Annotated in this window: 57 protein-coding genes (1 of these 57 cut by a window edge); 22 read left to right on the forward strand and 35 right to left on the reverse strand. The window is 66.1% G+C overall.

Features of this window, described 5'->3' with window-relative positions:
- The coding region (locus tag GAK28_RS14650; protein WP_291780548.1) for a transposase at window positions 1–250 on the reverse strand (250 nt) is incomplete at its 3' end.
- A gap of 44 nt (window positions 251–294) precedes the next feature.
- On the opposite strand from GAK28_RS14650, the gene GAK28_RS14655 reads away from it, so the two are divergent.
- The 4 genes from GAK28_RS14655 to GAK28_RS14670 all read left to right on the forward strand — a co-directional run bounded on the left by GAK28_RS14655 (window position 295) and on the right by GAK28_RS14670 (window position 3249).
- On the forward strand, window positions 295–1014 hold the full coding sequence (locus GAK28_RS14655) for a hypothetical protein (protein ID WP_291780551.1): 720 nt from the start codon (window positions 295–297) through the stop codon (window positions 1012–1014).
- 997 nt (window positions 1015–2011) lie between these two features.
- On the forward strand, window positions 2012–2299 hold the full coding sequence (locus GAK28_RS14660) for a hypothetical protein (protein ID WP_291780554.1): 288 nt from the start codon (window positions 2012–2014) through the stop codon (window positions 2297–2299).
- A 2-nt stretch (window positions 2300–2301) separates the two neighbouring features.
- Entirely contained in the window at window positions 2302–2598 is a 297-nt protein-coding gene (locus GAK28_RS14665) for a hypothetical protein (RefSeq protein WP_291780557.1), read from the forward strand.
- A gap of 156 nt (window positions 2599–2754) precedes the next feature.
- Window positions 2755–3249 carry a low molecular weight protein-tyrosine-phosphatase gene (locus GAK28_RS14670; protein WP_291780559.1) on the forward strand — a complete coding sequence of 165 codons (495 nt, stop codon included), beginning with the start codon at window positions 2755–2757 and terminating at the stop codon, window positions 3247–3249.
- Here the strand turns inward: GAK28_RS14670 and GAK28_RS14675 are convergent.
- Window positions 3242–3430, reverse strand: a complete 189-nt coding sequence (locus GAK28_RS14675; RefSeq protein WP_291780562.1) for a hypothetical protein — start codon at window positions 3428–3430, stop codon at window positions 3242–3244. The genes GAK28_RS14670 and GAK28_RS14675 overlap by 8 nt on opposite strands.
- Window positions 3430–3750: a hypothetical protein gene (locus GAK28_RS14680; RefSeq protein ID WP_291780563.1), complete on the reverse strand. Its 321-nt coding sequence runs from the start codon at window positions 3748–3750 to the stop codon at window positions 3430–3432. The genes GAK28_RS14675 and GAK28_RS14680 overlap by 1 nt, the downstream gene beginning before the upstream one ends.
- A 92-nt stretch (window positions 3751–3842) precedes the next feature.
- Here GAK28_RS14680 and GAK28_RS14685 point away from each other — a divergent pair, with 92 nt between their 5' ends.
- The 8 genes from GAK28_RS14685 (at window position 3843) to pgaD (GAK28_RS14720) (ending at window position 13586) form a co-directional block, all read left to right on the forward strand.
- Window positions 3843–4553 (forward strand): response regulator, encoded by a 711-nt coding sequence (locus tag GAK28_RS14685; protein WP_291780567.1) that lies wholly within the window; start codon window positions 3843–3845, stop codon window positions 4551–4553.
- The gene (locus GAK28_RS14690) at window positions 4550–5890 is read left to right on the forward strand and encodes an ATP-binding protein (RefSeq protein ID WP_291780570.1); all 1341 of its coding nucleotides are present in this window, start codon (window positions 4550–4552) and stop codon (window positions 5888–5890) included. Before GAK28_RS14685 ends, GAK28_RS14690 begins: the two co-directional genes overlap by 4 nt.
- 172 nt (window positions 5891–6062) lie before the next feature.
- Window positions 6063–7313, forward strand: a complete 1251-nt coding sequence (pgaC, locus tag GAK28_RS14695; protein WP_291780573.1) for a poly-beta-1,6-N-acetyl-D-glucosamine synthase — start codon at window positions 6063–6065, stop codon at window positions 7311–7313.
- Window positions 7310–7774, forward strand: a complete 465-nt coding sequence (pgaD, locus tag GAK28_RS14700; protein WP_291780575.1) for a poly-beta-1,6-N-acetyl-D-glucosamine biosynthesis protein PgaD — start codon at window positions 7310–7312, stop codon at window positions 7772–7774. The genes pgaC (GAK28_RS14695) and pgaD (GAK28_RS14700) overlap by 4 nt, the downstream gene beginning before the upstream one ends.
- 264 nt (window positions 7775–8038) lie before the next feature.
- The gene (gene pgaA / locus GAK28_RS14705; RefSeq protein WP_291780577.1) at window positions 8039–10015 is read left to right on the forward strand and encodes a poly-beta-1,6 N-acetyl-D-glucosamine export porin PgaA; all 1977 of its coding nucleotides are present in this window, start codon (window positions 8039–8041) and stop codon (window positions 10013–10015) included.
- Between the two features lie 6 nt (window positions 10016–10021).
- Window positions 10022–11896 carry a poly-beta-1,6-N-acetyl-D-glucosamine N-deacetylase PgaB gene (gene pgaB / locus GAK28_RS14710; protein WP_291780580.1) on the forward strand — a complete coding sequence of 625 codons (1875 nt, stop codon included), beginning with the start codon at window positions 10022–10024 and terminating at the stop codon, window positions 11894–11896.
- Window positions 11893–13146, forward strand: coding sequence for a poly-beta-1,6-N-acetyl-D-glucosamine synthase (pgaC, locus tag GAK28_RS14715; protein WP_291780582.1), 1254 nt, complete (start codon window positions 11893–11895; stop codon window positions 13144–13146). Before pgaB ends, pgaC (GAK28_RS14715) begins: the two co-directional genes overlap by 4 nt.
- Window positions 13143–13586, forward strand: a complete 444-nt coding sequence (pgaD, locus tag GAK28_RS14720) for a poly-beta-1,6-N-acetyl-D-glucosamine biosynthesis protein PgaD (RefSeq protein ID WP_291780585.1) — start codon at window positions 13143–13145, stop codon at window positions 13584–13586. The genes pgaC (GAK28_RS14715) and pgaD (GAK28_RS14720) overlap by 4 nt, the downstream gene beginning before the upstream one ends.
- Before the next feature lie 6 nt (window positions 13587–13592).
- Here pgaD (GAK28_RS14720) and egtB read toward each other — a convergent pair whose 3' ends face one another.
- Window positions 13593–15773 carry an ergothioneine biosynthesis protein EgtB gene (gene egtB, locus GAK28_RS24890; RefSeq protein WP_343161877.1) on the reverse strand — a complete coding sequence of 727 codons (2181 nt, stop codon included), beginning with the start codon at window positions 15771–15773 and terminating at the stop codon, window positions 13593–13595.
- 21 nt (window positions 15774–15794) lie between these two features.
- Window positions 15795–16172: a DUF427 domain-containing protein gene (locus GAK28_RS14735; protein WP_291780588.1), complete on the reverse strand. Its 378-nt coding sequence runs from the start codon at window positions 16170–16172 to the stop codon at window positions 15795–15797.
- 213 nt (window positions 16173–16385) lie between these two features.
- Here GAK28_RS14735 and GAK28_RS14740 point away from each other — a divergent pair, with 213 nt between their 5' ends.
- The 8 genes from GAK28_RS14740 (at window position 16386) to GAK28_RS14775 (ending at window position 25287) form a co-directional block, all read left to right on the forward strand.
- Window positions 16386–17252, forward strand: coding sequence for an SDR family NAD(P)-dependent oxidoreductase (locus GAK28_RS14740; protein WP_291780591.1), 867 nt, complete (start codon window positions 16386–16388; stop codon window positions 17250–17252).
- 9 nt (window positions 17253–17261) lie between these two features.
- Window positions 17262–17927 (forward strand): NAD-dependent epimerase/dehydratase family protein, encoded by a 666-nt coding sequence (locus GAK28_RS14745; RefSeq protein WP_291780593.1) that lies wholly within the window; start codon window positions 17262–17264, stop codon window positions 17925–17927.
- Window positions 17928–18034: 107 nt separating this feature from the next.
- Window positions 18035–19543, forward strand: coding sequence for a GGDEF domain-containing protein (locus GAK28_RS14750; RefSeq protein ID WP_291780595.1), 1509 nt, complete (start codon window positions 18035–18037; stop codon window positions 19541–19543).
- 66 nt (window positions 19544–19609) lie between these two features.
- Window positions 19610–21367 carry a VWA domain-containing protein gene (locus GAK28_RS14755; protein WP_343161878.1) on the forward strand — a complete coding sequence of 586 codons (1758 nt, stop codon included), beginning with the start codon at window positions 19610–19612 and terminating at the stop codon, window positions 21365–21367.
- 109 nt (window positions 21368–21476) lie between these two features.
- Window positions 21477–22031: an RNA polymerase sigma factor gene (locus GAK28_RS14760; RefSeq protein WP_291780931.1), complete on the forward strand. Its 555-nt coding sequence runs from the start codon at window positions 21477–21479 to the stop codon at window positions 22029–22031.
- Window position 22032: 1 nt separating this feature from the next.
- The gene (locus GAK28_RS14765; RefSeq protein ID WP_291780598.1) at window positions 22033–22860 is read left to right on the forward strand and encodes a hypothetical protein; all 828 of its coding nucleotides are present in this window, start codon (window positions 22033–22035) and stop codon (window positions 22858–22860) included.
- Window positions 22857–23450 (forward strand): YigZ family protein, encoded by a 594-nt coding sequence (locus tag GAK28_RS14770; protein ID WP_291780601.1) that lies wholly within the window; start codon window positions 22857–22859, stop codon window positions 23448–23450. Before GAK28_RS14765 ends, GAK28_RS14770 begins: the two co-directional genes overlap by 4 nt.
- Before the next feature lie 73 nt (window positions 23451–23523).
- Window positions 23524–25287, forward strand: coding sequence for an ABC transporter transmembrane domain-containing protein (locus GAK28_RS14775; protein WP_291780604.1), 1764 nt, complete (start codon window positions 23524–23526; stop codon window positions 25285–25287).
- Between the two features lie 81 nt (window positions 25288–25368).
- Here the strand turns inward: GAK28_RS14775 and GAK28_RS14780 are convergent, their stop codons facing one another.
- From GAK28_RS14780 to GAK28_RS14845, 14 genes are all read right to left on the reverse strand, one after another.
- A complete protein-coding gene (locus tag GAK28_RS14780; protein WP_291780608.1) occupies window positions 25369–25875 on the reverse strand; it encodes a molybdopterin-dependent oxidoreductase in 507 nt (168 codons plus the stop codon).
- A 19-nt stretch (window positions 25876–25894) separates the two neighbouring features.
- On the reverse strand, window positions 25895–26614 hold the full coding sequence (locus GAK28_RS14785) for a copper homeostasis protein CutC (protein WP_291780611.1): 720 nt from the start codon (window positions 26612–26614) through the stop codon (window positions 25895–25897).
- Between the two features lies 1 nt (window position 26615).
- On the reverse strand, window positions 26616–27662 hold the full coding sequence (locus GAK28_RS14790) for a N(4)-(beta-N-acetylglucosaminyl)-L-asparaginase (RefSeq protein ID WP_291780933.1): 1047 nt from the start codon (window positions 27660–27662) through the stop codon (window positions 26616–26618).
- On the reverse strand, window positions 27598–27894 hold the full coding sequence (locus GAK28_RS14795; protein WP_291780941.1) for a hypothetical protein: 297 nt from the start codon (window positions 27892–27894) through the stop codon (window positions 27598–27600). The genes GAK28_RS14790 and GAK28_RS14795 overlap by 65 nt, the downstream gene beginning before the upstream one ends.
- On the reverse strand, window positions 27891–28256 hold the full coding sequence (locus tag GAK28_RS14800) for a hypothetical protein (protein WP_291780614.1): 366 nt from the start codon (window positions 28254–28256) through the stop codon (window positions 27891–27893). Before GAK28_RS14800 ends, GAK28_RS14795 begins: the two co-directional genes overlap by 4 nt.
- Entirely contained in the window at window positions 28253–28633 is a 381-nt protein-coding gene (locus GAK28_RS14805) for a hypothetical protein (RefSeq protein ID WP_291780617.1), read from the reverse strand. The genes GAK28_RS14800 and GAK28_RS14805 overlap by 4 nt, the downstream gene beginning before the upstream one ends.
- Window positions 28634–28786: 153 nt before the next feature.
- On the reverse strand, window positions 28787–28993 hold the full coding sequence (locus tag GAK28_RS14810; RefSeq protein WP_036117760.1) for a cold-shock protein: 207 nt from the start codon (window positions 28991–28993) through the stop codon (window positions 28787–28789).
- 135 nt (window positions 28994–29128) lie between these two features.
- Entirely contained in the window at window positions 29129–29875 is a 747-nt protein-coding gene (locus tag GAK28_RS14815; protein ID WP_291780632.1) for an S-methyl-5'-thioinosine phosphorylase, read from the reverse strand.
- Between the two features lie 4 nt (window positions 29876–29879).
- Window positions 29880–30428 carry a hypoxanthine-guanine phosphoribosyltransferase gene (locus GAK28_RS14820; RefSeq protein ID WP_291780635.1) on the reverse strand — a complete coding sequence of 183 codons (549 nt, stop codon included), beginning with the start codon at window positions 30426–30428 and terminating at the stop codon, window positions 29880–29882.
- A 5-nt stretch (window positions 30429–30433) separates the two neighbouring features.
- Complete coding sequence (nagZ, locus tag GAK28_RS14825; protein ID WP_291780638.1) at window positions 30434–31435, reverse strand: beta-N-acetylhexosaminidase; 1002 nt, start codon at window positions 31433–31435, stop codon at window positions 30434–30436.
- Window positions 31429–31950 carry a CYTH domain-containing protein gene (locus GAK28_RS14830; protein ID WP_291780641.1) on the reverse strand — a complete coding sequence of 174 codons (522 nt, stop codon included), beginning with the start codon at window positions 31948–31950 and terminating at the stop codon, window positions 31429–31431. Before GAK28_RS14830 ends, nagZ begins: the two co-directional genes overlap by 7 nt.
- Before the next feature lie 8 nt (window positions 31951–31958).
- On the reverse strand, window positions 31959–33260 hold the full coding sequence (gene rlmD, locus GAK28_RS14835) for a 23S rRNA (uracil(1939)-C(5))-methyltransferase RlmD (RefSeq protein ID WP_291780644.1): 1302 nt from the start codon (window positions 33258–33260) through the stop codon (window positions 31959–31961).
- 91 nt (window positions 33261–33351) lie between these two features.
- Window positions 33352–33948 carry a YdbL family protein gene (locus tag GAK28_RS14840; protein WP_291780647.1) on the reverse strand — a complete coding sequence of 199 codons (597 nt, stop codon included), beginning with the start codon at window positions 33946–33948 and terminating at the stop codon, window positions 33352–33354.
- A 97-nt stretch (window positions 33949–34045) separates the two neighbouring features.
- On the reverse strand, window positions 34046–36073 hold the full coding sequence (locus tag GAK28_RS14845) for a hypothetical protein (RefSeq protein WP_291780650.1): 2028 nt from the start codon (window positions 36071–36073) through the stop codon (window positions 34046–34048).
- A gap of 45 nt (window positions 36074–36118) precedes the next feature.
- Between GAK28_RS14845 and GAK28_RS14850 the strand changes: the two genes are divergently transcribed.
- Window positions 36119–36868 (forward strand): response regulator, encoded by a 750-nt coding sequence (locus GAK28_RS14850; protein WP_291780653.1) that lies wholly within the window; start codon window positions 36119–36121, stop codon window positions 36866–36868.
- Between the two features lie 3 nt (window positions 36869–36871).
- Here the strand turns inward: GAK28_RS14850 and recO are convergent, their stop codons facing one another.
- The 11 genes from recO to GAK28_RS14905 all read right to left on the reverse strand — a co-directional run bounded on the left by recO (window position 36872) and on the right by GAK28_RS14905 (window position 48566).
- Window positions 36872–37564: a DNA repair protein RecO gene (gene recO, locus GAK28_RS14855; RefSeq protein ID WP_291780655.1), complete on the reverse strand. Its 693-nt coding sequence runs from the start codon at window positions 37562–37564 to the stop codon at window positions 36872–36874.
- Between the two features lie 16 nt (window positions 37565–37580).
- Window positions 37581–38507: a GTPase Era gene (gene era / locus GAK28_RS14860; protein ID WP_291780657.1), complete on the reverse strand. Its 927-nt coding sequence runs from the start codon at window positions 38505–38507 to the stop codon at window positions 37581–37583.
- On the reverse strand, window positions 38504–39160 hold the full coding sequence (rnc, locus tag GAK28_RS14865) for a ribonuclease III (RefSeq protein WP_291780659.1): 657 nt from the start codon (window positions 39158–39160) through the stop codon (window positions 38504–38506). Before rnc ends, era begins: the two co-directional genes overlap by 4 nt.
- A gap of 9 nt (window positions 39161–39169) precedes the next feature.
- Window positions 39170–39544 (reverse strand): DUF4845 domain-containing protein, encoded by a 375-nt coding sequence (locus GAK28_RS14870; RefSeq protein WP_291780662.1) that lies wholly within the window; start codon window positions 39542–39544, stop codon window positions 39170–39172.
- 139 nt (window positions 39545–39683) lie between these two features.
- Window positions 39684–40586 (reverse strand): signal peptidase I, encoded by a 903-nt coding sequence (lepB, locus tag GAK28_RS14875; RefSeq protein WP_291780665.1) that lies wholly within the window; start codon window positions 40584–40586, stop codon window positions 39684–39686.
- 98 nt (window positions 40587–40684) lie between these two features.
- Window positions 40685–42475 (reverse strand): translation elongation factor 4, encoded by a 1791-nt coding sequence (gene lepA, locus GAK28_RS14880; protein WP_291780668.1) that lies wholly within the window; start codon window positions 42473–42475, stop codon window positions 40685–40687.
- Between the two features lie 131 nt (window positions 42476–42606).
- Window positions 42607–44046: a Do family serine endopeptidase gene (locus GAK28_RS14885; protein ID WP_291780671.1), complete on the reverse strand. Its 1440-nt coding sequence runs from the start codon at window positions 44044–44046 to the stop codon at window positions 42607–42609.
- Window positions 44047–44167: 121 nt separating this feature from the next.
- A complete protein-coding gene (locus GAK28_RS14890; protein ID WP_291780674.1) occupies window positions 44168–44833 on the reverse strand; it encodes a sigma-E factor negative regulatory protein in 666 nt (221 codons plus the stop codon).
- Entirely contained in the window at window positions 44830–45426 is a 597-nt protein-coding gene (rpoE, locus tag GAK28_RS14895) for an RNA polymerase sigma factor RpoE (RefSeq protein ID WP_291780677.1), read from the reverse strand. Before rpoE ends, GAK28_RS14890 begins: the two co-directional genes overlap by 4 nt.
- A 120-nt stretch (window positions 45427–45546) precedes the next feature.
- Complete coding sequence (locus GAK28_RS14900) at window positions 45547–48075, reverse strand: bifunctional diguanylate cyclase/phosphodiesterase (protein WP_291780680.1); 2529 nt, start codon at window positions 48073–48075, stop codon at window positions 45547–45549.
- Window positions 48076–48083: 8 nt separating this feature from the next.
- Window positions 48084–48566 (reverse strand): hypothetical protein, encoded by a 483-nt coding sequence (locus tag GAK28_RS14905; protein WP_291780683.1) that lies wholly within the window; start codon window positions 48564–48566, stop codon window positions 48084–48086.
- A 160-nt stretch (window positions 48567–48726) separates the two neighbouring features.
- On the opposite strand from GAK28_RS14905, the gene GAK28_RS14910 reads away from it, so the two are divergent.
- Complete coding sequence (locus tag GAK28_RS14910) at window positions 48727–50784, forward strand: 3-hydroxyacyl-CoA dehydrogenase NAD-binding domain-containing protein (RefSeq protein ID WP_291780684.1); 2058 nt, start codon at window positions 48727–48729, stop codon at window positions 50782–50784.
- Between the two features lie 286 nt (window positions 50785–51070).
- Here GAK28_RS14910 and GAK28_RS14915 read toward each other — a convergent pair whose 3' ends face one another.
- The 5 genes from GAK28_RS14915 to GAK28_RS14935 form a co-directional block, all read right to left on the reverse strand.
- A complete protein-coding gene (locus GAK28_RS14915) occupies window positions 51071–51697 on the reverse strand; it encodes a DUF2058 family protein (protein WP_291780687.1) in 627 nt (208 codons plus the stop codon).
- A 23-nt stretch (window positions 51698–51720) separates the two neighbouring features.
- Window positions 51721–51933 carry a SlyX family protein gene (locus GAK28_RS14920; protein ID WP_291780691.1) on the reverse strand — a complete coding sequence of 71 codons (213 nt, stop codon included), beginning with the start codon at window positions 51931–51933 and terminating at the stop codon, window positions 51721–51723.
- Entirely contained in the window at window positions 51926–53275 is a 1350-nt protein-coding gene (locus GAK28_RS14925; protein WP_291780694.1) for a UDP-glucose/GDP-mannose dehydrogenase family protein, read from the reverse strand. The genes GAK28_RS14920 and GAK28_RS14925 overlap by 8 nt, the downstream gene beginning before the upstream one ends.
- 124 nt (window positions 53276–53399) lie before the next feature.
- Window positions 53400–54173 carry an FKBP-type peptidyl-prolyl cis-trans isomerase gene (locus GAK28_RS14930; protein WP_291780696.1) on the reverse strand — a complete coding sequence of 258 codons (774 nt, stop codon included), beginning with the start codon at window positions 54171–54173 and terminating at the stop codon, window positions 53400–53402.
- A gap of 164 nt (window positions 54174–54337) precedes the next feature.
- Window positions 54338–55507, reverse strand: the 3' portion of a protein-coding gene (locus tag GAK28_RS14935; protein WP_291780699.1) for a cation:proton antiporter. 591 nt of this gene lie beyond the right edge of the window; 1170 of the gene's 1761 nt are visible here — the last part of the coding sequence; its start codon lies off the right edge, out of view; its stop codon occupies window positions 54338–54340.

Genomic DNA, 55507 nt, shown 5'->3' on the forward strand with positions numbered 1-55507 from the left:
AAGCGTTCTCCTCCTCCAGCCGCGCCACTTCACGTTTGAGCCGTGCATGTTCGGCCAACTCCAAGCGTTGTGCCTGATCGTCCTGGTCGTGCCGCCGCGCCTGGGCGCGCCAACTGTACAGCTGGGCAGGCTGCAACCCCAGATCACGAGCCACCGTGGTTACCCCTTCTGTGGCCGCTCGCAACAGTGCCTGCTGCCTGAACTCCAGGCTGAACTCCTGCCCCTTTCTGCCTGCCTTGCTCTTGGTCATCGTCCACCTCCTATTGCGATAGTTAATCGCTTATAGGGGTGTCCGTGAAACGGGGGCAAGATCACATCACATCTCCCACCGAGCAGGACGGCTATATCAAAGACATGGCATCGGCCTACTTCACCGCCACGCAAGAACGCTCTTATGACTCACCGAACATTATCGGTAAGCACGATCATTACTTCATGCGCGACCGAGATGGCAACCGGGCCGAAATAACGACCCTGCATACAACTATCGGCATCGATCACGATATGAAGGACGTCATCGATCCGACGGAGATCCAGCGACTGGAAGACACCCGCAACCTCCGCCTGGAGCGTGAGGCCGCCCGCAAAGACTTCCACCCGGACGATCCTGCGCAGTTGCAGGATTCACCGCACCCCCTCTCCGATCGTCGTCCTTCGTCGAGCTTCCCGACACCCGGCGATGACCCGGTCTATGCCGCGATGCGCCTTCGGCTTCCCCATGATGTCTCCGACGACAAGGTGGCCCAGATGGCGGTGGAGGCACGCCACATCGGCATCCACCATGAGCGCCAGCTGGCGGATGTGGATATCGAGGGGAGGCAGATCGTCTGTACCGGTGTCCGGCCGGGCACCGAAATCACGCTGTCCATGGATACGGCGGCACCACCCAAGGATGAAAGCATGGCACTGGCGCAGGGTCTCGACCAGCAGGCGTTTCAGCAGGCGCAAGCGAGGGAGATGCAACAGGCACAGCAGATGGCGATGCAACAGAGTGGTCCCGTCATGTCGCTTTAATGCTGTCGCGATATGCCTGCCACGGGCATTGTCATTAGCGACACCGTCGTTCCTTCGCACGCAGAAGCCGTGTTGTTCTTGCTCAGGCAAGAGCCATGTCGTCCGGCTGGTGCGACACACCACTCGCGATAGCCAAACGCTTCGCCGTAGGCACCGGCCTGCGCCGGTGCGACGCGTCCCGTCGTACCGGCGCAAGCCGGTACCCACCGCATCGGTTCACCCGCAACGCGATAACGCTTCATCGGATCGTGTGCGGGCAACGCATTCACCGATTCGTCGTTCCTGTGAAAACAGGAACCCAGCGCCCCGGTTCACCAGTACGGCGACCACGCACCATCAGCTTTGTGTAGGAGACGCACCCGCAAAAACCGAACGCACCGCACTGGGTTCCAGCGTGCGCTGGAACGACGTGAGGGGGATTGAGAGGGTTCGCTATAAGCGCGTGCGCGATGGCGATGCGGGAAGAAACATCGCAACTTTTGGTCGCGTAGATGGCTCGGGACTACAGACAATCCGGAGATGTTCTGATACGTTCTCCGGCAGTTGTCGATGGATCGGATGCGAAGAAGAAGCATCGACAACCATTGCTCACCATCATGGTGAAAAGCGCAGAGAGGGTTCGGGTTGGCGCCCTTGCCCTCTCCACTGACCTCATCCTCTACAACAGGTATGAAGCTATGTCGAATTCTACGGCATTCCCCCGTCCACCGCTTGGACGCGGCACTCCCCCCGACGGTACGCGCGCGGTCCGGCACATGTCCGGCCACGACTGAAGCGTCTCGGCGCCCGTCATCCTTATGCCTTTTGCCTAGCCGTCACCACGCGGCGCGTTGCCGCGTGGCCCGGATAAGACCGACTGACGTCAATCAATCGAGTACCAACCGCCCGTAATCCCTTCGCGGGGAGGCGTGGGGCAATAGCGCCTCACCGGTCGAGTGATGAGGAGTACGTCGAGAGGCGTGCTCCGCTCGGCAAGCGCGGCAACAAGGAGAACACCATGAGCGCACCGGACGACCTCTGTCGGCTCGGCGAGGGCAGTTATGTCCTCGATCCCGAAGCCAGCCTCGATACCTTGCTTGACGATGCCGGCGAATGGCTGGCGTATGCCGAAGGGCTCAACGAGGTGTTGGCGGAAACCTTCGCCGATATGGAGCTGCCGAATCGAAAGCACCTCATACGCTTGCTTGGCGCTACCTCGCTACTCACACGCATGAGCACGCAATGCGTCCAACAGGCGAAAGTACGCCGTATATGGGATGCGCAAGCCACGCTGGGAGGCGACTGATCGTGCTTCCCATCATTCCCATCCTCACCGGCGGCATCGTGTTGCTTGCCGTGAACCTCATCGTCTATATCGACCGCATGCATGGCCGAACGCGCTCATGCCGCAGCGCGCGCGATTTCTGCGCGGTGTCATTCGTCTTCTTCCTTGCCGCCCTGTTCGCGCTGCTCGACCTGACAACGCAGGTGTGGATCGACCCAAGCGAGAACCTGGCTCTGGCGATCCTGAAAAGCACGGGAGGCGGCCTCGCGATATCGACCGCCTCGGCCCTCGGCTTCTGCATGGCCGCCCGCCTTGACTGATACCCCACCTGTAGGAGCGCGCTTGCGCGCGATGGGGGGCTTGCGGCAGCCTGGCATCGCGCGCAAGCGCGCTCCTACAAGGGTGGGGGTGCGCGGGTTTTTGCCAAATGGACGTATCCTGTCTTCGCTACCCATAGACATAGACAGCCCTCACCCATGAATGCCACCGACGCACCCCACGCTTCCGTTCTTTTCGTCTGTACCGGCAATATCTGTCGCTCGCCCACGGCGCATGCGCTGCTCGTCCACAAGGCCGCGGCCGCTGGGTTGATCGTGGACGTGGATAGCGCCGCGGTGACCGATTCGGAAGTGGGCAACCCGCCTGATGCCCGTTCGCTCGCCGAATTACGCCGACGCGGCATTCCCATGCCCGCGCATCGGGCGCGCCGGGTGACGGCGGAAGATTTCGCTCGCTTCGATCTGGTGGTGGGCATGACGACGGCCCATGTCGCCACGCTGCGGCGGATGGCGCCGGAGGCGGTGCAGAAGATCGGGTTGATGATGGTGCATTCCGCCGATCACGGCGCGATCGACGTGCCGGACCCGTGGTACGGGAAACAAGCGGACTTCATCGAGGTGTTCGATATGCTCGACGTGGCGGTCGACGGCCTGCTGGCCTCGCTGCGCCGACGCGATACCGCGATCAGTTAAGCGCGCTGTCGCGCCCTTCGCCATGAGGGGTGGGCAGCAGGCCGGCCAGGAGCCAGCGGGCGCTGTCGCCGGGGCGGTCGCCATGCACCAGCTCTACGCCATATTGGCGCGAGAACAGCAGCAAACCGAAATCCACCGTGTGGCCACAGAGGGCGAGCACGGCACAGGCCATGGCTTTCATCAGCCTCGCCTCCCCGCGTCGATGGCCCGCAGCACGCGGACCAGGGCAGCCCCCTGGCCGGTCGCAAGGGCGCCTTCGGCGGTCAGACCGCCCAGCTCACGGATGGGGTCGTGGTGGAACCAGTCGGCGCGCAGCTCGGCGTCCGGCTCGATCCGGGCGGCGAGCGACAGGGCCTGGACGACCGGGTTTCGCGGTGCCCGGCGGACCGAGGTGCGAACAAGGGCAACGGCAAGGGCGGCGGTGGGCATGGCGGGCGGACCAGGGGGAAGGTGCCGGAAAGTCTGCGCGCCGACCTTGTCCCGGGTTTGTCCGCATTGCATCCGGAAGGTCACTTTGTGTCTGGCTTGAAATAAATGACTTACCGGTCTCCAAAGGCTATAACGGCGCTGTTTTTTCCTGTGGGTGAAAGATCGTGCGACGTATCCTGGTGGTGGACGATGACGAGGAAATCGGCGACTTGCTGAGCCGCTTTCTCGAACGCAATGGCTTCACGGTGGACGTAGCGATGTCCGGCGTGGCCATGGACGATTACCTCGGCCGCCATGACTACGACCTGATGACCCTCGATCTCATGCTGCCGGGCGAGGACGGTTTGTCGCTTTGCCGTCGCGTGCGGGCGAAATCGTCGTTGCCGATCATCATGCTCACGGCGACCGGCGCCACCTCCGAGCGCATCGTTGGCCTGGAAGTCGGCGCCGACGACTATCTCGCGAAGCCCTTCGATCCCCGCGAACTACTGGCCCGCATCCGCGCGATCCTGCGTCGCGCCGAAAACACGCCCAGTGCCCCGCCCAGCGGCACCCGTGCCTGCGTGCGTTTCGCCGGCTGGAGTCTCGACGTGGCGCGGCGTGAATTGCGCGCGGCGGACGATACGCTGGTGCCGCTCTCCGGGGGCGAGTTCGACCTGCTGATCGCCTTCGTAGAGCATCCCCAACGCGTACTCACCCGCGAACAATTGATCGACCTTGCGCGCGGCAGCCGTCACGAGGCCTTCGACCGCAGCATCGACGTGCAGGTGAGTCGCCTGCGTCGCAAGTTCAGCACCGATGCGCATGCGCCCGAAGTGATCCGCACGATACGCAACGTCGGCTACATGTTCGTCGTGCCGGTGGAAAACGCATGAGCCGCCTGCGCTGGCGTCTCAACACCCTGGCCGGGTGGCTCATGGCCAACATCATGGCGGCCATCGGCCTGCTCATGCTGCTCAATGCCCTGGTCATCCTCTTCGTCAGCGTCTGGACGCGTCCGGGTCTCGATGGCGGCGTCATGCTCGAACAGATGAGCATGGTGCAGCGCGCGGTGGATGCCACGCCGGTGGACCGGCGTGCCGACCTGCTCGCCGCCATTTCGTCGCGCACCGAGTTCGGCATCCACTGGTATCCGAACCGGGCGTCCGTACCGATGCCATCGATTCCGTGGCGCGACAACGTCATGAGCGAGCGAATGCGGAAGATCCTGGGACAACGCACGATCGAAGGCTTCGACCCGCATCAGGACGATCCCGGCACGACGGGACAGACGCATTACGTGCTCGCCATGCAACTCGATGACGGCACCTGGCTGGCCTTCGATACGGCGACGCGTATCTGGGGCCTCGCTCCGTTCACGCAGATCATGATCATCATCCTGTTCGCGCTGTTTTCCGGCATCGTGGTGGCGGCCTTCGCCAGCCGTCGCCTGTCGCGTCCGATGAACCTGCTGGCTGGCGCCGCCGAGCGCTTCGGTGCCGACGTACAGGCACCGGCGATCCGGCCGGAAGGCCCCCTGGAAATCCAGGTGGCGATGCGTGCGTTCAACGAAATGCAGGGGCGCATCCAGCGCTTCGTCCGTGATCGCACCGAGATGCTGGCCGCGATCTCCCACGATCTGCGCGCGCCACTCACGCGCATGCGCCTGCGCGGCGAGTACATCGACGACTCCCACCAGCAACGCCGGCTGTTCAACGACGTGGACGAGATGCGCGCCATGGTGGACGCCGCGCTGGCCTTCTTCCGCGGCGATGGCGAAGAAGAGCCGATGACGCGCTTCGACATGACGGCGCTCGTGCAGACGGTGATCGACGATTCCCGCGACGAAGGCGCGGACGTGAGCTACGAGGGGCCGGAACGGATGATCTACGAAGGCCGCCCGAAGGCGCTCAAGCGCGCGCTCGTCAACCTCGTCGGCAATGCGGTCCGCTATGGCGGCGCCACCTGCGTGGTTCTCGATGAACCCGACGGCCAGGTCCGCGTGCGCGTGGTGGATCACGGCCCGGGCATTCCCGAGGCGTTGCACGAGACCGTGTTCCGCCCATTCTTCCGCGCCGAGGGCTCGCGCAACCGGCATACCGGAGGCGTTGGCCTCGGCCTGCCCACCGCCCGGAACATCGTCCGCGGCCATGGCGGCGACATCACGCTGCGCAACCTGAACGAGGGGCTGGAAGCAAGCCTTTGGCTGCCAAAGTCGCCCCGGCCTACCTGAACGGTTTCGGCAACTCCTACACATCTTGTCAACATCGCGTTGCCAGAATTGCCGGAAAGGCGCATGCGGTCACCACTGATTGGACCGCGTAAGTCGCCCCGGACGAAGGAAGGCAGGCGATGGGCGAAATCCGGATCGTGGCGCGGTGGCGCCACGCACGCAGGGAGGCGACATGGACGCCTCGTTGATGCATTCACTCCTGCAGTACGCGTTCTTCTACCCGTGGGTGATGTCGCTGTTGTGGATGAGCGGCGGCCTGATCTACTTCGTCCGCGTGGAGCGCCATGCCGGTGACCGGGAACGCCCTCCGTTGCTCACCGAATACCCCTTCGTGACCCTGATCGTGCCGTGCTTCAACGAGGGCGACCAGGTGCGTGAAACGATTGCGCAACTCGACGCGCAACGCTGGCCCGAGTTCGAGATCATCGCCGTGAATGACGGTTCGTCCGATGACACCGGGCGCATCCTCGACGCGCTGATGCACGAATACCCGCGACTTCGCGTGATGCACCTGGAATCCAACCACGGAAAGGCGATGGCGTTGCGCGCAGCCGCGCTGGCCGCGCATGGCGAATACCTGGTCTGCGTGGATGGCGATGCCCTTCTGGACGACTACGCCACGCACTGGATGGTCTCGCATCTGGTGCGGTCCCCGCGCGTGGGCGCCGTTACCGGCAATCCGCGCATCCGCAACCGCTCCACGTTGCTGGGCAAGCTCCAGGTCGGGGAGTTTTCGTCGATCATCGGGCTCATCAAGCGCGCGCAGAGCGTGTACGGGCGCATCTTCACCGTATCGGGCGTGATCGCGGCGTTCCGCAAGAGCGCGCTGCATGACATCGGCTACTGGAATACCGACATGGTCACGGAAGACATCGACGTGAGCTGGCGCTTGCAGATGCGCCACTGGGAAATCCGCTACGAGCCGAACGCGCTGTGCTGGATCCTCATGCCCGAGACCCTGCGCGGCCTGTGGAAGCAGCGCCTGCGCTGGGCCCAGGGCGGTTCCGAGGTGTTGCTGCGACATGGTCCGGCCCTGTTCCGCTGGCGCCAGCGGCGCATGTGGCCGCTCGCCATCGAGTACGTGCTGAGCCTGGTGTGGTCGTACGTGATGGGCACGATCATCGTGCTCTGGGCGCTGGGCAAGTTCATCGACGTGCCGCCGCCGTTCCATGTCGGCACGCTCATGCCGCAATGGCACGGCGTGGTGCTGGGCGTGACCTGCCTCGCACAGTTCATGCTGAGCCTGATGGTCGATCGCCGCTACGAAACCCGCATCGGCCGTAACTACTACTGGATGATCTGGTACCCGCTGGCGTACTGGACCATCAACACCGCCACCTCGATCGCCGCCCTGCCCCGCGCCGCCGCGCGCCGGCACGGGGTGAGAGCGACCTGGGTCAGTCCGGACAGGGGTATCCAGTGAAGGCCGACGCCATCCTCATCGACCGCCCGGAGCGCCAGTCCTGGCCGCGCCGTCTCGCCTACGCCCTGCTGACCGTGGTCGCCTGGTTGCTATGGGGTCTGCTGTGGCTGCCCGCACTGCACCGGCTCGCCCGCGACTGGGGCCTGCCCGCCCGCTATTCACGCTGGGTCCCCGACGTGGTGTTCAGCGGACTGGGCGACCTGGCCGGCATCGTATGGATCGCCCCCTTCAGCCTGGTGGTTTTCCTGGCCTGGTCGTTCTACGACGGCCGCCGTCGCCGACGTGGCGAGCGACGACGACGGGCCCAGCCGGTGGAGGTACCCGCCACGGCGGAATCACTGGGCACCAGCATGGCCGACGCGCTATGCATCCGAGATAGCCGTCGGGCCGTATTACGTATCGACGAGGACGGTGGCATCGGGGTCGCTACGACGGATACGCCCCGCTTACACCAAGAGTAGGTGTGTCAAGCCCTTCACGGCTCGATCATCGTAAGTTGTTGCAGCTTTATTAGGCCCCTTGGCCTTACCATGCGCACAGACCGTCAGCAGGGGATGGACGGTCCGACTTTCACCGCCGTTTGCCGGGAATGGATATCCGGCTTCGCCGATAGCAGGTCAACTGGCAGGATGGGACTGACTTCGACGATACCTCCGCGCGATATGCGCGTGCCCCGGGCAAGGCTTTGCCTGGCGCTGATTTTCGCTTTGCAGGGTTCGCTGGCCATGGCCAGTACGGATGTGAACGAACGCGACGCCCTCATGGCGAGGGTGAAGACCGAACGTGAACAAGGCCACCGGGTCGATGCCCTGGCGCATTGCCAGGCGATCCTCGACCGCTGGCCGGACGATCGCGAAGCGCGGGCCATGAACGTCACGCTCCTGGGCGAGCTGGGCGCGACCACGCGTGCGCGCGAACTGGCCGCGCAGCTCGACCCGCCGCAGACTGTGTCCGAGCGCTTCCACCTGGATGCCGACAACATCGGCCATGAGATCCGCTGGGCCAATGGCGAGCCAGCCGACCCGCGCCAGCCCTATGCCGAAGCCGATCGTGCGGTGGCCGACGCCCGCCGCCTGGCCGACGACACGTCGCTGCCGGAAGAACTCCGCGCCCGCGAACGGCTCGACCTGCTGGTCGCGCTGGACCAGGCCGGCCTTTCCGCCGAGGCGACGCAGCGCTACGACGAGCTGAAGAAGAACGGCGTCACTACCTTCCCCGCCTACGTCGAACGACCGGTGGCCGATGCCCTGCTGGTGCAGCGTCGTCCGGCGGAGTCGGCGAAGGTTTATGAAGATTCGATCGTGAAGGACCCCGGTCCCTACGACGCGGCCGAGAGCGAGCCGCGCATCGGCCTGATGTACGCCTACCTGGAGTCGGACCAGACCCGGAAGGCCTTCACCACTATCGACGAGCTGGCCGCCAAGGAGCCGGCGTGGATCCGCGTGCCCGGTATCCGCCTGCCCGTGCAGAACCCGCGCAAGGTGGACGCCGAGCTCAATGCCGCCGTGCTGCGTGAATACGTGAGCATGCCCGCCGAGGCCTATGCCCGCTTGGTGCCGCTCAGCCGCGAAGCACCGTCGAACGCTCAGATCCGCCGCGAACTGGGCATGACGGAACTGGCCCGTGGCTGGCCACGCATGGCGGAAGAAGACCTCAACATCGCCGGCACGCTCGACGAGCGCGACGTGGGCGCGTACATCGGCCAGGCCGACGCCGCACGCACCCTCCACGACTACCAGGATGTCGAGGAAAACCTCGGCATCGCTCGCAGCCTGGCCGACCGCAATGGACGCGTCGAGCGTGCGGAGCAGTCGTGGCAGCGCGAGAAGGGCTGGCAGTTCGACATCACCAGCGAGCGCGGCAAGGGCTCCAGTCCCGACTACGGCGACCGTGACGGCGCGACCCAGGCGACGATCGCCAGCCCGTTGATCGACGACCACTGGCGCGTGCTGGCCCTGGCCCGCTATTCGACGGCCGACCTGCCCGAGGGCGACGTGCGGCGCAGCCGCGTGGGCCTGGGCATCCGCGGTTATGCGCGCGGTGTCGAAGCCTATGTGCAGGCCCTGCCCTCCACGGATCGCTACGTGGGCAAGACCGCGCTCGAAGCCGGCGTGAACTGGGCGATGACCGACCGCTGGTCGCTCAACGCCGATTTCAGCACGGCCGGCGAGGACGCACCGCTACGCGGCCAGTACTACGGCATCTCCGCCAAGACGCTGGATACCGCCATCACCTACCGCGCCAGCGAGTTGTTCCAGGCTCGCCTTGGCCTGTCGCGCGACAACTTCAGCGACGGCAACAAGCGCACCGGCTGGCTGGCGACGGTCGTCCAGCGCCTGCATACCTCGCCCTACCTATCGATCGACGGTGGTATCGAGGTGGGCGGGTCGATGAACACGAAGACCGAGCGCCCCTACTTCAACCCTCGTCGCGACAACAGCTATGCCATCACCGGCCGGCTGGAGAACGTGATCAGCCAGTACTACGAGCGCAGCCTCACCCAGCGACTGGACGTGGCTTTCGGTCAGTACGACGAAAAGGGCTATTCCAGCGACTGGATGGCCACCGTGCGCTATGGCCAGATCTTCCAGCCGCAGCAGGGCTTCCGCCTCGGCTGGGGCGTGGCCTGGCACAACCAACCCTACGACGGCCGCCGCGAGCATCGCGTCGTCCTCGACCTGACCCTTCATTGGGGAGACTGACCCGTCATGCGTTCGCTGTTGTCACTGCTGGCCCTGATCGGCCTCGCGCTGCCCGCCTTCGCGCAGCCGGTCGCTCCCGTGCGGGCGCCGTTGATCGTGCTGGCCTATCACGACGTCCGCGACGACGTCGGCACCCTGGCCGACCGCGATCCGGACGCGACCAGCACCGATCACCTCATCGCCCATTTCGACTGGCTCAAGGGCAACGGCTATAACGTCGTCAGCCTCGAACAGGTCGTGCAGGCCGGACAAGGCGGCGCCGCGCTGCCGCCCAACGCCGTGCTGCTGACCTTCGATGACGGCCTGGAGAGCTTCTACACCCGCGTCTATCCCCTGCTGCGCGCCTACAACTACCCGGCGGTGCAGGCCATCGTGGGTTCCTGGGTCGACCTGCCGGCCGGCAAGCGCATGCCGTACAACGGCAGCGACTGCGACCGCTCCTGCTTCCTCTCGTGGGACCAGGTGGCGGAAATGCAGAAGTCCGGCCTCGTGGAGTTCGCCTCGCACTCCTGGGCATTGCACCAGGGCATGAGCGGCAACCCGCAGGGCAACCTGCTGCCGGCCGCCGCCTATGTGAACTACGACCCGGCGAAGAAGCACTACGAGACCGAGCCGGAATACATCGCCCGTCTCCAGGCCGACCTGGAACACAGCGCGAGCGAGATCGCCGAGCACACGGGCGTGCGTCCGCGCGCGATCGCATGGCCGTACGGCGCCTATACGCAGATCGGCCAGAACGTCGCCGCCAGCGTCGGCATGAAGATCTCCTTCAGCCTCGGCGACCGCCTGCCGAAGGTCGGCGCCGGCGGCACCATCCCGCGCCTGCTGGTCAGCGGCAACATCACCGCCAACCGCCTCGGCTGGCTGATGCGCCACCTGTCGCGTACCGATCCCGTGCGTGCCGTGCAGGTGGATCTCGACTACGTGTACGACCCCGATCCGGCGCAGCAGGACCGCAACCTGTCCAAGCTGCTCGACCGCATCAAGCGCATGCATCCCAGCCATGTCTGGTTGCAGGCCTATGCAGATCCCGACGGCGATGGCGTGGCCGACGCGGTGTACTTCCCGAACCGCCACCTGCCCATGCGCGCGGACCTGTACTCGCGTGTGGCCTGGCAGTTGCGCACCCGTGCCGGCGTGAAGGTGTATGCCTGGTTGCCGGTGCTTGCCTTCCGTTTCCCGGACGGCAAGGACCTGCCCTCGCTCGGCGGCGAACCGAAGCCCGGCGGCGATCACTTCCGCCTCGCGCCGTACGACCCGAAGGTCCGCCAGATGATCGGCGACGTGTACGAGGACCTCGCCATGCACGCGGACGCGGGCGGCCTGCTGTTCTCCGACGACGCCTATATCCGCGACACCGACAACCTAGGCCCCTGGGCGAAGAACACCCCGGGCCAGAACACCCAGGCGCTGATCGACTTCACCCGCGAGCTGACCACCCGCGTGCAGCGCTGGCGGCCGCAGGTGCGCACGGCGCGCAACATGTTCGCCCTGCCTGTGTTCCAGCCGAACGCGGAAGCCTGGACGGCGCAGAACCTCGCAGCCTTCAACCAGGCCTACGACTTCACCGCGATCATGGCGATGCCGCAGCTCGACAAGCAGTCGGACAAGATCAGCTGGTACCGCAACCTGGTCCACAAGGTAGCGGCGACGCCGGACGCGCTCGATCGCACCGTGTTCGAGTTCGCGACGCAGAACTGGCGCACCAACAAGCCGATCCCGTCGGACGAGATCGGCCAGCGCATGCGTGCCGTCCAGGCCGAAGGCGCCCGCCACATCGGCTACTACCCCGACGACTTCCTGCACGACCACCCCGACCTGGAGAGCATCCGCCCGTACATCTCGGCGTCCGACTATCCCTGGCCGGAGCCGGCACGATGAGCGGCGGCGGCATCCTCCACGTTCTGCTGGAGTTCGCGTTCTACTATCCGCTGATCATGTCGCTGATCTGGATGAGTGGCGGCGTGATCTACTTCCTGCGCTGGGAACGCAACGAGCCGATGCGCGTAAAGCCGCCGGAGCTGTCGGAATACCCGATGGTGTTCCTCGTGGTGCCTTGCCATAACGAGGGCGAGCAGGTGCGCGAGACCATCGCCCACCTCGCCTCGCAGCAGTATCCGAACTTCGAGATCATCGCGATCAACGACGGTTCCACGGACGACACCGGCGCCCAGCTGGATCAACTGCTGGAGCAGTATCCGCGCCTGCGCGTGATCCACATGTCGAGCAACCAGGGCAAGGCCATGGGTCTGCGTGCCGCCGCGCTGGCGTCCAATGCCGACTACTTGGTCTGCGTGGACGGCGATGCTTTGCTCGACGACTACGCCACCCACTGGCTCATCTCGCACATGCTGGAAAGCCCGCGCGTGGCGGCCGTCACCGGCAACCCGCGCATCCGTAACCGCTCTACCCTGCTGGGCAAGCTCCAGGTGGGTGAGTTCTCGTCCATCATCGGCTTGATCAAGCGCGCACAGCGCGTGTACGGGCGCATCTTCACGGTATCCGGCGTGATCGCCTGCTTCCGCAAGAGCGCCCTGCACGATGTCGGCTACTGGAACACCGACATGGTCACGGAAGACATCGACGTGAGCTGGCGTTTGCAGATGCGCCACTGGGAGATCCACTACGAGCCGAACGCTCTCTGCTGGATCCTCATGCCCGAGACCCTGCGCGGCCTGTGGAAGCAGCGCCTGCGCTGGGCCCAGGGTGGTTCCGAAGTGTTGCTCCGCTACACCAGCAAGCTGTTCAAGTGGCGCCAGCGCCGAATGTGGCCGGTGGCGCTGGAATACGTGATGAGCCTGCTGTGGTCGTACAGCATGGCGATCATCATCACGCTGTGGGTGGTCGGTCATTTCATCCCGCTTCCCGACTCCCTGCGCATCAACACCTTGCTGCCGCAGTGGCACGGCGTGGTACTCGGCGCCATCTGCCTGCTGCAGTTCCTGATCAGCCTGCTGGTCGACCGCCGCTACGAGACGCGCATCGGCCGCAACTACTACTGGATGATCTGGTACCCGCTGGTGTACTGGCTGCTCAATACGGCGACCTCCATCGTCGCGATGCCCAAGGCGCTGCTTAAGCGCAAGGGCACCCGTGCGGTATGGGTCAGCCCGGATCGGGGACTGCGATGAAAGCCGATGCCATCATGATCCAGCGCCCGGAGCGCCAGTCTTCGGCGCAAAAGGCGGTGTTCACCGCGATCACCGTGTTTGCGTGGCTGTTCTGGGCGTTTCTCTGGTTGCCGCTGATCACCCTGGGTGCCTGGGCCTTCGGCCTGCGCAACGCGTGGCTCCAGCTGCACGTGCTAGATCCGATCGGCGATGGCGGCGACATCAACATCGTGCTGATCGTCGCCATCATCTGTGCGGCCGTGTTCAGCTCATGGTCCGCCTATAACCACGCCCGTTTCGCCGGCAAGCAAAAGCGTCGTGGCAATTCCCCGGTCAGCGTCGCCGAAACCGCCACCGCCATCGGCGCCACCACCGACGACGCCGTCCGTATCCAGAGGCATCGTCGCGCGGTGGTCAGCGTGAGCGACAACGGTTTCATGACCGTCGACGAAGTGCGCTGAAGGTCGTTACACGGCCTTCAGCACATAGATGCCGAAGGCCGGATCGGCCGACACCCACTCCCGCTCCACGACCCAGCCGCCCGCCTGGGCCAACGCCGCGAACGATGTCGGCGTGAACTTGTGCGAGTTCTCCGTATGGATCGACTCGCCAGCGGCGAAGTCGAACGACTGGCCGGCGACCGTGACCCGCTGGGCATGACGGCTGACCAGATGCATCTCGATGCGCGCCCTGTAGGCGTTCCAGATCGCCCGGTGCTCGAAGGCGCCGACGTCGAAGTCACCGCCTAGTTCGCGATTGATCCGCACCAGCACGTTGCGGTTGAACGCAGCCGTCACGCCTTCGGCGTCGTCGTAGGCCGCAATGAGGGTGCCGGTGTCCTTGACCTGGTCGGCACCCACGATGAAGCGCGACCCGGCGCCCAGACCGGAGCGCACCGAACGCAGTAGTTCGACGGCCTCCGCCACCGTGAAGTTGCCGATCGTGGAACCCGGGAAGAACGCCACCACCGGCCGCCCCGCCACCTCGGCAGGCAGTTCGATGGCACGGGTGAAATCGCCCACGCGCGGATGCACCTCCAGCGACGGATAGGCGGCGCGCAAGCGTTCTGCGGCACCTTCCAGCGCGTCCGGACTGATATCCAGCGGCACGTAGGCGGCGATCCAGGGCGCGGCGTCCAGCAACACACGCGTCTTCTCGCTGGCTCCGCTACCGAGTTCCAGCAGTGCCGCGCCTTCGGGAATGCAGGCGGTGAGTTCGGGCGCGATGTCCTTCAGCAAGGCGGTCTCGGTACGCGTCGGGTAATACTCCGGCGTGGCGCAGATGGCCTCGAACAGCGCGGAGCCCGCGCCATCGTAGAAGTACTTCGGCGAGAACGCCTTCGGTTCGGCGGCCAGGCCCGCCAGCGTGTCGCGGAGGAAGAGGTCGCGCTCGTCCTCGCGTTCACCGCCCGCATCATGCGCAAGGCGCAGGCCTGAAAACATCCAGCGCTGCCCCGCACGGTAGAAGTTGCGGTAGGACACACGGGTATGCCCCGGCGGCGTCACCATCGCGCCGCCGCGCAACACCATCTGCCCGCTCATGAACTTGCCGTTGTATTCGCCCACGGCATCGTCGGAGGCACGGAATCCCGGATAGGCCGTGTATGCGCTGGCCGTCCACTGCCAGGCGACATCGTCCACCTGTTCCAGGTCGCGACGCGAACGCACCGCGTGTTCCCATTCCGCCTCGGTCGGCAGTCGCGCACCGGCCCAGCGCGCATAGGCATCCGCCTCGTAGTAGCTGACATGCGTGACCGCCGCATCGGGATCGACCGGCTGCCAACCGGCTGGCGTCATGTGCGACCAGACCTCGCCTTCGCGCTGCCAGTACGACGGTGCCTCCCAGCCTTCCTCGCGGCACTGCGCCCAGCCATCGGAAAGCCACAGATCGGCCCGGCGATAACCGCCCATGCCCATGAAGGCCAGCCACTGGCCGTTGGTGACCAACCGGTCGGCGATGTCGAACGGCTCCAGCCACACCGTATGGCGAGGGCCTTCGTTGTCGAAGGCGAACGGCTCGTCGACGGCGCCGATGCGGACGGGACCACCGCCCACGCGACGGAATCGCGCCACACGCCCCGGCACCGGCAAGCGCCATGCCGGATCGAACGCCGGCTTCAGCGGCGACTGCGCGAACAGATGCTGCACATCCATCACCAGAAGCTCCTGGTGCTGCTCCTCGTGGGCGAGACCCAGCCGCAGCAGCGCCTCCGTGTCGGCGTCGAGCGGTGTCGCCAACAGCGTCCGCATGTGCGTGTCGACATGCTCGCGATAGGCGAACACTCGCTCCAGCGGCGGACGGGTCAGCAGGCCTCGCATCGGACGCGGATGACGCGGACCGACCGCCTCGTAATACGAATTGAAGAGAAACCCGAACTGCTCGTCGAACACGGCGTAGCCGGGCACGTTCGGCCCGAGGAGGAAGGTCTCGAAGAACCAGGTCGTGTGTGCGAGGTGCCATTTCGCCGGACTGGCGTCGGGCATGGACTGCACCACCATGTCTTCGGGATCGAGCGACGCGACGAGGCGCCGGGTACGCTCACGCACGACGCGATAGCGCTCGGCGAGGGAGGATGTGGCCGTTTCCGTGCTACAGGGCGGCGCAGCGGCGGGGGCGTCGGCCGCGAGGGAATCGATGAGGGCTTGCATGGAATGTCCCTGGCTGGCGGCTCAGTCGGCCACGTGCTCGATACGCACGCGGTCGGAATAAAAGGCGAGATGGTCGCGGATCGCGGCGACGGCGTCGTGCGGCGACTCGTAGCTCCAGATGGCGTTGATCGCCCGCTCGCTGTTTCCGGGAAGGCTGAAGTACGACGCCTCCCCCTTGTAAGGGCACCAGGTGTGGTGCTCGGTTCGCACCAGCGACGCCATGTCGGCATCGTCGCGGGGTACATAGAACACCGGGGGATAGCTGGCCTCCTGCAAGCGGAGCGCCTTGCGCGTATCGACGATCACCCGATCCCCATCGCGTACAGTCACGCGGCCCTGGAAGGGCTCGACGGTGATGGGATGGTCGGGTCCGGGAATCTTGACGGCTCGGTTCGTCATGGACGGTTTCCTCGTCAGGCAGGCAGATAGTGAAGCGTGGGTGCGCCGCCTCGCGATTCCTAGCCGCGAGCGCGGCAAAAAAAGGATTCCTCTGTCGCACCAATGGCAGAATCAGCCGCATCATGGCTGGATTTGATGCTATTGCTATCCGGCGGACGATCTCCATAATGAGTGCTCACTCACTTATTTATTTCTTCCGCGGAGGAAGGCTCCATGTCCAAGCAAACCTGGCTCGTCTCCGGCAGCGCCGCCGGCCTCGGACGCGATATCGTCGAACGCGCCCTCGCCGAAGGACACGAGGTGGTCGCGACCGCCCGCCGCCCGGCCGCCCTCGACGACCTTGCCGCCCGGTATCCGGGGCAGCTGCGCACGTTCGTCCTCGACGTCACCGACGCGTCGGCCTGCGAGGCTGCCGTCCGTTTCGCCATCGACACCTTCGGTCACCTCGACGTGCTGGTGAACAACGCCGGCTACGGGAACATGGTGCCTTTCGAGAACATGGGCGCCGACGATTTCCGCGACCAGATCGAGACCAACCTCTTCGGCGTAGTGCAACTGACGCGTGCCGCCCTTCCCCACATGCGTGAGCGGCGCCATGGCTGGATCATCAACGTGTCGTCCGTTGGCGGCCGCCTGGCCAATCCCGGCCTGTCCGCCTATCAGGCGGCCAAGTGGGCCGTCGGTGGCTTCAGTGGCGTGCTGGCCGGTGAGCTGGCCGGGCTGGGCGTGCATGTCTGCACGCTGGAACCGGGTGGCATGCGCACCGACTGGGCGCGGCGCGCGAGTACGGATACGCCTGCGTTCCACACCGACTATGCCGCCACGGTCGGTGCGATGCTCGAACTGATCCGCCAATATGCGGGCAACGAAGCGGGCGATCCGCGACGCGTGGCGGAAGTCGTGCTGCGTATCGCGGCCCACCCGCAGCCGCCGGTCCACCTGCTGCTCGGCAGCGACGCCGTGCACTACGCTTCGCTGGCCGAGCAGGCACGTCGTGAAAGCGACGCGCGCTGGGTCGAGGTGAGCCGCGGCACCGACGTGGGGGACGAACGACCCGTTCCTCCCTTCCCCGCCTACTGAGGACACACGATGCGCATTCTTCTGTTCGGCGCGTCCGGCATGGTCGGGCAAGGCGTTCTTCGCGAGTGCCTGCTCGCAAACGATGTCACCGAGGTCGTCGCCGTGGGGCGCTCGCCCCTGGAGGTGACCCATCCGAAGCTCACCGCGATCGTGCATCCGGACCTCACCGATACCGCGATCCTCACCGGTCGTTTCGATGCCTGCTTCTTCTGCGTGGGCGTCTCGTCCTTCCGCATGGACGAGGCGACCTACACGCGCCTGACCTACGACATGACGCTGGCCGTCGCCACCGCCTTGTCACGGCGTGATCCCGACATGAGCTTCGTGTATGTGTCCGGCGCCGGTGCGGATTCGACCGAGGCGAGCGACACCATGTGGGCACGGGTCCGTGGGCGCACGGAGAATGCGTTGGCCCGGCTACCCTTTCGCCATGTGCATGCCATACGTCCCGCCCTTATCCGGCCGATGTATGGAGCCACCTCGCGGACTCGCGCCTACCGGCTGATCTATCCGTTCTTCGCGCCCATACTGCCCCTGCTTCGGGCATGGCGGTCTCACTCGGTGGCCACGACGGAGTCGATCGGTCGCGCCTTGCTGGAACTGGCACGCCATGGGTACGACAAGACCATCCTCGAAACGGCGGATATCGAGGACGTCGCACGACGTCATACCTGACGTTCACATTTGCGCGCGTGCGGGCCGTACCATGTGCCCATGATTTTGGCCCCCTCCGCAGCACCGGCCGCGAACGTCCCCACGTCGCAGGCAGGGAAAACCCCGCGATGATGCCCGTCATCATCGCGGCGGTGCTTGCGTTCGCCCATGCCTGCCTGCTGCGCATCCTGCCGGACCACGGCATGACCGTGTCCTACGTATCGTTCTTCGGCGTGGCGGCACTCGCGATGGTCTCCACCGTCCGCGCGTGGTATCGATCGGGTACGCCGCGCGACCATCGCTGGTGGCTGGTACTGGGAAGTCTCGGGCTCTGGGCCGTCGGCATGTTCTTCGCCGCACGCCAGAGCTATGTCTACGACAACGCCAATCCGGCGCCCGGCGACAGCATCTTCTTCTATGTGCTGTATGTCCTGCCCGTACTCGTCTCGATATCGTCGGCACCGGTCGCGGCACGCAAGCAATGGGCGGTGGCCATCGACCTCGTCCTGGCCTCCTTGCTGGGCGTGTTGTTCTATGTGCGCACGTTCTCCATCGTGTCCGTGCAGGGCGCGCTGGGCATGGATCAGGCCATGGATGTGGCATGGATGCTGGATTTCGAGAACACCTGCCTGGCCGTCGCGGCGTTGCTGCGTTTCCTTGCGACGGATCGTCCGGAAGACCATTACTTCTTCCGGGCCGTGATGTCGTTCTTCGTCACGTATGCCCTTTCCGGCTTCGTCTATAACCACTACATCGCGCTGGGCGGTCATCCCGAATTCGGAACCTCGTCATGGGATGCCGTGCTCGATCTGCCCTTCCTCGCGCTCTTCGTCACGACCGCATGGCGACAACCGCGACGCCACTGGCACCCTCCGGTCTACCTTGTCCGCTTCGTGCAGGGCGCCAGTCCCACCTTTCTCGCCATGAGCGTGTTGGGCTTCGGATTGATGATCATTCCCGACTACCCGTCGCTCGGCATCAGTGCCGCCATCGTGGCCGTCGTGGGTATCGGCCTGTGGGTTACCGTGGCGCAGGTAGACGTCGTGGAAGAGGAATACCGCCTGTCGCGCAACCGGGACGAACTCGAAGGACTGGTCTTCATCGACGGCCTCACCGGCCTGGCGAACCGTCGCGCGCTCGACGAGCGCCTGTTGCGGGAATGGCATCGGCCCGATCAGCGCGACCCCATCGCACTGCTCATGATCGATGTCGATTTCTTCAAGGAATACAACGACCGGTACGGACACCTCGCCGGTGACGATTGCCTTCGCGCGCTCGCCAGCACGCTGCTCTCCCGCGGGTTGCGGGCGGGCGACTTCATCGCACGGTTCGGTGGCGAGGAATTCGCCGTCGTCGCGCCGGGCACCCGATTGCAGGATGCCGTGGCGCTGGCGGAAGACCTGCGCTCGCACGTCGAGGCCCAGGCGCTGGTCCATCCGCTGAGCCCCTTCGGCGTGCTGACCGTCACCGTCGGCGTGGCGACCCTGCACGCCCATGCCTCCAGCAGTCCGCTGGATCTCCTCAACGCGGCGGATCGCGCGCTCTACCGGGCCAAGCAGTCCGGCCGCAATCGCGTGGGAACCATGGGCGACCTGCCCCTCGACGTGCCGTCGGGCCCTCCACGCCACACGGTTTAACCCCATTCGCCCTCCTGCTTCGTTTCACCTCATGTCACCCCACCGAGGCCATGCAGGATGAATACGTTGCGCACCACCCTTCCGCTCTTTTTCGCTGGCCTGGTCTTCGCCGCCGGTACCGCCGCCAACGGCCAGCCACGCACGCCGTTGTCGACGCTGCCCGTCCCCGACGACAGCCAGGCCGACTGCGGCACCGTCGCGCCGGTGAATCCCCGCATCCTGCGGCGCACAGGCGGGGCCCCTCGCGCCGAGACGATGATGGCCATGCCCGTGGCCGCCCCGCCGCCGGCTCCACCCGCACCACCGTCGCCGCCGGCCTCGCCCGTAACCATGTCGCAGGCACCGGTGGCCATGGCCGCGAAGATCGCGCCCGTGATGGGATACATGCCGATGGCGCCCGAACCGGTCGATACCAGCAACTACCGTCATCGCGACACCAACCCCGTGCACGTCGCCGCGACCGACCCGGTGTCCACCTTCAGCATCGACATCGACACCGGCTCTTATACGAACGTGCGCCACATGCTCCAGAAGGGCGACCTTCCTCCGGCCGATGCGGTGCGCAGCGAAGAATTCATCAACTACTTCAACTACGGCTACGCCCCGCCGACCGACCGCGCGCAACCGTTCAGCGTCACGACCGAACTGGCCCATGCACCGTGGAACGCGAATCGCGAACTGCTGCTGGTCGGCATCCAGGGCTACACGGTGCCGGCGAACCAGATTCCCGCCGCCAACCTCGTCTTCCTCGTCGATGTCTCCGGCTCGATGGGTGAACCGGACAAGCTGCCCCTGCTCAAGGCCTCGCTGCGGCAGATCGTGCCGAAGCTGCGCGCGCAGGATCGCGTGTCGCTGGTGACCTACGCAGGTGCTACCTGCGTCGCCCTGCGCTCGACCCCGGGCGACCAGCACGCGAAGATTCTGGCCGCGATCGACGCGCTCCAGGCGAGCGGTTCCACCAACGGCGCGGCCGGCATCGAACTGGCCTATGCGCAGGCGGCGAAGGGCTTCATCAAGGGCGGCGTGAATCGCGTCATCCTCGCCACCGATGGCGATTTCAATGTCGGCATCGTCGATCCCGAAGCACTCAAGACGCGCATCGCCGAAAAGCGCAAGAGCGGCATCGCCCTGACCACGCTGGGCTTCGGCGAAGGCAACTATAACGATGCCATGGCGGTGGAACTGGCCGACGTGGGCAACGGGAGCCATCACTACATCGACAGCCTGGAGGAAGGTCGGCGCGTGCTGGTGGACGAGATGTCCGCGACGCTCATGACCATCGCGAAGGACGTGAAGATCCAGGTGGAATTCAATCCTGCCGTGGTGACGGAATACCGCCTTATCGGCTACGAAAAGCGCATGCTCGCCCGAGAGGATTTCAACAACGACGCGGTCGATGCTGGCGAGATCGGCGCGGGTGCGAACGTCACGGCCATTTACGAAGTGACGTTGAAGGATTCGAAGGGTAATCGCGTCGATCCGCTGCGCTACGGCAAGACGGAAGCGCCCGCCGCGAAGGGCGACGAACTGGCCTTCCTGCGCCTGCGCTACAAGCCCGCCGATGGTGGCGCGAGTCGGCTGATCGAGCACCCGCTTTCCGCGACCGTCGAAGCCGAAGCTAGCGATCGCCTGCGCTTCGCCGCCGCCGTGGCCGCGTTCGCCGACAACCTGCGCGGCGGCAAGTACAGCGACGGTTTTGGCTACGACAAGGTCGCGGAACTGGCCCGTGGTGCGCTCGGTGCCGACCCGGGTGGCTACCGCGCCCAGATGGTCAAGCTCGCCGATATGGCGAACAGCATGCAGACGCAGCCGGCCTCGCGATAGTTCCTCAAGGCAGCCACCGGAGGGATGGCCCCTCCGGTGGCGATGTCACTGACGACGATAAACCGTGCGGATTTCTCTCTCCACCGAAGATGACGTAACCTCACCGGCCATGGACGCACCCCTGGCCGACGATGGCGCACTGATGCAAGCCTGGACAGGCGGGGATGCGGCTGCCTTCGCAACGCTCTACGGCCGACACAAGGGAGCGCTCTATCGCTTCCTGCTGCGCACGGTGAAGGATCGCGCGCTGGCCGACGAGCTGTTCCAGGAGACATGGAGCCGGGTCGTGGTGGCACGCTCGCGCTATCGCCCGGACGCTCGCTTCAGCACGTGGTTGTTGCAGATCGCGCATAACCTCGCCATCGACAGCTTTCGCAAGCAGCGTCCGCAGGCGGGCACGGAGGAAACCGAAGCCGTGTTCGCCGCGCAGGCCGCGCCCGAACGCGAACAGCCCGAGCACGCACTGTCGGACTTCGAACAACGTCGACGCATGCAACTGGCCATCGAGAGCCTGCCCGACGAACAACGCACGGCTTTCGTGCTGCGCATGGAAAACGAACTATCCGTCGAGGAGATCGCCACCGTCACCGGAGTGGGTCGTGAGACCGCGAAGTCGAGGCTTCGCTACGCCATGGCCCGGATCCGCGAACTCGTAGCCGACTGACATGAATCCGAACACGCCACCGCCCAGCGACGACGACCTGCCGGACGAGCAAGCGCTCGCCGCGCTGTACGCGCGCCTGCCGCGAGCCGAGCCCGATCCCGCGCTCGACGCCGCTGTGCTCGCCGCGGCCGCGCGGGCGACGGTGCCCCGGCGCCGGCCACGCTGGCCCGTCGCCCTTGGCTCGGCGGCCGTGCTGGTACTCGCGGTCGGCATGGCCTGGCAATTGCGCCAGAGCGCGCCGGCCCCCATCGCCTACACGCCGGCGGTCCCGGCATCGCCGTCCGAGGACGTCGCCGCCCCGCCCCCTCCGGCGCCGCCGCCGATCGAGATGCCGGCCGCGCAGGAAACGGTCCAGAAGGCCTCCCCGGCCGCGGCGCGGCGCGTGGCGCCGACCGTTCACGCCCAGGTGCGCAAGGTCGTGCGCGCGGCTCCGCCGCCGCTCGAGCAGCCCGCACCGATGATCATGGCCGCGCCCGCCGAACCGGCGCCGGTCGCGGCACCGCCCGCGCCGCCGGCGCCCCCCTCGCCGCCCGCCTCGCTCACGCCACCGGTGCCCGGCGAAGTGCGCACCTATGTCGCCGCGCCGTCGCTCAAGCTCGACAGCGCCCCCGCCGCACGGGAGAACGCCGCCTATGCGCCCTCCGGGGCCGTGGCCACGCCCGCCCCGATGACGTCCGCGCCGACCCTCGATCCGGACACCCGGGTCGCGGAGATCCGTCGCCTGCTGGGCGAAGGCCGACGCGACGAGGCGCTGCGTGAACTGAAGACCCTGCGCCGCGAGCATCCGCGCTACGAGTTGCCGCAAGACCTGCGCGACCTCGAGCGGTGAGCCTGGTACAGACGCTCGCCTCGCCCTGGCGCCACGAGGAAGACATCAAGAAGAGTCGTTTCCTCGCCCAGGCCGCTCCCGTCGCCGGCGCCGACGAGGCACTGGCATGGATCGCCAGCGTGGGCGACGCCTCGGCCACTCACAATTGCTGGGCCTACCGCATCGGCGACGCCTACCGGTTCAACGACGACGGCGAGCCGGGCGGCACAGCGGGCCGCCCCATCCTCCAGGCCATCGAGGGCCAGGGCTGCGACCGGGTGGCCGTGGTCGTCACGCGCTGGTACGGCGGCATCAAGCTTGGTGCGGGTAGCCTCGCCCGCGCCTACGGTGGTAGCGCGGCGGAATGCCTGCGCCTGGCGCCACGCGTGGACATCGTCGAGACCGGGCGACTGCACATGCATTGCGAGTTTGCCGAGCTGGCGCTGGTGTCCGCGCGAATCCGTGAACTGGGCGGCGAGATCGAGCGGGAAGTCTTCGTGGCAGACGGTGCGGAACTGACCGTGCTGGCGCCAAAGGACCTCCTCGACGCCATCGCGGCCCGTGTGACCGACGTCACGCGTGGCAGGATCGTACCCCGGCCCGTGGACTGAACCGCCCGACACGGATTGAATAGCGAACCGGATGGCCCCATCCGTCCACGAACCCCCGAGGACCGCGCAGCGCATGACCGAAGAACGCAGGGAGAAATCACGCAAGATCGGCGCGCTACGCCATTTGTGGCCGTTCCTGAAACCCCACAGGAGCCTGGCGTTCGGCTGGCTGTTCTTCCTGGCGCTGTCGTCCGGCGCGTCGCTGATCCTGCCAGTGGCCGTGCGCCACATCATCGACCACGGCTTCCTCGCCGCCAACATCGCCACGATCAACGGCACCTTCCTCGCCCTGTTCGGCGTGGCCGTGGTGCTCGCCATCGCCACTGCGGCGCGCTATTACTGCATCGCCCTGCTGGGCGAGCGCTCGCTCGCCTCGCTGCGCACCGCCCTTTACCGGCACGTGATGGGGCTGGACGTCGGCTTCTACGAAAGCACGCGCGTGGGTGAGCTCACCTCGCGCCTGGGCACCGATACCGAGGTGGTGCAGACCCTGGTCGGTTCGGGCATCTCGGTGGCCCTGCGCAGCGCCGTGATGCTGATCGGCGCCGCCGTCGCCATGGCCTGGACCAGCCCGCGCCTCGCCGGCCTCACCGCGCTGGTGATCCCGGCGGTGATGCTGCCCATCCTGATCTTCGGTCGGCGGGTGCAGAAGCTGTCGCGGCACAGCCAGGACCGCATCGCCGACGCCGCCGCTGTCGCCAATGAAACGCTCAACGCCGTGCAGGCGGTGAAGGCCTACGGCCGCGAACCGATCGAGAGCCGCCGCTACGCGGATGCCATCGCCCGCGCGTTGGCGACCGCGCGCCTGCGTATCGGCATGCGTTCGCTGCTCACCGCCGCCGTCATCGTACTGATCTTCGGTGCGATCACCCTGGTGCTGTGGGCGGGCGCGCGCGACGTGATCTCGGGCGATCTTGCACCCGGCGTGCTCAGCCAGTTCGTGCTCTATGCAATCTTCGCCGCCGGTTCGGTGGCGGGTCTTTCCGAGGTGTGGGGCGATGTCCTGCGCGCCGCCGGCGCGATGGAGCGCATCGGCGAGCTGTTCGCCGAGCATCCGGTCATCAAGACGCCCGACGCACCGGAGCCGTTGCCCCGCCCTGTCACCGGCTCGCTGCGCTTCGACGATATCTCGTTCCGCTATCCCACCCGACCCGATGTACTGGCCCTCTCCGGCTTCGACCTGGACATCGCACCGGGCGAGACGGTGGCCCTGGTCGGGCCGTCTGGCGCCGGCAAGAGCACGGTGTTCAGCCTGCTGCTGCGCTTCCACGATCCGGCCACGGGTTCGATCCGCTTCGACGGCGTGGACCTGCGCGCCATGGCGTTGCCCGAACTGCGTGGCGCCATCGCGCTCGTGCCGCAGGAAACCGTGATCTTCGGTGGCACCGCCGCCGACAATATCCGCTTCGGACGCGAGAACGCGGACGACGGCGAAGTGCGCGAGGCCGCGCGGCTGGCAGAGGCGGATGGCTTCATCTCCGCCCTGCCCGATGGTTACGACGCCGCACTGGGCGAACGTGGCGTGCGACTTTCCGGCGGCCAGAAGCAGCGCATCGCCATTGCGCGCGCCATCCTTCGCGATGCCCCGTTGCTGTTGCTCGACGAGGCGACCTCCGCCTTGGACGCCCAGTCCGAGGCCGCGATCCAGCAGGCCTTGGAACGCCTGGAAAAGGGCCGCACGACGCTGGTGATCGCCCACCGCCTCGCCACCGTACAGCGCGCCGATCGCATCGTGGTGATGGACGGCGGCCGCATCGTCGCGCAGGGCACGCACGAGGAGCTGCTGCGCCAGGGTGGTCTTTATGCGGAACTGGCACGACTGCAGTTCGTCGCCTGACCTCTTTCTGTAGGAGCGCGCTTGCGCGCGATGGGGGTTCCCTCGAGCACCCATCGCGCGCAAGCGCGCTCCTACAGAGGATTACTGGCGCGGTGTTGAGCCGTCGACCAGTTCGATCGTGGTGACGTTGCGAATCCAGCGTGCCGCGCGCACATCCACGGGAACCACGATGCGATAAGGGCCGTCGCTGCCATCGATGGGATGCCCGTCGCGCCGATTGGCAAGCAGGACTTTCTCCGCACCGAGGTCGGGATCCAGTTCGCCGAGGCTGAAGACCACCTGGTAGCCGTCGCTGGCCGTCACGCGCACGAACTTCGCCAGCGCACCACCGCGCAGGGCCTTGTCCATGGGAGCCCCCTGCTCACGCAGCAGGTCGATGAGGGCGATACCCTCCCAGGTGCTGACCGGATCGCCATGCGTGGCGCCCTTCGCGCTCGCGTGCGGGAGCTTCGCCAGCGCAGCGGCGTCGAGCGTCACCGCCGGTCGGCCTGGCGCGATATAGCGCACGCTTTCCGCCGCGTAGGCCGACGACATCCATGCAGCCGCCATGACGAACGCGGAGCCCAGTACGAATCGGTGCATCGACATCACGAAGTCGTTCCCCTTATCAAGCGAGCGCTTTGACGAGCGCCCGTACGGTATCCAAGTCGGTACGTGTTTCACCGCCACCCATGCCGAGCGTATCGGCGGGCACGCGACGCATCGCCGACGGCAGGCGTCGTTTCGCCGATGCGTGGAATTCGCGGGCACGCGTCGTTTCGCGCAACGCGGCGATGTTGTCCGGGCCGATGCCCGCACCGGGCATGACCACGATGCGATGCGCGGCCTGCGCGACGAGGCGCGACAGCACCGCTGCGCCGCTTACGGCACTCGGCATGCCGCCGGAGCTCAGCACGCGTTCGAAACCAAGATCGATCACGGTTTCCAACGCCTCCATCCTGTCCGGCACGAGATCGAAGGCACGGTGGAAGGTCACGCCCATCGGGCCCGCCTCCTCCACGAAGCGCTCGCATACGTCGACATCGATCTCCCCCTCGGCGGTGAGCGCGCCGACGACCACGCCGGCGCATCCCAGTTCACGGCAATGGGCGATATCGTCGAGCATGGCCTCGACTTCGTCGTTCTCGTAGAGGAAATCGCCCGAACGCGGCCGGATCAATACGTAAAGCGGAATGCGCAAGCCTTCGCGCGCCAGCCGGATCGTGCCATGCGATGGCGTGACACCCCCTTCGTCGAGGCTTGCGCACAGCTCGATGCGGTGAGCGCCCCCTTCCTGCGCCGCGAAAGCGGAGGCCACCGAATTGGCGGCGACTTCAAGCAAGCCCATGTCAGTACGTGCTCTTGCCCGGGATCAAGGTGTCCTGCTTCGCTGCATCGCAGACGGCATAGGAGAAGCCCTTCTGGATCGCCCACGCACCGACATTGCCCTTCTTGTCCATCGCGAGGAAACCGACCTGGATGTCCTTGGCGCCCGGCTTGCGACGAAGGATGCGTTCAACGGCCTCGCGGCAGGCGTCTTCGGGCGAACGTCCCTGGCGCATCAGTTCCACGACGAGGAAGCTGCCGACGTTGCGGATGACTTCCTCACCCACGCCCGTGGACGTGGCCGCACCGACTTCGTTGTCGACATACAGGCCGGCGCCGATGATCGGGCTGTCGCCGACGCGACCGTGCAGCTTCCACGCCATGCCACTGGTGGTGCAGGCGCCGGAAAGATTGCCGTGCGCGTCAATGGCGAGCATGCCGATGGTGTCGTGGTTGCTCGCATCGCCCGGCGTGCCACCGGGACCGGCGTTGTAGGTTTTCACTTCGCTGTTGGCGACCGGCTTGTATTTCGCCGTCTTCAGCCATTCGTGCCAGGCCTTGTCGGACTCCGGCGTCAGCAATTCTTCGCGGGGAAAGCCCTGTTCCAGCGCGAATTGCAAGGCACCGTCACCGACGAGCAGCACGTGCGGCGTGCGCTCCATGACGCGACGGGCGACGGAAATGGGATGGGCGATGTGTTCGATGGCGGCGACGGCGCCGCAATTGCCCTGCTCGTCCATGATGCTGGCGTCGAGCGTGACCTTGCCATCGCGGTCGGGATACCCCGCGCGGCCCACGCTGTGGTTGCGCAAGTCGGCTTCCGGTACGCGCACGCCCTGCTCCACCGCGTCGAGCGCGCGACCGCCATCGGCGAACACTTTCCACGCCGCCTGGTTCGCCGCGATGCCGAAGTCCCAGGTGGAGCACACGCGCGGTCGCGTACCGCCGCCGCTGCCGCTGCCGCTGCCGCTGCTCTTCGGCTTCGCGTCAATCCGGGCCAGCGCGTCAGCGCCGAGAGCCAGACCCGACGCCAGCGTCGCGCCCTGGAGGAATCGCCTGCGATCCATGATGTGCCTCGTTCGACGACGCGCCTGCCGCGCCGTCGTCGATGGTCGCATGCGCGCATTGCGGCTGACCACCGTCGACGTCACACCGCATGAACTCGCGGCGCGTCGCTTCGCGGAAGGCACGGACGGCGGCTAGGCGTGACGCGGCATCGCGCGCCACGAACGCGCCCACGAGCGCGAGGATCGCGAGCGCGCAGAGCACGAAGATCAGGATGCCGCCCCGGCAGCGCGTCATCGTCGCACCACCGCGCGTTCGTAGAGGCGTCCGTCATGCAGGACGAGACGAATCGTCAGCGTCTCCGGTGAGCCGCCATCCGTGAGGACGTCCAGCGACGCGACGCCGTTCGTGTAGGGTTGGCAGTGCTCGCGGCAGTACGCTAGGCCATCGTCCACCCGCCAACGCTTGTGACAGGTCGTCGTGTCGCGGCATTCCTTGTCGGCAGCTATCGCTGCCAGCGCCAGCCACGCTTCGTCATCGGATCTGCGGGCCGCGAGTCCCCTTCGATGCGTGGCCCCCATCGCCGAAAGCCCCGTCATGACGATGATCGCCACGAGCGATGCCACGGCCAATCCCACGAGCAACTCGACCAGCGTCATGCCCCGAGACGCAGCCGCCATGCCAGTTCCTCCTGTCCGGCCCAGGCGATACGAATGACGCAGACACGCGGTTCCGGGCAGTCGACCCGGCCTTGGCCACGCGGCCCCAGGTGTCGCCCAATACCGTCATGGAAGGCCTGCAGATCGGCCATGGCCAGGGCGGCGTTTTCGCACTGAACCTGGCATTCAGGAAAATTTGCCGCTTTTGCGTAAAGCCCCTCTCGCAGCCCCTCAGGGTTACGGCGCATGCGCTCGGCAAGACTCACCGCGAGCGTCGTCGCAGCGAAGGACCGCGAGGCGCGCGCATGCACGCCGAGGGAATGGGCAAGCCAGGTGGCGTGGCATCCCGTGCCCACGGCGAAGACCGCCAGGGCCACGAGGCATTCGATGAGCGAGGAGCCGGAACGATGGCGCATCGACCCAGCATGCACGTGTCCTATCCCACGCCACTATCGGCTTCGCCCGCTCACCGGACATAAAAAAACCCCGCGCAAAGCGCGGGGTTTTCATGACATCGATGCGGGCCTGGATCAGGCCGCGATTTCGACGCCCGACGCCTGGGCACCCTTCGGGCCCGTCGTCACTTCGAACTTCACGCGCTGGCCTTCCTGCAGGCTACGGAAGCCCTTGGAATTGATCGCAGAAAAGTGGACGAACACGTCCTCCCCACCGTCCTCGGGCGCGATGAAACCGAAACCCTTGGCGTCGTTGAACCACTTGACCGTACCGAAACGCATTGCGGAAACCTCTGGACATGGACTGGAAGCACCCGGACGGCGAGGCTACCCCATGGATCCCCTTGGCCTGCCCCCGCGGCGCAGACGAAGTATCAACATGTTTTAGACAAAAGCGCAACTACGACTCTTTCCGAGTCAGGCCGGGGAAAGCAGCCTGCCCAGGATGGGAGCGACGTTGGCCGTGGCTGCCTTGAGGTGCGCGAAGATCTCCTCGATGCTGATTTCCGCTTCGTCTCCCGCACCGGCCGCGAAGTTGGCGACCAACGCCAGGCAGGCGAATTCGAGATCCAGTTCGCGGGCCAGGACAGCTTCCGGCATGCCGGTCATACCCACCAGGTCGCATCCGTCGCGCTTCATACGCGCGATCTCGGCACGGGTCTCCAGGCGCGGTCCCTGGGTGACGCCATGGACGCCGCCGTCGATGATCGCCAGCCCTTCGGCCCGAGCCGCGGCGAGGATCGCCTGGCGCAGGCTTTCGGTGTACGGCTCGCTGAAGTCGATGTGACGCACTTCGGCGCCCTCGACATCGTTGAAGCTCGTGTAGCGACCGTGGGTGTAGTCGATGACCTGGTCGGGCACGACCAGGGTGCGCGGCCCCATGTCGTCGCGGATGCCGCCCACGGCGTTCACCGCAACGACGCGACGCGCGCCGAGCGAATGCAGCGCCCAGAGGTTAGCCCGGTAGTTCACGCGGTGCGGCGGCACAGTGTGGCTCTCGCCGTGACGGGCGAGGAAGGCCAGGCGCTTGCCGTGGAAATCACCCGTGACGATGTCGCCGGAAGCCGGGCCGAACGGCGTGTCGACGCTGTGCCGCTCGGTGTTTTCCAGGCCTTCGAAGGCGTACAGGCCGCTGCCGCCGATGACGGCGAGATCGAGGGTCATCGGATCAGTCCTTGAGCGCGTGGATGGCAGGCAGGTTGCGGGCCTGCTCGTGGTAATCCATGCCGTAGCCGAAGACGTAGCGGTCCGGCAGGTCGACGCCGTTGAAGTCGGCCTCGATGCCTTCGGCGCGACGGTCGTGGATTTTGGTGCAGAGCACGGCGAGAAGCACGCGCTTCGCTCCCATCTCCAGGCAAGCGTCCCGCACGGACTTGAGCGTGTGACCCTCGTCGAGGATGTCGTCCACCAGCAGGACGGTGCGACCGTTGAGCGGCACCTCGGGACGACGCAGCCAGTGCAGGTCGGCGCCACGCGTCTCACCGCGGTAACGGGTCGCGTGCACGTAGTCGAATTCCAGGTCGGTGCGGATCGACAGCGCGAGCTGGCTGGCGAAGATCAACGCACCGTGCATCACGGTGAGGAACACGGGACGCTCGCCGGCGAGCGCCGTGTCGATCTCCTTGCCCATGCGGACGATCTCGGTATCCAGCTGTTCGCGGGAGAACAGGACGTCGGAATGCGCGAGCGCGTGCTCGAGTGAAGCGGATGCGGACATGGTGCTTAGGACTCCAGGACGGTCACGCGAGCGATGAATCGATCGCGTTGGGGATTGGCGGCGAGACCCGCCCAGGTTGAACCGATCGCGCCACGCAGGGGAGCGATCCGATCGATGGGCGACAGTTTGCGGTGCTTGACCGCGGCGATGGCCTCGGAAACCACATCGGGAAAACAGGCGAGCACGAGATCGCAGCCCGCGTCGAGGTTGGCGTTGACTCGCGCGGCGACGCCACCGACGCTGCCGGCGGCCGCCATGCTGATGTCGTCGCCGAACACGCAGCCGCGGAAACCGAGTTCGCCGCGCAGGATGTCTTCGATCCAGACGTGCGAGTAACCGGCGGGCTGGTCGTCCACGGCGGTGTACTTCACGTGCGCGGCCATGACGGCCTCGGCCCGGGCTTCGACGCCGGCGACGAAGGGCAGCAGGTCGGTACGGAAGATCTCGTCCTTGCTGCGCGGATCCACGGCGACGGATTCATGGGTGTCTTCGGCCACGGAACCGTGACCGGGAAAATGCTTCAGCACCGCGGCCATGCCGCCGAGATGCATGCCGCGCACATAGGCCTGCACCAGCTCCGCCGTGACGACCGGATCGGCGTGGAACGCCCGATCGCCGATGGCCTTGCTGCCCCGGTCGATGTCGGTCACGGGCGCGAAGCTGAAATCGACACCGATGGCGCGCATTTCGCTGGCCATGATCCAGGCGTGTTCTTCCGCGCGGTCGACGGCCTCGACAGGCGAGGTGTCATAAAGCTTGCCCAGCGCGCGCAGCGGCGGCAGCCGGGTGAAGCCCTCGCGAAAGCGTTGCACGCGGCCGCCCTCCTGGTCGACGCAGACGAGGAAGTCCTCGCCCGCGACCTCACGGACGGAGTCGATCAGCGCGGCGACCTGCTCGCGCGATTCGAAGTTGCGTGCGAACAGGATGACACCGGACACACCATGCGCCGTGAGATGGGCATGTTCATGCGCTTCGAGCCGGGTACCGGCCAGGCCGATGATCAGCACGTGGTGTCCTCCTTACCTTCCCGCTCGGCGGCCGTCCATGACGCAAAAGGCCGCTCGATGAGATTGACGTTGTAGTACCGCACCTGCTCGCTGACTTCCTTGCCCAGCCAGCCGGGACGGGGATAGGCGGCATCGGCCGCCGGCAATTCGATTTCCGCGACGATCAGCCCTTCGTTGTCGCCATGGAACTCGTCGATCTCGAAGTGTGCGCCTTCGAACATGACATGGTGACGATCCTTTTCCAGCACGCCGTCGCACAGCCCCAGAAGGTTCACGGCGTCATCCATCGGCACCGGGTACTCGTATTCCTGGCGCTCGATGCCCAGCGTGGCGGATTTGATGTTCAGCCATGCCTTGTCGCCCGAACGGCGCACGCGCACCGACGAGCGCGCGAGCCCTGCCCCGATGGCCGCGCCGGACACGAGGTAGCCTTGCGCGATGCGTTCGCTGCGCTCGATGTACGCGCGCCAGCCATCGCCGGCCAGGAGAAACTTGCGTTCGATCTCGATGCCCATGCCTTTCCTCAGCGACGCTCGAACAGCGCGATGGATTCCACGTGCGCCGTGTGCGGGAACATGTCCATCACGCCCGCGCTGACCAGTCGGAAGCCATGCTTCTCGACGAGGATGCCGGCATCGCGCGCCAGCGAACCCGGGTGGCAGGACACATAGACGATGCGATCGGTGCCCTTGCGCGGCAGGTATTCCAGCACTTTGTCGGCGCCGGCGCGCGGCGGGTCGAGCAACAGGCGGTCCCAGGCCTGCGTGGCCCAGGGCTCCTTGCGCTGGTCTTCGAACAGGTTGGCGACGCGGAACGAGGCATTGGCGATGCCGTTGCGCGCCGCGTTGGCGGCCGCGCGCTCGACCAGGCCATGCTCGCCCTCCACGCCGACCACTTCGGCCGCATGGCGGGCGATGGGCAGCGTGAAGTTGCCCAGGCCGCAGAACAAGTCGAGCACGCGGTGCTCGGGACGCAGGTCGAGCAGTTCCAGCGTGCGCGCCAGCATGCGCTGGTTCATGCCCGCGTTGACCTGGACGAAATCGAGCGGAAGGAACTCCAGCTCGACGTTGTCGGCGGGGATCGCGAACGCCAGGCGCGGCGATTCCGGCCACAACGGGTAGACGCTGCTGTGGTTGCCCGGCTGCAGGTAGATGGCGAAGCCATGCTCCTTCGCGAAGGCGGTGAGCGTCGCCTTGTCGTTGTCGGACATCGGCGAAAGATGGCGGAACACCAGGGCCACCGTGTCGTCGCCGGCGGCGAACTCCACCTGGGGAATATCGCGGGCGACGTCGAGCGACTGGATCACCGATGCCAACAGACCCACCTTCGGCCCGATCGCCGGGTGGATCACCTCGCATTGTTCGATGTCCGCGACGAACGCGGGATTGGATTCCTCGCGGAAACCGACCAGCACCCGCCCCTTCTTGGTGACGAAGCGCACCGAGAAACGGCCCTTGCGGCGATACGCCCAGGGTTCGTCGGTTAACGGCGGCAGCCAGGATTCCGGGGTGACCTTGCCGATACGCTCGAAGTTTTCCGCGAGCACGTTCTGCTTGGCGGCAATTTGCGCGGCCGGTGCCAGGTGCTGCAAGGAACAGCCGCTGCACTGGCCGAAGTGCTTGCACTTCGGCTCCACGCGATCGGGGGAGGCCTCGATCACGGAGACGACTTCGGCGTCGTCGTAGTTGCGGTGGCGCTTGCGGTACTTCAGCAGCACCCGCTCACCCGGCAGGGCGCCGGAGACGAAGGTGGCCTTGTTGTCGATGCGGGCGACACCCCGGCCGTCGTGGCTGAGGTCGGTGATGGTGGCTTCGAATTCGGTCATGCGCTCTGAAACTGAAAGCCCGGAACGAGTCCGGGCTGGCTGGGAGGACGCGCCACGCGAGCGTGCGGTGGCGGGCGTTCCTGGCGGATGCCTACTTGCGCTTCCAGGCGCCAGAGGCGTCACGATAATACCAGCCCGAAGGCGCGCGCTGGATCCAGCCGTCGGCGAAGGTCTTGCGGATCTGCCCTTCCCACTCCGGGTGACCGTTGGCCTTGGCGATGGCGGCGTAGAGCGCGTTGCGGTCGCCGTTTTCCTGGTCGACGAGCGAGCGCTGGTCGAGCGGGATGGCGCCCGGATCGCGCGCAGCCACGAGGCCGTCGGCCGTGAAGCCCACCGCGCCGCTGTCGAACAGGCTCTTGAGGGCGCCACCGAAGCGGTTCTTCATGCGCTCGCGGATCGCGTCGGTTTCCGGCGTACGCACCTGGATATCGGGCGATTCGGCGGCGTAGGCGGCCGGGATCAGCAGATCCAGGATGGCCGCCGAGGGCTGCTTGCCCGGGGCCGGCTGGGTCGGGGTGGTCGAGGAACCATTGGCCGGGCGGGCCACGCCACTATCGTCGAGCACGTTGCCGATGAATTGGTCGGCGGCCTTCTGCGCGGCGGCTTCCGGGAAGTAGACGTTGATGGTGACGCAGCCCACGAGGGTGATGGCGACGGCGACGATCAGGGTGGTCAGTAGCTTGCGCATGGTTGTTGCTGTCCTTTCGATGTTTTTGCCTGGCCTGGGGTGCGGCTTCCGGGCTTCGTTGGCTTATCGCGCGCGAGCGCGCTCCTACACACCTTCGCTAGCGGACGACGGGAGCGCCGCCTTCGGTGGCCGCCTGCAAGCGACGCACCAGCGTGGGCCAGTCCACGTCCCGCTGGTGGCCCAGCACCGTCAAGCGCGGCAGGCCGCTGCCCTCGACGATAGTGTAGCCATCCTTCGCGGGGCCCAATCCGCCCATGCTGCACACATCGCCCTTGAGGGTGCAGGACATGCCGATGCGACGGTACCCGAAGGTCTTGAAGATCTTCAGCACGGTGCCCTGGAGGCCACCGGCGATGCCACCACCGCCGACCGAGGTGAGGTTGTTGACCGCCTTCTGGCTGATCCGGCCGCCTTCGTCGGCAAGGAAATTCGCCTTGAACGCTACCGGTTTCCAGGCTACGAGGCGCAGGTCGTCGATGGCGCCGTTCATCCGGCCGGTGATGTTGCCGAAGTCGAACACGGAGGTGAGCAGCCCCAGGTCGAGCTTGCGCAGCGCGATGTCGCCCGTGAGCACCGGCACGTCGCTGAAAGGCTTGGACACGGTCATGCCAGTAATGTCGACGAAGCCGTCGAACACGCTGATCGACAGACCACCGCCCAGTTCCACCCGGTCGTCGACATAACGAAGGCTGGGAATGGCGCCGCCGACCTTGCCCTTGAACTCGGGCCAGCCCAGGGCACGGCAAAAGGCGGCCATGTCCACCTGGGTCAGCGCCAGCGAGGTCTGCAGGCGCTCGCCGCTGGCCGCGCCGGGCTTCCAGCCGAGGCCGAGCACCCGCAACTGGCCGTCAAGAACCGGAATCGAAAGCGGTTTTTCGAGCGCCAGCGTGCCGCCCTGGCTACGCCAGCTGCCTTCCGCCGCGCCGTTGGGAATCTTGAGGACCTGAAGCGATCGCCAGCCCAATCGGGTCGTGGGACGATCTTCGGTGGCACTCCAGTCCAGGCCACCGCGCAACCCGACGATGCCCAGGCGACCGTCGGCGAAGGAGAGGTCCAGGCCGCCGGTCTGCAGGGCGAAGGCCGAAGGGATCCCGCGCGCCATGGACAGGTTGCCGGAGAGATCACCGGTAGCGCTCAGGCCGTCGATGCCGGCGTTGCGCAGGAGACCCTTGCCGTAGCGATCGTAGGCGGCAGGGAAGCGAGCGTTGAAGTGGTCGAGTTCGAGCGTGGCCAGGTCGCCCTTCGCATCGAAAGCCAGTCCGCCCTCCAGTTGCAAGGCGTCGGGATCGATCACTCGGAGGCGATGAATGGCCAGCTCGCCCTTTTGCGAGCGGGTCGAGAGCGACAGCTGGACCGGGTGCGACGGCAGCGCCGCGTACAGCGGCCCAAGCAGCAGCTCACCGCCCTTCAAGGAGCTGTCCAGCTCGATCGAGGTGCCGTCCTGCTGGTTGTCCACGCCGACGCGGCCGCCACCGGAGAGCTTGCTGCCGGCCAGCTTGCCACCCGGCCCCTCGAAACCGACACCATCCAGCGCGAACTGCCCCGCCGCCTGTACGCCTTCACCGAGCAGGTCGAGGGCCAGGTCGGCATCGACCTTGCCCGTGGTCAGCTTGCCCGCCCACACCGTGGACACCAGCCCCTGCAGCCACCCGCTGGGCAGCCCCTTGAGCGTGATCTGCGCGTGCGTAGGCTGGTCCATGGGCAGCGCCAGCTGGGCACTGGCCTTGTCCTGGCGGATATCGACCTCAAGGGTGTTGGCCGACTCATCGGCCACGATCCTCAGCGTGGCGTCGCTGAGCGCGGCACCTGGCGCACCCTTCAGGCGAACCCGGCCGTCGAAGACCCAGCGCCCGAGTTCATCGCGGTCGAGGTCGCCCTCGATCCCTACCCCCAGCTTCTTCCAGCCCATCGCCGGCACATCGGCACGGCTGGCTGACAGGCTTACCGCCACGCCCTTGCCGTCATCGCCCGGATCGAGGTCGGCCTTCAGGCCGCCCATGCTCAGCCCCGGTAGATCGATGCTGTCGGCGCCCACCGACAGGCCCGCGCAAGCGAGGCCCGGCCAGGCGATGGCGCACCAGGCAAGGAGGATGAGACGACGCGGGCGGGTTGATACGGGGAGCATGCTCGTCCATTCTGCCAAATCCTGATGAACGACATGGAACGTTGAATGTTGCAGAAGCTCCCGGACCCTCCTCCCGAGCCATCCAGACCCGCCTCCCGCCGGGTGCTGGTGGCCGACGACGACGCTTCCACACGAGAATTTCTCTCCGCGGCGCTCAAGGGACTCGGTTACGCGCCCACCCTCGCCACCGACGGCCCCGATGCACTGGCCATCGCAATCAGCGAGCGCCTGGACATCCTGCTACTCGACTGCCGCATGCCCGGATCGGGCGCTGTCGAGGTGCTGACCGCCCTGAGGAAAAACGCCCACGCCGCGTCGCGCGATGCCCACGCCTTCGCCACCAGCGCGGAAATGTCTCCCACCCAGCGGCAGGCGTTGCTCGCCGCGGGCTTCGTCGGCGTCATCGAAAAACCCTGCCGTGTGGCCACCCTGGGCCAGGCGCTTTCTTCCGCCGTCACCCAGGGGGCGACAAGCGACCTGAAGCGACTGGACGACGACGAGGCCATGCAGGCCACGGGCGACATCCGCACCATGCAGGCGCTGCGGGCGCTGTTTCGACAGGAGCTGGCCCAACTCGATAGCGAGATGGACACGCTCGCCCCCGAGGCCTTGGTGGAGCGTTTGCATTGCCTGCGCTCCGGCTGCGGCTTTTGCGGCACCCCTCGCCTCGGCACCCAGGTGCGTGCCCTGCAGGTCCATGTCGATACGCATCGCCAGGTCCGAGGCGACACCTTCGTCGCCTTCCGCAAGGAACTTCGCGCCACCCTGGCCGCACTGGAAGCGGCCCTGGCGTGATGATCAGCGCAGCACGCGCCACGCCTTGAGTTCGCCACCTCCCAGGTGGAACGAAATAACTTGCCTCATCATCCGTCGCAGGGCAGCCAGGCCCGCCGTATCGGGCGCCTCGTCGGCCGCGAGCGCGAGCAGGTCGGCACCACGCAACCCATGTGGATCACCGGCGCGGCCTGGCGTCGCGCCGGCCTCCGGGTCGTAGTAATAACTACGTGACGGGTCGAGCGGCTCGCCACTGCCTGCGTCGATGTCGAGCTGAAGCGCATAGCCCAGCGAATCGAGCATGTCCCGCTCGAAGCGCCGCAGGGTCCAGGCGAGAGGCTCGGCATCGGCGATACGGCGGAGAGTGCGCTCGTACTGGCCGAACAGCGTCGGATTCGGATCCTGGCGGCCCGTAAGGCGCACCACCAGTTCGTTGAGGTAGAGCCCTGCCATGCCGGCGTCGCCGGTCAGGCGCATGACCGGCCCGACCGGCTCCGCGTCACGCAGGGTGGCCAACTCGCCTTTCAGCATCAAATCGAGCTCGAGCCGCTGGAACGGTTCGAGCTGGGCACGTTGGAGGCGCGCCCGCTCGCGCCGGACGCCACGTGCGACGACGCCGAGCCGCCCGTGGTAGCAGCTCAGGCATTCGACCAGCAGCGAGGTCTCGCGATAAGGCCGCGCGTGCAGGACGAAGGCAGGCTCTCGCTCGACGCGCATGCGGCCCGACTCCGACTCACTCGTAGCCGAAGCGCTTCAACAGGTTCTCGTCGTCGGCCCAGCCTTCGCGGACCTTGACCCAGAGCTTCAGGAAGACCTTGCGCTCGAAGAGGTGTTCCATGGCCTTGCGCGCCGACGACCCGATGGCCTTCAGCTGCGCGCCACCGGCACCGATGACGATCGCCTTCTGGCCATCGCGCTCCACCCAGATCACCGCATGCACCTCGGCCACGCCATCCGGGCGATCGGCGAAGCCTTCGATCTCCACGGTGGTGGCGTAGGGAAGCTCCTGGTCGAGGCGCAGCATGAGCTGCTCGCGGACCAGTTCGGCGGCAAGGAAGCGCTCGCTGCGATCGGTGATCTCGTCTTCGCCGTACACCGCCGGCTGCTGCGGCAGGCGCTTCAGGATGCCCTTCTCCAGGCCATCAAGACCCTTGGACTTGAGCGCGCTGACGTAATAGACGTCGTCGAAGGCGTGCGTTTCCATCAGGCCGGCGACGAAGGGAAGCATGGCCGCCTTGTCCTTCTGCAGGTCGACCTTGTTGATCGCCAGCAGCTTCGGCAGGTCCTTCTGCTCGGATATCGCCGCGTACATGGCGGCGTCTTCGTCGGTCCAGCGACCGGCCTCGATCACCTGCACGGCCAAGTCGACCTCGGTGATGGCGGCACGTGCCGTACGGTTGATGCTGCGGTTCATGGCGCGCTTGCCACCACGGTGCATACCCGGGGTATCGACGTAGAGGATCTGGCCCTCCGGCTTCGTCGAGATGCCCAGGATGCGATGGCGCGTGGTCTGCGGGCGATGGCTGACGATGCTCAGCCGTACGCCGATGAGCGCGTTGAGGAGCGTGGATTTGCCCACGTTGGGACGCCCCGCCAGGGCCACGTAGCCGCAGCGGAAATCGGTGGGGGCTTCGCCCTCGGAGTGTTCGATGTCGTTCATGATTTCGGGATTTCCTGGATTCGACGGAGCACGGACTCGGCGGCCTCCTGCTCGGCGGCACGGCGGCTTCCCGCCCTGCCCTCCACCCGGATCGCGGCGGGTTCGTCGATGGAACAGCTGACGTCGAAGGTCTTGGCGTGATCTTCGCCGTAGCTGTCGATGAGTTCGTAGACGGGCAAGGGCAGGCCCTTGCCTTGCAACCATTCCTGCAAGCGCGTCTTGGCGTCCTTGCTGGAACGTTTCAGTTCGGCGATACGCGGCGTGAAGAGCCGACGCACCACCTGGCGACAGGCGTCGTAGCCGTCGTCGAGATAGACCGCTGCGATCAGCGCCTCGAAGGCGTCGGCAAGGATCGACTCACGACGAAAGCCGCCGCTTTTCAGCTCGCCGGGCCCCAGCTTGAGTCGGTCGCCTAGTTCAAGCTCGCGCGCGATGACGGCGAGCGCCTGCCCGTTCACCAGTTGCGAACGCAGGCGCGAAAGCTCGCCTTCGCTCGCAAAGGGATGGGCGTCGTACAGCAATTCGGCGACCGTTACGCCCAACAGCGCGTCGCCGAGAAACTCCAACCGCTCGTTGTTCGGCTTGCCCACGCTGCGATGAGTCAGCGCGAGGTCCGCGAGGGCAGGATTACGAAAGTGATGCGGAAACTCCACGATGACCTGTTACGCCTGGCTGTTCCTCATGGGCACCGCGTTCTCGAAGTGCAGGAGGAAATCGATGTTGTAGATGAAGTGCACACGCTTGTCGTAGGACAGCTTGAGCACCGTGGCACCGTTCTGGCGGTCGAGAGTGATGTCCTTCGGCTGGATCGTGGAATCGTCCACGTACTGGAAGTTCATCTTGAATGCGAGGTTCCGCCGGATCTCGTTGAGATCACCGGAGCCGCCATCCGCCGCCAGCTGGCTCATGGCCTTCTTGGCGCCGAAGAACTCGATGTAGCACGGCACCAGCTTCATGCCCATGTAGGCGAAAAAGCCCAGGACAACCAGCAACAGCAGGAAGCCGATGAGGGAAATACCCGATTGCCTGTTCTTCATATGTCGTGTCCAGCTGCCCGCGAAGGGCCCCCTGTCAATGCCGAGAATGCGTGCGGGGCGCCAGGCGCCCCGCAGCGGAGATTACCGCGTCCTGAGGCGATCGCAACGCCGGAAGGCGTGACGGGCGCCGCCGTTCACGTCAGTGGATGACCCGTCCCATCCGGCTGAAATCGAGCAGACCGTTGTCGAAACCGCGCCATGCCAGCCAGACGAAGAAGGCCTTGCCGACCAGGTTCTGCTCCGGCATGCAGCCCCACCAGCGGCTGTCCGTGCTGTTCATGCGGTTGTCGCCCATCACGATGTAGCAGCCCTTGGGCACTTCCGAGGGCACGGCCGCGTTGGGGATGTCCATCGGCGTCGTATAGGCCGGGGTCAACGCGATCGTGTGGTTCACGCTGCCCAGGTGCTCCGTGTAGAGCTTGGAGCCGTAGGTCATCAGCAGGCGGTCCTCGGGCTCGTTCATGTTGCCCTTGTACGACCCGATCTCGTCGACGCCGATACGCTCGCCGTTGATGTAAAGCTCGCTTCCACGGGTCTCGATACGGTCGCCCGGCAGGCCGATCACGCGCTTGATCCAGTTTTCGCTGGGCACGGGCGCATGCGGGTTCTGGCAGGAGATGTCGCCGCTACGGATGCTGTTGCCCTGCTCGTCCTTGCAGACGTAGCCCGGGAAACGGAAGACCACCACGTCGCCACGGCGGGGCTCGCCGTTTTCGAGCAGCTTGTTGTTGAAGGCCGGCATGCGCAGGCCGTAGGTGAACTTGTTCACCAGGATGAAATCGCCGACGTCCAGGGTGGGCATCATGGAGCCCGACGGGATGCGGAACGGTTCGGCCACGAACGAGCGCAGCAGCAGTACCACGAGGATGACCGGGAACAGGGAGCGGGCCCAGTCGACCGGCCAGGGCTCCGGCTGGTCTTCGCCACGGGCCTCGGCACGGGCGCGGCGGCCCTTCACCAGGAAAAGGCGATCGAACAGCCAGATCAGTCCGAAAAGAACCGTCAGCCCGAGCAGGATCGCCGAGAAATCGAGTGCCGCCATGCCATCTCCGTCAGTCGTATCGAGGGGCCTTGCGGCCCATTCCGGCGCATCCGGCACCGGGGTTCCATAGGTAAAACGTCACCCCAACAGGGCGGCGTTCATTTATCCACCTTGAGCACGGCCAGGAAGGCCTCCTGCGGAATCTCCACGCTACCGACCTGCTTCATGCGCTTCTTGCCTTCTTTCTGCTTTTCCAGAAGCTTCTTCTTACGCGAGACGTCGCCGCCGTAGCACTTGGCCAGGACGTTCTTGCGCAGGGCCTTCACGGTGGAGCGGGCGATCACCGCGGCGCCGATAGCGGCCTGGATCGCCACATCGAACTGCTGGCGGGGAATCAGGTCCTTCATGCGCTCGACCAGCTCGCGACCGCGGCGATCCGCGTGCGAGCGGTGCACGATGAGGCTCAGCGCGTCGACGCGATCGCCGTTGATCAGGATATCCACGCGCACGAACGGACCGGCGTCGAAACGCTCCAGCTGGTAGTCCATGGAGGCGTAGCCGCGCGACACCGACTTCAGGCGATCGAAGAAGTCGAGCACCACTTCAGCCAGCGGCAACTCGTAGGTGACCTGGACCTGGGTGGCGAGGTACTGGATGGAGCGCTGGACGCCGCGCTTCTCCTCGCACAGCTTGATCACGTTGCCCACGAATTCCGCCGGCGTCAGCACATTGGCGACGATGATCGGCTCGCGGATCTCGGCGATGGTCTGCGGCGGCGGGAGCTTGGCCGGGTTGTCCAGTTCCATCACGCTGCCGTCGGTCTTGGCGACTTCGTAGACGACCGTGGGCGCGGTGGTGATGAGATCGAGGTCGTACTCGCGCTCGAGGCGCTCCTGCACGATCTCCATGTGCAGCATGCCCAGGAAGCCGCAGCGGAAGCCGAAGCCCATGGCTTCGGAGCTTTCCGGCTCGAAGAACATGGCTGCGTCGTTGAGGCGGAGTTTGTCCAGGGCCTCGCGCAACGCGGGGTAGTCGTCGGCCGAGACAGGGAACAGGCCGGCGAACACGCGCGGCTGCATGGTCTGGAAGCCCGGCAGCGGCTCCTCGGCCGGCTTGCCGGCCAGGGTGAGCGTATCGCCCACGGGCGCGCCGTGGACGTCCTTGATGGACGCGTTGATCCAGCCCACCTCGCCCGCCGAAAGCTTTTCGAGCTTCTTGCGCTTGGGCGTGAACACGCCGACGTCGTCGACCAGGTGGGTGCGACCGGTCGACATGACCAGGATCTTGTCGCCCGGCTTGATCTCGCCCTGCATGACTCGCACCAGCGAGACGACGCCCAGGTAGTTGTCGAACCAGGAGTCGATGATCAGCGCCTGGAGCTTGTCCGTGTCGCGCGGCTTCGGCGCCGGGATGCGATGGATGATCGCTTCAAGCACCTCGATCACGTTCTGACCGGTCTTGGCGCTGACGGGGATGGCGTCGGAAGCATCCAGGCCGATCACGGCCTCGATTTCGGCCTTGGCCTTGTCGATGTCGGCGGTGGGCAGGTCGATCTTGTTGAGGACCGGGATGACTTCCAGGCCCTGCTCGATCGCCGTGTAGCAGTTGGCCACCGACTGGGCCTCGACACCTTGCGCGGCGTCGACCACCAGCAGCGCGCCCTCGCAGGCGGACAGCGAGCGACTCACCTCGTAGGAGAAGTCGACATGCCCGGGGGTATCGATGAAATTGAGCTGGTAGGTCTTGCCGTCACGCGCCTTGTACGGCAGCGAGACCGACTGGGCCTTGATCGTGATGCCACGCTCGCGCTCGATCGGGTTGTTGTCGAGGACCTGCGCTTCCATTTCGCGCTCGGAGAGGCCTCCGCACAGCTGGATGATGCGGTCGGCCAGGGTCGACTTACCGTGGTCGATGTGGGCAATGATGGAGAAGTTGCGGATGAGTTCCATGGAGCGCCGTGGTCACGTTCACCATCGCTCGCGGCGCGAACGACGCGCACCAGCCCTCATGACCAGTGCGAATCCAGCATTATCGCATGGAAGGCCACCCGCCGCCGACCGGCGGGTGGCCCGGCGTGCCGTCAGCGGTCGCTGGGCACGGTGATACCGATGAAGCTGGTCGAATCGCCGCGGCGGACCAGCAGCATGGCGGTGTCGCCCGGCTTGATGCCCTTGCTGGCTTCGCGGAAGGCGGCGGCGCTGCCGACCCGCTTCTGGTTGACCATCAGGATGATGTCGCCGGACTGAAGGCCGACACTGGCGGCCGCACGGCCGGAAATCCGGCTGACCACCACGCCCTCGCCCGCCTTGAGGCCCAATTCGGAACGCGTGGCAGCGTCGATGTCCTGCACGGCCAGCCCCAGCGCCGACGCCGACCCGGCCGCCGCGGCGCCATCGTCTCCACCGCTGGCAGCCGCCAGGGCGTTCTTGTCACGGGGCAGTTCGCCGACCTTGACCTCCACGGTCTGCTTCTTGCCGTCGCGGAGCAGATCCACCTTGGCCGTGCTGCCTGGCTTGGTGATGCCCACCAGCGGCGGCAGGTCTTCGGACGAGGTGATCGGGGTGCCATTGAAGGCAAGGATCACGTCGCCTTGCTTCAGGCCGGCCTTGTCGGCGCCGCTACCCGGGGAGACCTGGGCTACGAGGGCGCCATTGGCATCGGGCAGGTCGAGGTTCTTCACGAACTGGTCCACGGGCTGGACCGTCACGCCCAGCATGCCGCGCGAGACGTAGCCCTTCTCCTTGATCTGCTGGACCACGTTCATGGCCACGTCGATCGGGATGGAGAACGACAGGCCCTGGTAGCCGCCCGAGGTCGAGTAGATCTGCGAATTCACGCCGATCACCTGGCCCTGCAGGTTGAACAGGGGGCCACCCGAGTTGCCGCGATTGATCGGTACGTCGGTCTGGATGAATGAGGTGTAGGGCTGGTCGCGGCTGCCCAGGTTGCGACCGACGGCACTGATGATGCCGTGGGTGACCGTGGCGTCCAGGCCGAACGGCGAACCGATCGCAAGCGCCCACTGGCCGCGCTTCACGCTACGCGAATCGCCGATGGCCACCGTAGGCAGCGCGCTGGCGTCCACCTTGAGCAAGGCGATGTCGTACTGCGGATCCTTGCCGACCACCTTCGCCGTGAAGGTGCGGCGATCCTGGAGGCGGACCTTCACCTCGTCGGCACTATCTACCACGTGGTCGTTGGTCAGGATGTAGCCGTCGGCGGAAATGATGAAGCCCGAACCCAGCGAGGTCTGCTCACGCGGCTCGGCCGGCATGCCCGGCATGCCGAAGAAGCGTCGAAGCATGTCGCTCCGATCGTCGGGATCGACGTAGGGCGAGCCACCGCCCTTGCCCTTGGCGAACGCCTTCTGGCCGCCGCCCGACTTCGCCTCGACATGGACGACTGCCGGCGCGTACTTGTCGACGATTCCCGTGAAATCCGGCAGGGATTGCGCCTGTGCGCCAACCGATGCGATGACGAGGGCGCCACCGAGTAGCGCGCGTGCATGCCAGAAAGCCATCTGTTACTCCTTTTTTTTCACAGCCACAGCCAGTCGTGCGACGCCTGCCGCACGGTTCGAGATGAATGAGGGGAACGACGCGCGCCGAAGGACGATCGGCGCGCGCGGGAACGTCGCAGCCTTAGTGGGTCTGCGACGCCGTGACCGGGGCCACGTAGCGGCTGCCGTCCGGACGGACCAGCAGCATGTAGCCGTTGTCTTGCGCCTGGGCGGCGCGAGTACGGTGGATCTGGTAAGGCGTGGAACGCGGGAGGTAGACGGCACCGCCATCGCCACCCGGGCCTTCATAGGCGGCCTTCTGGGTGAACTGCGAAGCCATGTTGCCGCCGCTGAGCCACTGCGGCGCCACGGGCGCGGATGCCGGCTCCGGCACGGAGGCTTCGGCGACCTGGCTGCCACTGGTGATGGCCGCGCCCTGCGCGACCTGGGCTTCGCCACCCACGGACCGGCTGTTGCCGGCGGGCTGCGAGAGCATGAGCGCGGCGACAGCGACGCTGGTGGCAATGGCGCCACCCGCCGACCAGTGCAGCCAGCGACGACGCGGTGCGGCTCCTGGAGCGACGATAGCGGACTCGGCGTCGATGGCGGCCATGACGCGGCTGGCAAAATCGCCGGAGACCGAGGGCACGCCTTGCCGGCGCAGGCCGTCGCGTGCCACGTGGTACCGCGACCAGCTATCGGCCAGGCCTTGATCGGCCTCCAGGCGACGCAGAAGGAAGCGGATTTCCTCCCGTGACAGCTCACCGTCCATACCGGCGGAGAGGAATTCCCGATTGGCTTCGCTCATGGGTTCTTGTCCTCGCGGTCGGAAAGCAGCGGCCGCAGTTTGTCGTCGATGGCTTCACGAGCCCTGAAAATACGCGAACGGACGGTGCCGATGGGGCAGTCCATGATGGCGGCGATTTCCTCGTAACTCTTGCCGTCCACCTCGCGCAGGGTAATCGCGACCCGAAGCTCCTCGGGCAGGGCTTGGACAGTGGAAAACACCGTTTGTTCCACCTGCTCACGCATCAGTTCACGTTCGGGGGTGGCGCTTTCGTGCATCCGGCTGGCGCCGGGCACGTAAACGGCATCTTCCGCGTCGATGTCGCCCGTGGGCGGGCGGCGACCCATGGCCACCAGGTGGTTCTTGGCCGTGTTGACGGCGATCTTGTACAGCCAGGTGTAGAAGGCACTCTCGCCCCGGAAGGAGCCCAGCGCACGCCATGCGCGCACGAAGGCCTCCTGGGCGATGTCTTCGCACTCGGTCCAGTCGTGCACGTAGCGCGAGATCAGCGCGACCACCTTGTGCTGGTACTTGCGGACAAGCAGATCGAACGCGCGCCGGTCACCCTGCTGCACGCGTTCGACAAGTGCCTGATCCAGTTCGTTTTCGCCCATCCGGGCCGTCTCCTTAACTCTTTCGGGGCCAGTCGCGGGCGCAAATGAGACAAATGCGGCCCACGCAAGTTCACTGGCACGACGCATCCTGGAGAAAATATGCGGTTAGGCGGTGCCAGCTCAAGCCGGTACCGTCGCCGCCCCCTCCCCGACCAGTCGCTCGCGCTCCGCCAGGAGCTTGTCGAAGGTCACCACGGGCAGCGGACGGCAGAACAGATAACCCTGGAGTTCGTCGCAGCCTTGGGCGCGCAGGAACTGGAGATGCTCCTCCACCTCCACACCTTCGGCCACGACGCCACGCTTGAGGCGATGGGCCATTTCGATGGTCGAGCGCACGATCGCCTCGTCGTCAGGATCGACTCCGATGTTTCTCACAAAGCTCTGGTCGATCTTGATGCGGTCGGCCGGCAGGCGACGCAGGTAGTCCAAAGAGGCCGCTCCCGTGCCGAAATCGTCGATGGCGATGCGGCATCCCAGCGCATGGAGGGCTTCCAGGGTGTCGACCAGATGGGGCACAGTCTTCACGCTGATGCTTTCGGTCACCTCGAGCTCGAGTCGGGCGGCATCGAGCCCGGTCTCCTTCAGCACGGTAGCAACCGTGACGGCGAGATTGGGCTGCATGAGCTGCACGGCCGACAGGTTCACGCCCAGACGCAGGCCCAGGCCGTAGCGGTCTTCCCAGAGCTTCGCCTGCTCGCAGGCCGTGCGTAGCACCCACTCGCCGATCGGCACGATCAGGCCGGTGGTTTCGGCCAGCGGAATGAAGAACGCGGGGCTGATCATCCCCAGCTCGGGATGCTCCCAGCGCACCAGCGCCTCCATGCCGACGATGTCCTCGGTGACGGCGGCAACTTGGGGCTGGTAGAAGACGCGCAGCTCGCCATTGCGTACCGCGTGGCGCAATCGGGCCTTCAGTTCGATCTGCTGCTGTTGCGAAGCATCGAGGTTGGCGGCGTACACCTGGTAGTTGTTACGCCCCAGGCTCTTCGCCCCATACATCGCCTCGTCCGCATGATGCAGCAGCAGCTCGCCTTCCACCGCATCGTCCGGGAAGAAGGCGATGCCCACGGAAACGGTGGCCTGCAATTCGGAACCATCGCCGAGATCGAGGGGCACTTCCATCGCCTGCACCACCTTTTCGGCGATGCGCTGAACGTCGTCGCGCTTGACGATATGGCGCAGGATCATCGTGAATTCGTCGCCCGCGTAGCGCGCCACCGTATCGGAGCCGCGCACGCTGGCGCGCAATCGCCGGGCGACCGCCGCGAGCACCTGGTCGCCCACGGCGTGACCGAGGGTGTCGTTGATGCCCTTGAAGCGATCCAGGTCGACCATCAACGCGGCGAAGCACTCGCCCGTGCGCTGGGCTTCGCGAATCGTGGTGTCCAGGCGATCGTTGAACAGCAACCGGTTGGGCAAGCCCGTCAGCGGATCGATCAGTCCGCGCGCCCGCCCCTGCTCACGACTTCGACGCAATTCCAGCGAAGCGGCAAACCGGGCTCCCACGGCGCGCAAGGCGGTTTCCAGCATGCGTCCCGCGCCACCATGCGCACGACTGCCGGCCAGCATGGCACCGAGTACCGTATGGCGCTCGTCGAGCAAGGGGATGAAGGCAAATGGCTCCAGGCCCAGCGAATCCACCAGCGGATCGGTCCAGGGTGTCACCTGACCCTCGACGAGGCGTGAGATCGCCTCGCCGCCCAGGCAAACCTTGAGCAAGGAAATATCCGCGGCCTCCGCCCACTCCACCTGCTCCATGCCGTTCCACACGCGAGCCACGAGTTCCGGGTCGTGGTCGCTTTCGGGAAACGCGGACCACACGGCAAGCACGTCGAGTCCAAGGGCGTCGGCCACGCGGGCAGCCATCGCCCCCATGCCCTCGTCATCGGCGGGAAACGCGTCCATGGCGGCGAGCAGGTCCAGGGCGCGATCGGCGGTATGCCTCACTCGCAGGTCGCGAAACGCCAGGGCTACGCGATGCCCCTTCGCATCGACCAGATGACGGACATCGACCTCGCCCGGAATGCCGCCACCATCCGGCCGACGCAGCACGCAAGGCTGGCCATCGCCATCCGGCAAGGGCCAGCCGGCCTCGGCGGGCCATTCGAAAAGCTCGCTCAACAACCGCCCCCGGACCGGACCGTCACCCGCACACAGACGATCCATCACAAGGCCACTTTCGAGAATCAGGCCTTGCGGCGTGTTCGCGACCACCCAGGCAGCGCCGGCGTCGAAGGCGAAGCGATAATCGTCGCCTGGCGGCGGTGTCGGCGCAGGCGGTGCCGCGAAAGCCATCGCCGCGCGGATGCGGTGGACGAGTTCGGTGGCGATCGCGCTTTCGCGCAACCAGAACGCGTGACCGTCGGGCGGTGTGGCGACGGCCTCGTCGGCCACCAGGTAGACGACGGGCACGTCCGCATAGCTCGGCGAACCGCGCAGGATGCGCAGTCCCGCAGCCAGGTCGTCGGTGCCATCGGCGGCCACGACGGCCACATGCAACGGCGGCGTGTCGGCCAGCAAGGCGGTGAGCTGCTCGGCGTCGCGCGCGCTCAGCAGAAGCACGTCGCCTTCCGCGTCCAGCGCGTCGAAGACCGCGCGGCGGATCTCGCGGCGCGGCGTAAAGATCAGGACCCCCTGTGAATCGGACATACGACCGCTCAGACCACCCATCGTCCATCGCGCAGCCGGGGCGCTGTCGATCTCGCATGGCGGTCGGCATCCACCATCGCGACTTCATCACCCAGGCCACCCAACTGGGCAGCCGTCGATCCCAAAAGCACGATCTTCCGGACGTGGCCGATACGGGCCTTGGCGAGTTGCCGCAAAAGCGCACTGTCCGTCGCACTGATCGGCCCCGGCGGGACTTCGACCAGGTAGACGCCGAAATGCAGGCTCTGCAGCACGTACCGCAAAGCATCGCCTAACCGGGTACAGCCAGGGACGCGCATCTGGGCGTCGCGAAGGCTGACCAACCCCTCCTGGGGCCGCCACAGGTACACGGCCTGCCCCGTCCGACGGGCGATCAGGCGGAACGACTCAAGCAACTCCGCCGTACTGGCGGCCTTGAGCGCCACCAGCGGCCCCGACGCCGACAGGATGCGGTCGAACAAATCGGTACCGGCTTGGGGATCGACGGACATGACCACGCATTCATGTGAAATATTTGAGAAGTATCGAACCAAACGTCGGGTCGCGCCAGCACCGGACCTCCCGGAAGCGGGGCACCATACGCGGGGGTATCTCGCATTCGTCCGGACGTAACGGTATGGTTGTGCGCTCATTCGCCACCGCACGACCGCCATGTTCGAAGGACTCCGATTCAAGCACTGGAAGACCAGCGAAGGCGACGACGGCATCGTCGTCCTTACCTTCGACCGTGACGGAAGCAGCGCCAACGCGCTGTCCCGCGAGGTGCTCGACGAACTGGGCACCCTCGTCGAACGCCTGGCCATCGAAGGGCCGCGCGGCGTCGTCATCCATTCCGCCAAGCCGTCGGGCTTTGCCGTGGGCGCCGACATCCGCGAGTTCGTGGAATACGCCAAGGCGGGCTCCATCCTCGACAACATCGAGAACGGCCAGCGCGTGTTCGAGGCACTGGCCCGACTACCCTTCCCGACTGTCGCCGCCATCCACGGCGCCTGCATGGGCGGCGGCACCGAACTGGCCCTGGCCTGTCGCCAGCGCATCGCCGCGGACGACGAAAAAACGAAGATCGGCCTGCCCGAAGTGATGCTGGGCATCCATCCCGGCTGGGGTGGCACCGCCCGCCTGCCGCACCTCATCGGTGCGCCGGACGCTCTGCCCGCCATGCTCACGGGCAAGCCGTTCAATGCCCGTCGCGCGAAGGCGGTGGGCCTGGTCGACCGCCTGGCCAACCCCGACGAACTGCTCGCCGAGGCGCGCCTCCTGGTCAAGCGACCACACGTGCGCCCACTCGCCCAGCGCGCGAAGGCCTGGGCCACCAACACGGCGCTTGCCCGCGCGATCCTTGCGCCGATGGTGCGCAAGCAGACCGCCGCGAAGGTCCGCAAGGAGCACTACCCCGCGCCGTTCGCCATGATCGATGTCTGGGCCCGTGGCGGCAGCAGCATCCAGCAGCGCCTGAAGCTCGAGGCGAAGTCCGTGGCCAAGCTCGCCACTACGCCCACGGCACGCAACCTGATTCGCATCTTCTTCCTCCAGGAGCGCCTCAAGGGCCTCGGTGGTGGCGTCGAACACGGCATCAAGCATGTGCACGTCGTGGGCGCCGGCACGATGGGTGGCGACATCGCCGCCTGGTCGGCCTTGAAGGGCTTCGACGTCACCCTGCAGGACCGCGAGCTGCGCTTCATCGAGCCCGCCATCAAGCGAGCCCGCACCCTTTTCGAGAAAAAGTTGAAGGCCAGCAGCAAGGTCGACGCCGCCGTGGCTCGCCTGCGCGCCGATGTCGAAGGCAAGGGCGTAGCCGAGGCCGACCTTGCCATCGAGGCCATCTACGAGAACCCGGAAGCCAAGCACGCGCTCTATGCGGCGATCGAGCCGCAGTTCCAGTCCGACGAGATCCTCGCCAGCAACACCTCGTCCATTCCGTTGGACGAACTGCGTCAGGGCCTCGCCGCGCCGCAGCGCTTCCTCGGCCTGCACTTCTTCAATCCCGTGGCTCAGATGCCACTGGTGGAAGTGGTGCGCCACGACCGTCTCGATGCGGATATCGAGAAGCGCGCACTCGCCTTCTGCAAGGCCATCGGCAAGTTGCCGGTACCGGTCAAGGGCACACCGGGCTTCCTGGTCAACCGCATCCTCATGCCGTACCTGATGGAAGCCCTGCGCCTTTACAACGAAGGCGTACCCGGCCCCGTGCTTGACCGCGAGGCAAAGAAATTCGGCATGCCCATGGGCCCGATCGAACTGGCCGACACCGTGGGCCTCGATGTCTGCGCCTCCGTCGGCAAGGAGCTCGCCCCCTTCCTGGGCTTGGAGATTCCGCAGGGCCTGGAAGAAAAGCTCGCCGCGAACAAGCGCGGCAAGAAGGACGGCGAAGGTCTCTACGTCTGGAAGGAAGGCAAGCCGGAAAAACCGGACGTCGATCCGGATTACGTGCCGCCGTCCGATATCCAGGACCGAATGATCCTGCCCATGGTCAACGAAGCCGTGGCCTGCCTGGCCGAGCATGTAGTGGACGACGCCGACCTGCTCGACGCCGGCGTCATCTTCGGCACGGGCTTCGCCCCGTTCCGCGGCGGCCCGATCCAGTACGTGCGCACCGAGGGCGTCGCCGTGGTCCGCGAGCGCCTCGCGAAGCTGGAGCAGAAGCACGGCCCCCGTTTCGCGAAGAAGGAAGGCTGGGACAATCCGGAACTGACCGTTCCGGCCGCCTGATTCACGACAGCGCCTGCATCAGCAAAAAGCCCCGGTCCTGGACCGGGGCTTTTTGCTGGGCTCCTCGCGACGGATCACCTCGATCCTGTAGGAGCGCGCTTGCGCGCGATGGGGATTATCGCGAGCACCCGTCGCGCGCAAGCGCGCTCCTACAACAGCAAGGCATCGCCGCTAAAGCGGCTCCCACCCCTTCGGTAGCGAGACTGCTACCGAATGGGTGGGAGCGGACCGTGTCCGCGATCCGGCGGCAGCCGGCACGTATCGGTTAATCACCTGCTTTCGTGGATCACCACATCAGGTCGTCGGGCACGCCATCGTCGGACATGCTGGGCGCATTCGGATCGACCAGCAGGGCAATCAACTCAGGCGCGATGACACGCAGTTCGTCGATCACCGCCTTCTGAACGACGAGATAGCGGCCATTCTGCTGCACCACGCCCAACTCACCCGCATTGAGCGCCGTCAGCTGCGTCGCGTCGACGTGCACGCGACGAATCTTGTCGCCATAGGGGAAATGACGAACCTGGTCGGCCTCGGCAAGATTGAGGGCCTTGCCCTTGAGCAGCTCCTCGACCTTGCGCTTCTTCTCCTTGCGCAGGCGTGCCTGCTCTGCCGCTTCGGCTTCGGCCTTGCGTCGCTCGGTGGATTCGGTCTGCGCGCGGATCGCGTAGGCCTTGGCGAGATCGATCTCGCCATCCTTGCGCGGCGGACGCTGCGGGTTGCCCTGCGGCTTGCCGCCACCCTGCCCCGGCTTGCCACCGTGCGGCTTACCGGCATGACGGGGATTCTTGCCCGCATACGGTTGACCACTCGCACCACCCTGCTTCGGCGGCGGCGAGGACTTCCTTTTCTCTTCGCGGATCTCCTTGACGAGGCCGCTCTTCAACAACTGGTCGCGCAGGGACTCTGCCATGATCGGTAAGACTCGTTCGTTGTTCAGTAGTGCGGCGGCGGCGGTTCGGTAGCCGGATCGCTACCCAGGCCGGCGCGCATGTTCACCAGGTCCGAGCGCAGGTCGCGCATGGCCCGTTCCAGTAGATCGAGGCGGCGGGCAATTTCCGCATCCGCCGACGACAGGCCATTGACCGTGTCGTCGATGAAGGCAAGCCGCACCTCGAGTTCCATCATTCGTTCGTCGAGATCAGCCATGCTCACGCCCCAGTAGGCTGCGGCCGCGGCCGATGCCGTAGTAGGCGATACCGGCGTCTTCCACCACGGCCGGATCGTAGAGATTGCGGCCATCGAAGACCACCGGCACGCGGAGCAGCGACTTCACGCGAGCGAAATCCGGGCTGCGGAACGCCTTCCACTCCGTGACGATGACCAGTGCGTCGGCACCTTCCAACGCCTCGTAGGGACGTTCCACCAGCCGTAGGTCGTCGCGCTCGCCGTAGATGCGGCGCGTCTCTTCAGCGGCCTCGGGATCGAAGGCGCGCACCTGGGCGCCTGCCTCCCAGAGCTTCTCGATGAGACGACGGCTGGAGGCTTCGCGCATGTCGTCGGTATTCGGCTTGAACGCCAGGCCCCAGACCGCCACGGTGAGCCCCTTCAGCTGGCCGTCGAAGTGCTTCGACAGCAGCTCGAAAAGGCGCGATTTCTGCGAGTCGTTGACCGCTTCCACCGCGTCGAGCAGCCGTGCCTCGTAGCCGACGTTGTAGGCCGTGCGGGCAAGCGCCTGCACATCCTTCGGAAAGCACGAGCCGCCATAGCCAGCGCCCGGGTAGATGAAGTGGTAGCCGATGCGCGGATCGGCGCCGATGCCCTGGCGCACCAGTTCGACGTCGGCACCCACGCGCTCGGCGATGTTGGCGATTTCATTCATGAAGCTGATCTTGGTCGCCAGCATCGCGTTGGCCGCGTACTTGGTCAGCTCGGCCGAGCGCTCGTCCATCACCACCATGCGATCGTGGTTGCGGTTGAAGGGCGCGTAAAGCTTGCGCAGCACGCCGATGGCCTTCTGGCTGGACGCGCCCACGATGATGCGGTCGGGACGCATGCAGTCTTCCACCGCGTCGCCTTCCTTCAGGAATTCGGGGTTGGATACCACGTCGAACGCCACGTCGGAACCGCGCGCGGCGAGGCGCTCGGCGATGGCGGTGTTCACGCGATCCGCCGTACCCACGGGCACCGTCGACTTGTTGACCACGACGGTATAGCGGTCGATGTGGTCGCCGATGGTGCGGGCCACGGCCAGCACGTACTGGAGGTCGGCGCTGCCATCCTCGTCGGGCGGCGTGCCGACCGCGATGAAGACGATATCGCCATGGGCGATGCCCAGCGCCGCGTCGGTGGTGAAGTCGAGGCGACCCTCACCGTGGTTGCGAACCACCATCGGCTCGAGGCCGGGCTCGTAGATCGGAACCTCGCCCTGCTTCAGGCGCTCGACCTTGCCGGCGTCCACATCCACGCAGACGACGTGATTACCCATCTCGGCAAGACAGGTCCCCGTGACGAGGCCGACATAACCGGTTCCGAAGATCGTGACTTTCATGAAGCTCCCGGGAGACTTCGACGTGCGTGTCGTAACCCGGAATTGTATGCCGCCCGCACGGGCGAGCAAAGAAAAAGGCGCGGATCGCTCCGCGCCTCTTTCAGCATCACGCTGGAACCAGGGCTTACTTGGCGCCCTTGTCCTGGATCTGCGGGCCCTGGCCGGCGGCCGTCGGACCGGTCTTGACCAGCTCCACGTCGAAGATGATCGTCGCGTTCGGCGGGAAGCCGTTTTCCGGCTTGGCGCCGTAGGCGATGTTCGACGGGATGAACAGCTTGTACTTACCGCCGGTCTGCATCAGCTGCAGGCCTTCGCGGAAGCCCGGGATCACGGCGGCCAGCGGAATCTGGGCCGCACCCGGCGGCTGGTGGTCGGCCGAGGAGTCGAACTTCTCGCCATTCACGAAGGTGCCGGTGTAGTTGATGGTGACCGTGTCGTTCGGACCCGGACGCTGGCCGGTACCGGCCTGGACGACCTGGTACTGGAGGCCCGAGGCCGTGACCTTCACGCCGGCAGCCGACTTGTTCTTGGCGAGGAAGTCGTCGCCTTCCTTCTTGTTCTCGGAGGCGACCTTGTTGTACTCGGCCTCGGCCTTCTTCTTGAGGTCGGCGACGAAGGCGTCGCGGGTCGCCTTGGCTTCGGCTTCCGTCATGGTCGGCTTCTGACCGGACAGGGCGGCCTGCAGGGCCTTGGCGACGGTGGCCGGGTCGACTTCCTTGGCCACGAGCGGCGGCAGCGAGCTGGCGAGATCCCAACCCACGACGTAGCTGGCCTTCTGCTTATCGACCGCGCCCGAAGCGGCAGCCGGCTTGGCGGCCTGGGCGGATGCGCCCGCAGCCGTACCCAGCGCAACCGCCAGGGCGACGGCCGTCATCGTAGGACGCAAAAAGTGCTTCATTCGGTACTCCCTCTCTTTGAAAGATTCGGCGACGCCGCCGGTACACCTCCTTGTGGAGGCGGAAACGCCATTGTGCTGTGGTTCGCGTGTCGCTTGCAATGACGGGCCAGAGACAGGCTTCCACACGAAAAGTTCAGAAAGCTTTCCATCATGTGACGGATGCCTCACTCGTCATGGCCGTGCCCCGGCTTCTCGAGGGTATCGCGCAGCGCCGCCTGCAGCCGGGCATGCACCTGGACCAGTACTCGCCACAGCAGCCAGGTCAGCAGAATTCCTATGAGAATCAGCACGAACGCAACTTCTCGCGGAGGCAGGATCGTGGACGCCAACGCCGCCACGAGCAGGCCAAGGATGAGCATCGCGACCACGGGGATGATCCGACCCAGCACGGCCCGTATCTTGTACGTGCGATCGCCGAAGCGATCGGGGATGCTCAGTTCCGCCAGCAGCATGCCCAGCGCCCCCGCCTTGCGATAGGCCGCCACCACCATCGGCAGCGACAGCAGGGCCGCGACGGACCACGCCAGGCTCCGGTGCACCGCGGATTCGTCGCTCAGCACCTCCAGGTGCAGGAAGCCGCGGCGATAAGCGAAGGCCACGATGATGAACACCGCGATCACCAGCACCATGTTGATGACCACGTGCCAGACGAGCCGGCGGATCATCTTCATCACCATGGCGCCCTGCCCTTGCAGGCCGAGGTTGCCCATCCAGTCCGTGTAGGCGGAAAACACGCCTGTGACGCGGCTGGGAAGGACGCGGCCCAGGGTATTGGCGAGCGGGTCGGATGCCCGGATGAGATAGGGCGTAAGGAAGGTGGTGATCGCCGACACGGCGACCGCGACGGGATACAGGAAGTTGCTGGTGACCTTCAGGGTGAGGCCCAGCGAGGCGATCACGAAGGAGAATTCGCCGATCTGGGCCAGGCCCATGCCCACCCGCAGCGACGTACGGCCATCGTTGCCGGCGACGAAACTGCCGAAACTGTATGTAATGACCTTGCCCACCACCACGGCGATGGTGACGATCGTGATCGGCCAGGCGTAGTCCATGAGCAGGGCCGGATCGATCAGCATGCCGATGGCGACGAAGAAGATGGCACTGAACATGTCGCGCACGGGCATGATGATCCGCTCGATGCGGGCCACGCTCTCCGACTCCGCCACGATGGCGCCGATCATGAACGCGCCCAGCGCCACGCTGTAGCCCAGCTCGGTCACCAGCAGGCAGAAGCCGAAGCAGATGCCCAGCACGGCCACCAGCAGGACGTCGTTGCGACTGACCTTCGCGATGTAGTCCACCACGCGCGGCACGAGCAACAGGCCGACGACCAG

It is taken from the genome of Luteibacter sp. (genome assembly GCF_009912395.1).
Taxonomy (GTDB): domain Bacteria; phylum Pseudomonadota; class Gammaproteobacteria; order Xanthomonadales; family Rhodanobacteraceae; genus Luteibacter.

Excerpts from the sequence above, each read along its gene's own strand:
- GAK28_RS14660 (WP_291780554.1), top strand. The coding sequence starts at position 2,012 with ATGAGCGCACCGGACGACCTCTGTCGGCTCGGCGAGGGCAGTTATGTC.
- GAK28_RS14670 (WP_291780559.1), top strand. The coding sequence starts at position 2,755 with ATGAATGCCACCGACGCACCCCACGCTTCCGTTCTTTTCGTCTGTACC.
- GAK28_RS14675 (WP_291780562.1), bottom strand. The coding sequence starts at position 3,430 with ATGAAAGCCATGGCCTGTGCCGTGCTCGCCCTCTGTGGCCACACGGTG.
- GAK28_RS14680 (WP_291780563.1), bottom strand. The coding sequence starts at position 3,750 with ATGCAATGCGGACAAACCCGGGACAAGGTCGGCGCGCAGACTTTCCGG.
- GAK28_RS14690 (WP_291780570.1), top strand. The coding sequence starts at position 4,550 with ATGAGCCGCCTGCGCTGGCGTCTCAACACCCTGGCCGGGTGGCTCATG.
- pgaC (WP_291780573.1), top strand. The coding sequence starts at position 6,063 with ATGGACGCCTCGTTGATGCATTCACTCCTGCAGTACGCGTTCTTCTAC.
- pgaA (WP_291780577.1), top strand. The coding sequence starts at position 8,039 with ATGGCCAGTACGGATGTGAACGAACGCGACGCCCTCATGGCGAGGGTG.
- pgaB (WP_291780580.1), top strand. The coding sequence starts at position 10,022 with ATGCGTTCGCTGTTGTCACTGCTGGCCCTGATCGGCCTCGCGCTGCCC.
- pgaC (WP_291780582.1), top strand. The coding sequence starts at position 11,893 with ATGAGCGGCGGCGGCATCCTCCACGTTCTGCTGGAGTTCGCGTTCTAC.
- pgaD (WP_291780585.1), top strand. The coding sequence starts at position 13,143 with ATGAAAGCCGATGCCATCATGATCCAGCGCCCGGAGCGCCAGTCTTCG.
- egtB (WP_343161877.1), bottom strand. The coding sequence starts at position 15,773 with ATGCAAGCCCTCATCGATTCCCTCGCGGCCGACGCCCCCGCCGCTGCG.
- GAK28_RS14735 (WP_291780588.1), bottom strand. The coding sequence starts at position 16,172 with ATGACGAACCGAGCCGTCAAGATTCCCGGACCCGACCATCCCATCACC.
- GAK28_RS14740 (WP_291780591.1), top strand. The coding sequence starts at position 16,386 with ATGTCCAAGCAAACCTGGCTCGTCTCCGGCAGCGCCGCCGGCCTCGGA.
- GAK28_RS14745 (WP_291780593.1), top strand. The coding sequence starts at position 17,262 with ATGCGCATTCTTCTGTTCGGCGCGTCCGGCATGGTCGGGCAAGGCGTT.
- GAK28_RS14750 (WP_291780595.1), top strand. The coding sequence starts at position 18,035 with ATGATGCCCGTCATCATCGCGGCGGTGCTTGCGTTCGCCCATGCCTGC.
- GAK28_RS14760 (WP_291780931.1), top strand. The coding sequence starts at position 21,477 with ATGGACGCACCCCTGGCCGACGATGGCGCACTGATGCAAGCCTGGACA.
- GAK28_RS14765 (WP_291780598.1), top strand. The coding sequence starts at position 22,033 with ATGAATCCGAACACGCCACCGCCCAGCGACGACGACCTGCCGGACGAG.
- GAK28_RS14775 (WP_291780604.1), top strand. The coding sequence starts at position 23,524 with ATGACCGAAGAACGCAGGGAGAAATCACGCAAGATCGGCGCGCTACGC.
- GAK28_RS14780 (WP_291780608.1), bottom strand. The coding sequence starts at position 25,875 with ATGTCGATGCACCGATTCGTACTGGGCTCCGCGTTCGTCATGGCGGCT.
- GAK28_RS14785 (WP_291780611.1), bottom strand. The coding sequence starts at position 26,614 with ATGGGCTTGCTTGAAGTCGCCGCCAATTCGGTGGCCTCCGCTTTCGCG.
- GAK28_RS14795 (WP_291780941.1), bottom strand. The coding sequence starts at position 27,894 with ATGACGCGCTGCCGGGGCGGCATCCTGATCTTCGTGCTCTGCGCGCTC.
- GAK28_RS14800 (WP_291780614.1), bottom strand. The coding sequence starts at position 28,256 with ATGACGCTGGTCGAGTTGCTCGTGGGATTGGCCGTGGCATCGCTCGTG.
- GAK28_RS14810 (WP_036117760.1), bottom strand. The coding sequence starts at position 28,993 with ATGCGTTTCGGTACGGTCAAGTGGTTCAACGACGCCAAGGGTTTCGGT.
- GAK28_RS14815 (WP_291780632.1), bottom strand. The coding sequence starts at position 29,875 with ATGACCCTCGATCTCGCCGTCATCGGCGGCAGCGGCCTGTACGCCTTC.
- GAK28_RS14820 (WP_291780635.1), bottom strand. The coding sequence starts at position 30,428 with ATGTCCGCATCCGCTTCACTCGAGCACGCGCTCGCGCATTCCGACGTC.
- GAK28_RS14830 (WP_291780641.1), bottom strand. The coding sequence starts at position 31,950 with ATGGGCATCGAGATCGAACGCAAGTTTCTCCTGGCCGGCGATGGCTGG.
- rlmD (WP_291780644.1), bottom strand. The coding sequence starts at position 33,260 with ATGACCGAATTCGAAGCCACCATCACCGACCTCAGCCACGACGGCCGG.
- GAK28_RS14840 (WP_291780647.1), bottom strand. The coding sequence starts at position 33,948 with ATGCGCAAGCTACTGACCACCCTGATCGTCGCCGTCGCCATCACCCTC.
- GAK28_RS14845 (WP_291780650.1), bottom strand. The coding sequence starts at position 36,073 with ATGCTCCCCGTATCAACCCGCCCGCGTCGTCTCATCCTCCTTGCCTGG.
- GAK28_RS14850 (WP_291780653.1), top strand. The coding sequence starts at position 36,119 with ATGTTGCAGAAGCTCCCGGACCCTCCTCCCGAGCCATCCAGACCCGCC.
- recO (WP_291780655.1), bottom strand. The coding sequence starts at position 37,564 with ATGCGCGTCGAGCGAGAGCCTGCCTTCGTCCTGCACGCGCGGCCTTAT.
- era (WP_291780657.1), bottom strand. The coding sequence starts at position 38,507 with ATGAACGACATCGAACACTCCGAGGGCGAAGCCCCCACCGATTTCCGC.
- GAK28_RS14870 (WP_291780662.1), bottom strand. The coding sequence starts at position 39,544 with ATGAAGAACAGGCAATCGGGTATTTCCCTCATCGGCTTCCTGCTGTTG.
- lepB (WP_291780665.1), bottom strand. The coding sequence starts at position 40,586 with ATGGCGGCACTCGATTTCTCGGCGATCCTGCTCGGGCTGACGGTTCTT.
- lepA (WP_291780668.1), bottom strand. The coding sequence starts at position 42,475 with ATGGAACTCATCCGCAACTTCTCCATCATTGCCCACATCGACCACGGT.
- GAK28_RS14885 (WP_291780671.1), bottom strand. The coding sequence starts at position 44,046 with ATGGCTTTCTGGCATGCACGCGCGCTACTCGGTGGCGCCCTCGTCATC.
- GAK28_RS14890 (WP_291780674.1), bottom strand. The coding sequence starts at position 44,833 with ATGAGCGAAGCCAATCGGGAATTCCTCTCCGCCGGTATGGACGGTGAG.
- rpoE (WP_291780677.1), bottom strand. The coding sequence starts at position 45,426 with ATGGGCGAAAACGAACTGGATCAGGCACTTGTCGAACGCGTGCAGCAG.
- GAK28_RS14900 (WP_291780680.1), bottom strand. The coding sequence starts at position 48,075 with ATGTCCGATTCACAGGGGGTCCTGATCTTTACGCCGCGCCGCGAGATC.
- GAK28_RS14905 (WP_291780683.1), bottom strand. The coding sequence starts at position 48,566 with ATGTCCGTCGATCCCCAAGCCGGTACCGATTTGTTCGACCGCATCCTG.
- GAK28_RS14910 (WP_291780684.1), top strand. The coding sequence starts at position 48,727 with ATGTTCGAAGGACTCCGATTCAAGCACTGGAAGACCAGCGAAGGCGAC.
- GAK28_RS14915 (WP_291780687.1), bottom strand. The coding sequence starts at position 51,697 with ATGGCAGAGTCCCTGCGCGACCAGTTGTTGAAGAGCGGCCTCGTCAAG.
- GAK28_RS14920 (WP_291780691.1), bottom strand. The coding sequence starts at position 51,933 with ATGGCTGATCTCGACGAACGAATGATGGAACTCGAGGTGCGGCTTGCC.
- GAK28_RS14925 (WP_291780694.1), bottom strand. The coding sequence starts at position 53,275 with ATGAAAGTCACGATCTTCGGAACCGGTTATGTCGGCCTCGTCACGGGG.
- GAK28_RS14930 (WP_291780696.1), bottom strand. The coding sequence starts at position 54,173 with ATGAAGCACTTTTTGCGTCCTACGATGACGGCCGTCGCCCTGGCGGTT.